The sequence below is a fragment of the Cellulosimicrobium sp. XJ-DQ-B-000 genome, assembly GCF_031119065.1.
Classification (GTDB): domain Bacteria; phylum Actinomycetota; class Actinomycetes; order Actinomycetales; family Cellulomonadaceae; genus Cellulosimicrobium; species Cellulosimicrobium funkei.
Genome location: NZ_JAVHYN010000002.1, coordinates 458,510 through 500,536, shown reverse-complemented (window position 1 = coordinate 500,536; position 42,027 = coordinate 458,510). Strand labels below are relative to the sequence as shown.

General features: G+C 74.8%; 37 protein-coding genes and 1 tRNA gene (1 of these 38 running past the window's edge). 22 read left to right on the top strand and 16 right to left on the bottom strand.

Features of this window, described 5'->3' with window-relative positions; translation table 11 throughout:
• Positions 1-19 precede the first annotated feature (19 nt).
• A complete protein-coding gene (locus RDI86_RS06135) occupies positions 20-688 on the bottom strand; it encodes a heme oxygenase (biliverdin-producing) (protein WP_061267223.1) in 669 nt (222 codons plus the stop codon).
• A gap of 141 nt (positions 689-829) precedes the next feature.
• Positions 830-1,444 carry a TetR/AcrR family transcriptional regulator gene (locus RDI86_RS06130; protein WP_076403748.1) on the bottom strand — a complete coding sequence of 205 codons (615 nt, stop codon included), beginning with the start codon at positions 1,442-1,444 and terminating at the stop codon, positions 830-832.
• Between the two features lie 87 nt (positions 1,445-1,531).
• Here RDI86_RS06130 and RDI86_RS06125 point away from each other — a divergent pair, with 87 nt between their 5' ends.
• The 5 genes from RDI86_RS06125 to RDI86_RS06105 all read left to right on the top strand — a co-directional run bounded on the left by RDI86_RS06125 (position 1,532) and on the right by RDI86_RS06105 (position 6,943).
• A complete protein-coding gene (locus RDI86_RS06125; RefSeq protein ID WP_144721327.1) occupies positions 1,532-2,104 on the top strand; it encodes a DinB family protein in 573 nt (190 codons plus the stop codon).
• A gap of 82 nt (positions 2,105-2,186) precedes the next feature.
• Entirely contained in the window at positions 2,187-3,254 is a 1,068-nt protein-coding gene (locus tag RDI86_RS06120) for a hypothetical protein (RefSeq protein WP_308820944.1), read from the top strand.
• A 645-nt stretch (positions 3,255-3,899) separates the two neighbouring features.
• The gene (locus RDI86_RS06115; protein ID WP_308820943.1) at positions 3,900-4,991 is read left to right on the top strand and encodes a pirin family protein; all 1,092 of its coding nucleotides are present in this window, start codon (positions 3,900-3,902) and stop codon (positions 4,989-4,991) included.
• A gap of 23 nt (positions 4,992-5,014) precedes the next feature.
• A complete protein-coding gene (locus RDI86_RS06110) occupies positions 5,015-5,839 on the top strand; it encodes a DUF5926 family protein (RefSeq protein ID WP_061267219.1) in 825 nt (274 codons plus the stop codon).
• A 222-nt stretch (positions 5,840-6,061) separates the two neighbouring features.
• Positions 6,062-6,943 (top strand): glycosyltransferase family 2 protein, encoded by an 882-nt coding sequence (locus RDI86_RS06105; protein ID WP_374990519.1) that lies wholly within the window; start codon positions 6,062-6,064, stop codon positions 6,941-6,943.
• A 12-nt stretch (positions 6,944-6,955) separates the two neighbouring features.
• Here the strand turns inward: RDI86_RS06105 and RDI86_RS06100 are convergent, their stop codons facing one another.
• From RDI86_RS06100 to RDI86_RS06070, 7 genes are read right to left on the bottom strand one after another with little or no spacing between them, the layout of a single operon-like run.
• Positions 6,956-7,522, bottom strand: a complete 567-nt coding sequence (locus RDI86_RS06100) for an N-acetyltransferase (RefSeq protein ID WP_168945685.1) — start codon at positions 7,520-7,522, stop codon at positions 6,956-6,958.
• Positions 7,519-7,860: a transcriptional regulator gene (locus RDI86_RS06095; RefSeq protein ID WP_021482310.1), complete on the bottom strand. Its 342-nt coding sequence runs from the start codon at positions 7,858-7,860 to the stop codon at positions 7,519-7,521. Before RDI86_RS06095 ends, RDI86_RS06100 begins: the two co-directional genes overlap by 4 nt.
• Positions 7,857-8,282 (bottom strand): hypothetical protein, encoded by a 426-nt coding sequence (locus tag RDI86_RS06090; protein ID WP_021482309.1) that lies wholly within the window; start codon positions 8,280-8,282, stop codon positions 7,857-7,859. Before RDI86_RS06090 ends, RDI86_RS06095 begins: the two co-directional genes overlap by 4 nt.
• Positions 8,283-8,300: 18 nt before the next feature.
• On the bottom strand, positions 8,301-9,743 hold the full coding sequence (locus RDI86_RS06085; protein WP_308820942.1) for a sugar porter family MFS transporter: 1,443 nt from the start codon (positions 9,741-9,743) through the stop codon (positions 8,301-8,303).
• A 40-nt stretch (positions 9,744-9,783) separates the two neighbouring features.
• Positions 9,784-10,206, bottom strand: a complete 423-nt coding sequence (locus RDI86_RS06080) for a sensory rhodopsin transducer (RefSeq protein WP_168945682.1) — start codon at positions 10,204-10,206, stop codon at positions 9,784-9,786.
• A complete protein-coding gene (locus tag RDI86_RS06075; protein WP_308820941.1) occupies positions 10,203-10,976 on the bottom strand; it encodes an SDR family oxidoreductase in 774 nt (257 codons plus the stop codon). Before RDI86_RS06075 ends, RDI86_RS06080 begins: the two co-directional genes overlap by 4 nt.
• Positions 10,973-12,115: a mandelate racemase/muconate lactonizing enzyme family protein gene (locus tag RDI86_RS06070; protein WP_061267215.1), complete on the bottom strand. Its 1,143-nt coding sequence runs from the start codon at positions 12,113-12,115 to the stop codon at positions 10,973-10,975. The genes RDI86_RS06075 and RDI86_RS06070 overlap by 4 nt, the downstream gene beginning before the upstream one ends.
• A 111-nt stretch (positions 12,116-12,226) precedes the next feature.
• On the opposite strand from RDI86_RS06070, the gene RDI86_RS06065 reads away from it, so the two are divergent.
• Positions 12,227-12,868, top strand: a complete 642-nt coding sequence (locus RDI86_RS06065; protein ID WP_021482493.1) for a GntR family transcriptional regulator — start codon at positions 12,227-12,229, stop codon at positions 12,866-12,868.
• A gap of 126 nt (positions 12,869-12,994) precedes the next feature.
• Positions 12,995-13,942, top strand: coding sequence for a choloylglycine hydrolase (bsh, locus tag RDI86_RS06060; protein ID WP_308820940.1), 948 nt, complete (start codon positions 12,995-12,997; stop codon positions 13,940-13,942).
• A gap of 4 nt (positions 13,943-13,946) precedes the next feature.
• Here bsh and RDI86_RS06055 read toward each other — a convergent pair whose 3' ends face one another.
• A complete protein-coding gene (locus tag RDI86_RS06055; RefSeq protein ID WP_308820939.1) occupies positions 13,947-18,617 on the bottom strand; it encodes a hypothetical protein in 4,671 nt (1,556 codons plus the stop codon).
• 171 nt (positions 18,618-18,788) lie between these two features.
• On the opposite strand from RDI86_RS06055, the gene RDI86_RS06050 reads away from it, so the two are divergent.
• Both RDI86_RS06050 and RDI86_RS06045 read left to right on the top strand, forming a co-directional pair.
• Entirely contained in the window at positions 18,789-19,313 is a 525-nt protein-coding gene (locus RDI86_RS06050; RefSeq protein WP_061267213.1) for an FBP domain-containing protein, read from the top strand.
• Positions 19,313-19,879, top strand: coding sequence for a TetR family transcriptional regulator (locus tag RDI86_RS06045; protein ID WP_308820938.1), 567 nt, complete (start codon positions 19,313-19,315; stop codon positions 19,877-19,879). The genes RDI86_RS06050 and RDI86_RS06045 overlap by 1 nt, the downstream gene beginning before the upstream one ends.
• 76 nt (positions 19,880-19,955) lie before the next feature.
• On the opposite strand, the gene RDI86_RS06040 is transcribed toward RDI86_RS06045, so the two are convergent.
• Entirely contained in the window at positions 19,956-21,089 is a 1,134-nt protein-coding gene (locus RDI86_RS06040) for a diacylglycerol kinase family protein (protein ID WP_061267211.1), read from the bottom strand.
• A gap of 73 nt (positions 21,090-21,162) precedes the next feature.
• On the opposite strand from RDI86_RS06040, the gene serS reads away from it, so the two are divergent.
• Both serS and RDI86_RS06030 read left to right on the top strand, forming a co-directional pair.
• Positions 21,163-22,446, top strand: coding sequence for a serine--tRNA ligase (gene serS / locus RDI86_RS06035; RefSeq protein ID WP_061267210.1), 1,284 nt, complete (start codon positions 21,163-21,165; stop codon positions 22,444-22,446).
• Entirely contained in the window at positions 22,443-23,273 is an 831-nt protein-coding gene (locus tag RDI86_RS06030; RefSeq protein ID WP_308820937.1) for an HAD family hydrolase, read from the top strand. Before serS ends, RDI86_RS06030 begins: the two co-directional genes overlap by 4 nt.
• Positions 23,274-23,366: 93 nt before the next feature.
• Here RDI86_RS06030 and RDI86_RS06025 read toward each other — a convergent pair whose 3' ends face one another.
• Positions 23,367-24,383, bottom strand: coding sequence for a hypothetical protein (locus RDI86_RS06025; RefSeq protein WP_308820936.1), 1,017 nt, complete (start codon positions 24,381-24,383; stop codon positions 23,367-23,369).
• Between the two features lie 212 nt (positions 24,384-24,595).
• A complete protein-coding gene (map, locus tag RDI86_RS06020) occupies positions 24,596-25,387 on the bottom strand; it encodes a type I methionyl aminopeptidase (protein ID WP_021482979.1) in 792 nt (263 codons plus the stop codon).
• Positions 25,388-25,577: 190 nt separating this feature from the next.
• Here map and RDI86_RS06015 point away from each other — a divergent pair, with 190 nt between their 5' ends.
• From RDI86_RS06015 to RDI86_RS05995, 5 genes are all read left to right on the top strand, one after another.
• The gene (locus tag RDI86_RS06015) at positions 25,578-26,588 is read left to right on the top strand and encodes a LacI family DNA-binding transcriptional regulator (RefSeq protein WP_009862745.1); all 1,011 of its coding nucleotides are present in this window, start codon (positions 25,578-25,580) and stop codon (positions 26,586-26,588) included.
• A 271-nt stretch (positions 26,589-26,859) separates the two neighbouring features.
• Positions 26,860-28,266 (top strand): ABC transporter substrate-binding protein, encoded by a 1,407-nt coding sequence (locus tag RDI86_RS06010; protein ID WP_061267207.1) that lies wholly within the window; start codon positions 26,860-26,862, stop codon positions 28,264-28,266.
• A 177-nt stretch (positions 28,267-28,443) separates the two neighbouring features.
• Complete coding sequence (locus RDI86_RS06005; protein ID WP_034652574.1) at positions 28,444-29,427, top strand: carbohydrate ABC transporter permease; 984 nt, start codon at positions 28,444-28,446, stop codon at positions 29,425-29,427.
• Entirely contained in the window at positions 29,424-30,374 is a 951-nt protein-coding gene (locus RDI86_RS06000) for a carbohydrate ABC transporter permease (protein WP_021483010.1), read from the top strand. The genes RDI86_RS06005 and RDI86_RS06000 overlap by 4 nt, the downstream gene beginning before the upstream one ends.
• 110 nt (positions 30,375-30,484) lie before the next feature.
• Entirely contained in the window at positions 30,485-31,405 is a 921-nt protein-coding gene (locus RDI86_RS05995; RefSeq protein ID WP_076403726.1) for a DMT family transporter, read from the top strand.
• A 13-nt stretch (positions 31,406-31,418) separates the two neighbouring features.
• Here RDI86_RS05995 and RDI86_RS05990 read toward each other — a convergent pair whose 3' ends face one another.
• Both RDI86_RS05990 and RDI86_RS05985 read right to left on the bottom strand, forming a co-directional pair.
• Positions 31,419-32,051, bottom strand: a complete 633-nt coding sequence (locus RDI86_RS05990; RefSeq protein ID WP_308820935.1) for a bacterial proteasome activator family protein — start codon at positions 32,049-32,051, stop codon at positions 31,419-31,421.
• Positions 32,052-32,105: 54 nt separating this feature from the next.
• Complete coding sequence (locus RDI86_RS05985) at positions 32,106-33,083, bottom strand: NAD(P)H-quinone oxidoreductase (protein ID WP_128957634.1); 978 nt, start codon at positions 33,081-33,083, stop codon at positions 32,106-32,108.
• A 230-nt stretch (positions 33,084-33,313) separates the two neighbouring features.
• On the opposite strand from RDI86_RS05985, the gene RDI86_RS05980 reads away from it, so the two are divergent.
• The 5 genes from RDI86_RS05980 (at position 33,314) to RDI86_RS05960 (ending at position 39,463) form a co-directional block, all read left to right on the top strand.
• On the top strand, positions 33,314-37,267 hold the full coding sequence (locus RDI86_RS05980) for an ATP-binding protein (RefSeq protein ID WP_308820934.1): 3,954 nt from the start codon (positions 33,314-33,316) through the stop codon (positions 37,265-37,267).
• Between the two features lie 36 nt (positions 37,268-37,303).
• A complete protein-coding gene (locus RDI86_RS05975) occupies positions 37,304-37,753 on the top strand; it encodes a roadblock/LC7 domain-containing protein (protein WP_021483502.1) in 450 nt (149 codons plus the stop codon).
• Positions 37,754-37,787: 34 nt separating this feature from the next.
• Positions 37,788-38,174 carry a DUF742 domain-containing protein gene (locus tag RDI86_RS05970; protein WP_031317001.1) on the top strand — a complete coding sequence of 129 codons (387 nt, stop codon included), beginning with the start codon at positions 37,788-37,790 and terminating at the stop codon, positions 38,172-38,174.
• 448 nt (positions 38,175-38,622) lie between these two features.
• A complete protein-coding gene (locus RDI86_RS05965; RefSeq protein ID WP_061267205.1) occupies positions 38,623-39,276 on the top strand; it encodes an ATP/GTP-binding protein in 654 nt (217 codons plus the stop codon).
• Between the two features lie 99 nt (positions 39,277-39,375).
• Positions 39,376-39,463 (top strand) — tRNA-Ser (locus RDI86_RS05960).
• Between the two features lie 9 nt (positions 39,464-39,472).
• On the opposite strand, the gene RDI86_RS05955 is transcribed toward RDI86_RS05960, so the two are convergent.
• On the bottom strand, positions 39,473-41,287 hold the full coding sequence (locus tag RDI86_RS05955; RefSeq protein WP_163188902.1) for a GMC oxidoreductase: 1,815 nt from the start codon (positions 41,285-41,287) through the stop codon (positions 39,473-39,475).
• Between the two features lie 96 nt (positions 41,288-41,383).
• Between RDI86_RS05955 and RDI86_RS05950 the strand changes: the two genes are divergently transcribed.
• Positions 41,384-42,027, top strand: partial view of a threonine/serine exporter ThrE family protein gene (locus tag RDI86_RS05950; RefSeq protein WP_163188901.1) — the 5' portion only. 634 nt of this gene lie beyond the right edge of the window; the window shows 644 of its 1,278 coding nt (coding positions 1-644); the start codon lies at positions 41,384-41,386; its stop codon lies beyond the right edge, outside the window.

The window sequence follows — 42,027 nt, the reverse complement described above, 5'->3', positions numbered from 1 at the left end:
GGGTTGGGGGTGGGGCAGGTCAGGGGTGGGCGGCGCCGAGGTCGGCGAAGAGGTCGCTGTTGAGGCGGAAGGCGTGCTTGGCCTCGGCGACGGTCTCGTCGAGCTGCTCGGGGGTGAGGACCAGGGCGTCGAGGCGCTCGCGGTAGACGTCCTTGAACGGCTTGGACTTGGGGATCTCGACGAACGTGTAGAAGGCGAGGCCGTCGCCCGAGAGCCCGTAGTGGCGCTCGAGCATGCGCTTGATGATCTGCCCGCCCGAGAGGTCGCCGAGGTAGCGCGTGTAGGCGTGCGCGGCGTACGCGGGCAGCGACCCGCCGACCGTGCGCAGGCGGGCGACGTAGCGCTCGGTCGCGGGGTGGATCGTCACGCGCTCGGCCCAGTCGGCGCCCACGAGGAACGTGAGGTCCTTCTCGATCTCGGGGGTGCGCGTCAGCTCGTCGAACACGAGGCTCGCGCCCTGGGCGTCGTCGCGCATCGCGGCGCTCGCGTCCTCGAGCGCGCCGTAGACGGCCCACTGCTGGGCGGCGAGGTCGGCGTACGCGGCGACGTCGAGGCGCCCGGACATGAGCCGCTCGACGAACCCGGAGCCCTCGGCCTGCTCGTGCTCGGGGCGCGTGCCCTCGCGCAGCCGCTGCGACAGCGGGACGGACTCGTCGGCGCGGTGGAGGTCGTGGGTGAGGGCAGTCACGGGGTGGCTCCTGCGGGTGCGTCGGGGCGGGACAGCACGTCCTGACGCCGTGTCATGACGATGCGTCAGGAACTGTAACCCACGGAGGTGAGGCTTGCCTATCCTCTGTCCGTCATCCGGCCCCGCCGAGCGGGCAGGGCGTCAGCCCGCGAGCGCGGGCGAGGTCGCGTCGGCCCCCACGGCGCGCAGCACGAACGCCTCCGTCGCCTCGATCGCCTGCTCGCGCGCGGCCGGGTCGTCGGGCACGAGCCGCCCGGACAGGCACGCGTTGACGAGCTGGACGGTCGTGTCGATGTCCTGCGCGGGGAACTCGCCCGCCTCGATCCCCGACCGGACGATGCGGCGCAGGATCGCCTCGACGAGCTCGGCGTGCTCGCGCAGCCGCTGGCGCGTCGTGCGCGAGAGCACGGTGCGCAGGTCCGGCCCCGGGGCGAGGTGGAAGATGCGCTTGAGCTGCGCCTGCTGGCGGATGTACGTGCGCAGCTGCTCCACCGGGTCGTCCACGTGCTCCAGCGCGCGCTCCAGCGTCCCGACGTACTGCTCCGTCTCGTGGGTGATGAACCCGAGGAGCAGGGCCTCCTTGTCGGGGAAGTGGTTGTACACCGCGGTGCGGCCGACCCCGGCGGCGGCGGCGATGTCTGCGAGCGAGATGGCGTCGAAGCCCCGGTCCATCATGAGGGTCGAGAGCGCCGCGAAGAGCTTCTGCCGGGTCTGGGCGCGGTGCTCGTGGAGGGACCCTCCGATGATCTTGGGCATGCTGACATCATAGGCAGTCCGTGTCAGAACGCTAATCCCGGGCGACGGGCCCGCGGAGGGCGCTGCGCCGTCTGGCACACTGCCGCCATGGACACGACCGCGTCGCCCGAGGGCGTCCCCGCCGCCCCGGACCCGGAGTTCCCGCCCGTCCCCGCGGACACCAAGGACTGGACGTGGGTCATGGAGCGGCCGTGCCCCGAGTGCGGTTTCGTCGCAGGCGAGGTCACGCCCGACCGCGTGGGCGCCGCCGTGCGCGACGCCGTCCCGCGCTACGTCGCGGCCCTGGGCCGCCCCGACGCGCGGACCCGCCCCGACCCGACGACGTGGTCGGTGCTCGAGTACGCCGCGCACGTCCGCGACGTCTTCTCCGTGTTCGACGTGCGCGTGCAGTCCATGGTCGAGGGCGACGACCCGCAGTTCGCCAACTGGGACCAGGACGCGACGGCGGTCGCGGAGGACTACGCGCACCAGGACCCGGCCGTCGTCGCGCGCGAGCTCCGGATCGCGGGCGACCGCGTCGCGGGCCGCTTCGACGCGCTCGTCCCCGACCAGTGGGAGCGCCCCGGCCGGCGCTCGAACGGCTCGGTCTTCACCGTCCGGACGCTGGGGCAGTACTTCGTGCACGACGTCGTCCACCACCTCCACGACGTCGGCGCCTGACGCCCCGGGGTCCCGGTGAGCGGACCCACGCTCGTGACACCGTCGTAACACCGTCGCCTCCGGGGCGCTCTACGTTCCGGTCATGGACGCCCCCGTCGCCGGCCTGGTGCCGGACGCGCACGCCGGTGCGCACCTGCTCGCGACGCCCCGCTCGCGCGGCGCGGCCCGCACGCCCGTGGACGCGCTCGCGCGCGCCTGGTTCGCCGGTGCGGCCTGGACGACCCCGCCGGGCGGCGGGGGAGCAGCGCGCCCCATGGCCGGCGCGCGGTTCCGTGGCGTGGTGCCCGACGGCGTCGTCGCACCGGGCGAGCTGCGCCTCGCCGAGGGGGCGCGCGTCGTCGGGCCCTTCGCGCTCACGCCGCCGCAGACCCAGGCGCTCGGCCTCGCGGGCGGGGGCGCCGAGGCGTTCGCGCTGCACGTCGACCACCCCGACGCGCGGCTCGCGCCCGTCGCGCGGACCGGCGCCTGGACCGACACGTCGACCGGCACGTCGACCGGCTCGTTGACCGGCTCGGTGACCGACGACCGCGACGGGCTGGTGCGCGCGTTCCCGGCAGGCCTGCCGCAGGGGCTCGAGCTCCGCGTGCTGGGCTGGGCCGTCGCCGCGGCCCGGCGCGTCGGCGGCGCGGTCGTCGCGGACGGGCGGACCGTGCTCACGCCCGACCCGGCGTCGGGCGTCGACCTCACGCTCTACAGCGCCCACGTGCTCGGGCCCGACGACGCGCTCGGCGTCCTGCGCACGACGGTCCCCGGCGCGGGGGTCGTCGCGGTGCGGCCCGGCGCGGACGGCCTCGCGGAGTACGTGCTGTCGGGCGAGACCCCGTACGACGGCGCGGTGCGGCTCGAGGCCCGACGCGTCGCGCGGGTCCCGCTCGCGCTCGACGGCCTCGACTGGCGCGAGCACGGGCCGCACGCCTACCGCCTCACGTGGGTGCCGACCGAGCCGGACGAGCTCGCGGTCGAGCGACCTTCGGGGCTGCACGTCATCGCGCGCTCGCGCGCCCGGGTGCTGCTCGCCCGGCTCGCGGCGATGCTCCAGGGCCGGCTCGCGGGGACGCTCGTCGACGACGGCGGGTTCGTCGTGCGCGACCTCGACCTCGACGAGCGGCTCTCCCCGGCGGCGGCACCCACGGCGCGGTTCTGGGTCTGAGCGCGTGCGCACGGGCCGCGCCGCGGGGTCGGACGGGCCCGGTCCGCGCCGAGGTCTGTCCACAGAATTCATCCACAGGCCTGTGGGCGGCGTGGGAACGGCGCGGGACGTCCTGTGGACGAACCTGTGGTCATCCGGGCGGCCCAAATGACAACGGTGGGAACTCTTGCAGACCCCCGGACCGAGGACTACAAACGTCCGTAACGGCCCGGACGGGCGCACACGGACGACGGGGTTTCCGGCACGCAGCACGCAGGGGTCTGACGGCCCCGCCAGGACCGCACGACGTCTCGCCGCGCACGCGAGGGCACGGCCGACCGGAGAACGGTGGACGACCCGCCACCCCCTGCTGCGGGGCTGCGCGCGACGGCGCAGGTTCCTACCGGACCCGGAAGGCCGACCGCGATCGGCGTCACCGCACCAGCCCGGGCACCCGGGCCGACGCGAGGGCGCCGGGCCGCCACGTCGCGAGCGGCGCCCCGACGGGCCACCCGGCCCGACCGCCCCGGGGTCGCGCGGACACGGCGAGGCCCCTCGGAATCCTGCTCCGAGGGGCCTCGTCCCCATTCTCCCGCGGGCGCGGCCCGACGCGAAGACCGCCCGCAGGCGCAGGACGGCGCCGCCCCGCGCGCCTACGCTCGTGCCATGAGCAACCTCGAGACCCGGCCTGAGGAGCGCGTCTGCTCGGCGGGCGCGCCCCGCGACGACGGCGGACGCGCCGCGGTCGAGATCCTCGAGCACCGGGACGTCCCGCTCGGGGGCACCCGGGCGATGCGGGTGCGGCGCACGATCCCGCAGCGCGCGCGGTCGCTCGTCGGCGCGTGGTGCTTCCTCGACCACTACGGGCCCGACCCGCTGCCCGCGATCGGCGACGGCACCGACGGCATGCAGGTGCCGCCGCACCCCCACACCGGGCTCCAGACGGTCACGTGGCTGTTCGCCGGCGAGATCCTGCACCGCGACGCCGTCGGGTCGCTCCAGACGGTGCGGCCCGGCGAGCTCAACCTCATGACCGCGGGCCGCGGCATCTCGCACTCGGAGGAGTCGCCGCGCGGTGAGCGGCCCCCGGTCCTGCACGGCGTCCAGCTCTGGGTCGCGCTCCCGGGCGACCGCCTCGCGGACCCGCCCGCGTTCGAGCACCACGCCGACCTCCCCGTCGCCACGGTCGACGGCGCGCGCGTGCAGGTCTTCCTCGGCGCGCTCCGCGTGGGCGGCGCCGCCCTGCGCTCGCCCGCCACGACGTACACGCCGATCGTCGGGGCGCAGCTCGACCTCGCGCCCGGCGCGCGCGTCACGCTCGACGTGGACCCGACGTTCGAGCACGGCCTCCTCGTCGACGAGGGCGTCGTGCGGCTGGAGGGCTCGCCGGTGCCGCCGTCGTCGCTGGGGTACGTCGAGCCCGGCCGCACGACGCTCGTCGTCGAGGCGGGGCCGGACGCCCCGGCGCGGGCCGTGCTCGTGGGGGGCGAGCCGTTCGGCGAGGACATCGTCATGTGGTGGAACTTCGTGGGCCGCTCGCACGACGACGTCGCGCGCGCCCGCGCGGACTGGCAGGCCCAGCTCGTCGTCACGGGGGACCAGGGCCCGAACCGCGGCGGCACCCGGTACGCCGACGGCGCGCGCGAGCGCCGCTACGGCGAGGTCGTCGGGTACGACGGCGGACCCCTGCCCGCGCCCGCGCTGCCCGACGTCCGCCTGCGCCCGCGCACCCGGCCCGCCACGCCGCCGCGCCGGTAGGCCGCGCCAGTAGACTGCCGCGCATGGCCAAGAACACCACGCCCGACTTCGTGCTGCGCCCGTTCGAGGGGCTCCCCGGCGAGACCGACTGGGTCGCGATGCGCGAGGTCGTCCCCTCGGCCACCGCGACCGCGCGCACGACCGCCGAGCACGGGGCGCGCGACGTCCTCGTCGTGACGGTCCTGCCCGCCGGCTGGGCCGCGCTGCACCGCCAGGACGGCGCGATCCTCCTCGCCGTCCAGACCCTCGCCGGCTCGGGCGACACGAGCCGCGACCTCGCCGCCGCGCTCCTCGAGGCGATCGACGCCGAGCCCGGCACGTCCATCGAGACGAGCGCCCTGCCCGACGCCGGCCCGCGCCTGCAGGACGTGCTCGACCTCTCCGTCCCGTTCGACGTCACGGTGCACGAGGACTTCGCGTTCTGGCTCGACCCGTCGGCGGAGATCACGCCCGACCTGCGCGCCTCGCTCGACCAGGCGGCCGAGTCGATGGTGCCCACCGTCAAGCTCGACGCCGTCGAGTCGGCGTACTGGTGCCGCATGTCGCGCGAGTTCCTGCGCTGGGCCCGCCCCGAGCCGGAGGACGCGCTCATCGACGCGATCTCGCGCCTGCACGCGAAGCGCGAGTCCGGTCTCGCGGGCGGCAAGTTCGTCGGTGCCTTCCGGTCGAGCGGCCTGCTCGTCCCCGTGTGGGAGCTGCCCCGCGGCACGGAGGCGGACGAGCTCGAGGGCCCGGTCGCGGAGCTCGACGCGCGGCTCACCGAGGCGCTCGCGGTCACGGAGCCGCTCGACGCGAACGAGCGCCGTGCGCGCGCAGGCATCGTGTCCCGGCAGGTCACGCTCCGCTGACCCGGAGCAGGCTGATCCGCAGCCCCCGCGCGTGAGCGCACGACGCGGGAGCGCGACCACGCCGAGAGCCCGCCGACGCCCCTGTCGGCGGGCTCTCGCGTCGAGTAGGATCCGGGAGACCTGGGAACGCAGCCCGGTCGACCTGCGGAGATCCCGAGCGGATCCGCTGGTGGAACGACGACACATCTGCGGCCAACTCTTTGCACTACTAGGCTGGACGGCGTGAACGCGGACCATCGGTCGACCGATACGGGGAAGAACACGGGGAGTACCCCCACGAGCACGGCGAGCACGCCGCCGACGTACCTGTCGGCGTCCGGCACGCGGGCGCGCACGCCGCGCCCCGTGACCGGCGACGGACGCACGGGTCGCGCCGTCCGCCAGCGCGTCGCGGTGATCATCCCCGCGAAGGACGAGTCCCGCCGCATCGCCGCCACCGTGCGCGCCGCGAAGGCCATCCCGCACGTCGACCTCGTGCTCGTCGTCGACGACGGCAGCGAGGACGACACCCAGCACGTCGCGCGCGAGGCGGGCGCCGTCGTCGTGCGGCACTCCCACAACCGCGGGAAGGCCGCGGCCATGGAGACGGGCGCCGCCGTCGTCGCGATGCGCGACGCGGCCGACCGCCCGCCGCGCCTCCTGCTCTTCATCGACGGCGACCTCGGAGAGACCGCGGTGAACACCGCGCCGCTCGTCGCGCCCGTGCTCGACGGGTACGCCGACGTCGCCATCGCGCTGCTCCCGCCGCAGCCGGGCGCGGGCGGCCGGGGGATCGTCGTGGGGGCCGCGCGCCGCGCGATCCAGTCCCTCACGGGGTGGACCCCGACGCAGCCCCTCTCCGGGATGCGGTGCCTCACGCGCGAGGCGTTCGAGGCCGCGACGCCGCTCGCGCGCGGCTGGGGCGTCGAGACGGGCATGACGATCGACCTGCTCCGCAAGGGGTACGTGGCGGTCGAGGTGCCGTGCGACCTGCGCCACCGCGCGTCGTCGAACGACCTCAAGGGTCAGCTCCACCGCGCCGCCCAGTACCGCGACGTGCTGCTCGCGGTGAACGCGCGCAAGATGCGCTCCGCCGTCGACCGCGTGCGCGCGGGCGACCACTGACCGAGGCGGCGCTCAGGGCGTCGGCGTGCGGACCATGCCGTGCACGACGGGGCCGTCGTGCACCTGCGTGGTCGCGGTGCGCACGAAGCCCAGCCGCTCGTAGAAGGTGACGTTGCGCGCGTCGGAGGTCTCGAGCGCGACGGGCGCGTCCCCGAGGGCGGGGTCGCGCAGGGCGGCCCGGCACACCGCGCTGCCGCGCCCGGTGCCCTGGAGCGACGGCAGGACCCCCACCGTCGCGAGCGTCCAGGCGCCCGGCGGGGGCGGCGGCAGCTCGGCGGCGGCCACGGCCTGCAGGCGCGGGCCGTGCAGCGCGGCGACGCGCTCCTGGACGTCCCCGGGGGGAGCGGGGGCGTCGGGCGGCATGAGCGCGACGACGGCGTCCGCCGGGTCGTGGACGACCACGATCCCGTGCGCGAGGGCGTGCTCGAGGTAGATCTCCTGGAGCGCGGCGAGGCGCTCGGGGTAGTCGTCCTCCGGGACGGCCCAGCGGGTCCAGGGGTAGTCGTGGAACGCGGCGGCGAGGGTGCGGGCCGCGGCGGGGACGTCGGCGGCGGTGGCTCGACGGAACGTCGGCGTCATGGTGCGGTGCCTCTCGGGGTCGGGTCGGGCTGGGGCTCGATCGCGCCGGTGCGGGCGATCTGCTCGAGCGTGCGCACGTGCTGCCGGAACGCGTCGAGCCCTCGGTCGCTGATGCGGACCCAGGTGCGCGTCCGACGTCCGGCGGCCTCCTTGCGGATCTCGACGAGGCCCGCGTCGGAGAGCGCGGTGAGGGCCTGGGAGAGGGACGAGTCGCTCAGCTCGACCAGGTCGGCCAGGAAGCGGAAGTCCGCGCTCTCGACGTTCGCCAGGGCGGCGAGGATCGAGAAGCGCACGGGCGAGTGGATGAGCGCGTCCAGGCCCTTGCGCGGGTGGCTCACCGGCGTGCGCTCGCGAACGCGCACGCCGCGAACGGGGACGCGGCGACGACGCCGGCGACGACCCACCAGGCGGGCGACGTCGCGCCGACGAGCTGGAGCGCCGGGTCGAGCATCACGAAGTACAGCACCGCCCAGGTGATGAGGGCGATGCCCATGTCGCGCACCCAGTGCCGGGGCGCCGTCCGGTGGTGCCGCGCGACGGCGGACCACAGCAGCGCGAGGACGACCACGAGCACCGTGGTGGCGGGCCACCACGGTGCGTCGAGGGCGTCGATCGCGATCGTGTACGCGAGGGCGGCGACGGCGTGCCCGACGCTGAGCCAGGGGTACCAGCGGGTCGCGCGGTGGGCCTGGGCGGCGACCTCCTCCGCCTGGCCGAGCTGACGACGGGCCTGCTCCGGGGTGATGGAGTTCTGGATCATGCAATCACTTTAACACTCCTAAAGTGATTGCTGTCCACCCGACGCGGTGTCCTCCCGCATCTCCTCGAGCGGGCGGTTCGCCGTCTCGGGCAGCGCGCGGAGCACGAGCACGAACGACGCTGCCGCGAACACCGCGTAGAGGGCGTAGCTGCCGGGGAGCGACAGGTCCCGGAGCGAGGGGAACGTGAGGTTGACGGCGATGCCCGCCGCCCAGTTCGCGGCGGCGGCGAGCGACGCGGCGCGGGCGCGCAGCAGGTTGGGGAACATCTCCCCGACGAGGATCCACACCACCGGGCCCCACGAGACGGCGAAGGCCACGACGAAGACGTTCGCCGCGACCAGGGTCACGACGCCCCACGCGTCGACGAACGCGACGCCGTCCGCGGTCTGCCGCGCCTGGGCGAACCCGGTCGCCATGACGGCCAGGGCGACCGTCATGCCCACCGACCCCACGAGCAGCAGGCGACGCCGACCCACGCGGTCGACGAGGAAGATCGCGACGACGGTCGCCGCGACGTTGACGAGCGACGTGAGGGCCGAGAGCCAGAAGGCCTGCTGCTCGCCGAAGCCCACCTGCGCCCAGAGCGACGTCGAGTAGTAGAAGATGACGTCGATCCCGACCAGAGCCTGGAGCGCGGCGAGCGCGATCCCCAGCCAGACGATGGGCTTGAGGCGGCCCGGGCCGGAGAACAGGTGGGACCACGCCGGCCGCGCCTCGTGGAGCGTCCCCTCGATGGTCGCGACGCCCAGCATCGCGTCGCCCTCCGGGACGCGGTGGAGGCGCCGCAGCGTGCGGGCGGCGCCGTCCCGGTCGCCGCGCATCACGAGGTACCGCGGCGACTCGGGCAGCAGGACCGCCGCGACCACGTACGCGAGCGACGGCACGACCGCGACGAGGAACATCCACCGCCAGGCGGGCAGGCCGAGGGCCAGCTCCGCCTCGGCCCCGCCCGCCGCGCGGACGAGGAACGCGTTCGAGACGAGCGCGGCGAAGATGCCCAGGACGATCGACATCTGCTGCGCCGTCGCGAGCCGCCCGCGCAGCCGGGCGGGGGCGATCTCGGCGATGTAGAGCGGGGCGACGACGGACGCCATCCCCACCCCGACGCCCCCCAGGAAGCGCCACAGCGCGAGGGTCGGGCCGTCGTGCGCGACGGCGCACAGCACCGACGTGGTGACGAACAGGGTCCCGGCGACCATCATGAGGCGCCGTCGCCCGAAGCGGTCCGCGATCGTGCCCGCGGCGAAGGCGCCTACGGCCGCGCCGAGCAGCGCGCTCGCGACGATCACGCCGACGAGCGCGCTCCCGACGCCGAGCTCGGCCTTGAGGGCGTCGACGGCGCCGTTGACCACGGCCGTGTCGAAGCCGAACATGAACCCGCCCAGCGCCGCCCCGACGGTCGACGCGACGACGAGCGGGGTGAGGGCGCCGTGGCCGAGCCGGCCCGTCGGGGCGTTCACGGCGTGCCCCGGCGGGCGGTCGTCGGGGTGGAGGTCTGCGTCATCGGAGGTCCTCTCGAAGGGTGTCGACGGGGTGGGCGATCGTGCTGAACAGGGCGTTGGCGGCCTGCCGCGAGTCGAGCCGTGTGTGCTGGACGACGACGGGCGCCGACGCGACGACGACGGCCGAGTAGTCGGTGCCGCGGGGCACGGGCTCGGGGTCGTCGAGGTCGTTGAGCGTCACGTGGCGCACCCGCTCGGCGGGCACCACCACGACGTAGGGACCGGCCGGCGGGCGGTCCGCGAAGTAGAGCCGGATCTCGACGCGCGCGTCGTCGGGACCGGCGTTGAGCAGGCACAGGCTCTCGTGGCTCGCGAGGGTCGGGTCGTCGCCCGTGCCGTACGGCGGGATCCAGCCGTCGCCGATCGCCCAGCACGTCGCCCCGACCCGGGGGCGACGTGCCGGGGCGCCCGGCGCGCTCATACGCTGATCGACGACTTGGCGAGGACGCCGCCGTCGCACCCGACGAGCGACCCGGTCGTGTACGACGAGCGGTCCGACAGCAGCCAGAGCACGGGCTCGGCGATCTCCTCGGGCCGCGCGAGCCGACCCAGCGGGACCTCGTGCTCGATCTGCGCGCGCGTCGCGGCGATCTCGTCGGCGGGCACGTTGGCCCACATGAGGGGGGTCTCCGTCGGGCCGGGGACGATCGCGTTCACCCGGACGCCGTGGCGCGCGTAGTCGACCGCGAGCGTGCGGACCATGGACGAGATCGCCCCCTTCGAGGCGCCGTACGCCGTCGCGCCCCCGGCCGCGAAGCCGACCGTCGCGGCGGGCGAGCCGCACAGCACGACGCTCCCGCCGTCGCCGTCGATCATCGCGCGCAGCACCTCGCGCACGACGAGGAACGTGCCCGTCACGTTGACGTCGAGCACGCGGCGCCACGTGGCCGGGTCGAGCTCGTGCGCCGCCCCGCCCACGTCGATCCCGGCGCCCGCGAAGAGGCCGCGCAGCGGCGGTCCGGATTCCGCGGCCGTGCCGACCGCCGCCGCGACGGCGGCGGCGTCGGTCACGTCGAGCACGTGCGCGCGCCCGTCCCCGCCCGCCTGCCGGGCGAGGTCCACGGTGGCCGCGGCGCCGTCGGGGTCGAGGTCGAGCACGTGCACGAACCAGCCGTCGCGCGCCGCGCCCACGGCGACCGCGCGGCCGATCCCCGACGCCGCGCCCGTCACGACGAGCGACCGCGGGCTCACGACGCGCTCCCGAGCAGCGCGTCGACGTCGCAGTAGCGCGCGAGGCGGTCGCGGTCGAGCGTGATGCCGAGGCCCGGGCCGTCCGGGATCGGGAGCATCCCGTCCGCGTCGAGCGTCCAGCGGTCGGTCGTCAGGTCGTCGATGTAGGGCGAGCCGGTGACGTACTCGACGAGGTCCGTGTCCGGCAGGGCGGAGGCGAGCTGGAGGTCGGTGGCGAGCCCGACGGCGGTGTTCCACCCGTGCGGCACGAGCTTGACGCCGTGGTCGTGCGCGGACCACGCGATGCGCCGCAGCTCGCTCGTCCCCCCGACCTTCGTGACGTCGGGCTGCACGATGTCGAGGGCGCCGCCCTCGATCCACGGCTGGAACGCCTGCCGACGCGTGAGCACCTCGCCGCCCGAGATCGGCACGGGCGAGCGCCGGCGCAGGTGCGTGTAGTCCTCGATCGCGTCCGGCGGGAGCGGCTCCTCGAACCACGCGACGCCGTACGCGTCGAGCATGCGCGCGGTGCGCAGGGCCCACTTGTAGCCCTGGCTCCACGCGCTGTCGCTGCCACCGGCGTCGACCATGAGCATCGCGTCGGGGCCGACGGCGTCGCGCGCCGCGGCGACGATGCGCTCGTCGAGCCGCTCGTCGACCCGGCCGAAGGGACCCCAGCCGATCTTGAACGCGGTCCACCCCTCGGCGCGCAGCGCGGTGAGGTGGTCGCGCAGCGCGTCGGGCTGGTCCATGAGCAGGGACGCGTACGGGCGCACCCGGTCGCGGTACCGCCCGCCGAGCAGGCGCCCGACGGGCTGGCCCGTCGCCTGGCCGAGGAGGTCCCACAGCGCGGTGTCGACGCCGCTGATCGCGTGCGTGATCGACCCGCCGCGGCCCATCCAGAACGTCGTGCGGTGCAGGCGCTCGCTCGTGCGCTCCGGCTCCAGCGCGTTCGCCCCCAGGAGCAGGGGCCGCAGGACGTCGAGCGCGCCGCGCACGAGGTCCTCGGTGGTGAACACGCTGCCGACGCCGACGAGACCCTCGTCGGTGTGGACGGCGACGAGGGTGTGCACGACGTCGTCCTGCCGCAGCTCCTCCTGCCAGCCGCCCTCGGGGGTGGCGCCGCGCAGCCCGGCGGCGGTGATGGCGGTGATCCTCATGGGTGTCCTCTCGTCGGTGCCGTGGACCGCGACTCTAGGTCGCTCGATGGTAGATGGTCAACCATCGGCCACCCACTAGGGTGGAGCCCTCCCGAGTGAGAGGTCGCCGTCGTGCCCGTCCTGCCCGCATCGCCGCCCGAGTCCCGGCGCGACTGGGTCCTGCGTCACCTGCGCGAACGCATCGCCTCCGGCGACCTGGCCGCCGGGGACCGCCTCGTCGAGCGCGACCTCTCCGCCGCCTACGGCATCAGCCGCGGCCCGGTGCGCGAGGCGATCATGGTGCTCGAGCAGGAAGGGCTCGTCGTCTCCCACCCGTACCGCGGCGCCGTCGTGGTGGACATCTCCCAGGAGGAGATCGCCGAGATCCTCGTCCCGGTGCGGACCGTCATCGAGAAGGTCGCGTTCCGCTCGGCGGCGCGTGCGCAGGACCCCGCGCTCCTGGACGCGCTCGACCGCACGGTGGCGGCGATGGAGCGCGCGGCGGACCCGCTCGACGCCCGTCGCCTCGCCGACCTCGACCTCGAGTTCCACGAGGCGGTGATCGCCGCCGCGAGCCACACGCAGTCGCTGCAGATCTGGCGGCTCATCCAGCCGCGCGTCCGCGCGTACTTCGTCCGCGACGCGCCGCACCACGAGGACCCGCACGCCGTCGTCGAGCAGCACCGGGACCTGCTCGCGGCGCTGCGGTCGGCCGACCCGGACCGCGCGGAGCGCGCGGTCGAGGAGCACATCGCCGTCTACCTGCAGCCCTGAGGCGCGCGCGCCCCTGCCGGTGGCCCCATCCGGAGCCCGGACGCACCATGGGAGGACGGGGCACGACGTCGTGACCCGGCGGCGCGCGGTCCCGCGTGCCGTGCCGACGACGACGGGGGCAGCGCGATGTGCACAGGGATCAGGTTCTCGGACGACCAGGGCAGCGTGTACCTGGCACGCAACCTCGACTGGACGAGCGGCTACGGGCAGCAGGTCGTGGTGACGCCCACGGGCTACGCGCCGCGCTCGCCGTTCGGCGCCGTGCGCTCGATCGAGCACGCGGTCATCGGCATGGGCATCGTGGAGGAGGACACCCCGCTCTACTTCGACTGCGGCAACGACGCGGGCCTGGCCGTCGCGGGGCTCAACTTCCCGGGCTACGCGGCCTACGCGCCCGGGCCGGTCGACGGCGCGGTCAACGTCGCCGCGTTCGAGCTCCCGCTGTGGGTGTGCGCGCAGTTCGCGAGCGTGGACGAGGTCGAGGCGGCCCTCGCGGACGTGGTGGTCGTCGACCGTCCCATCAACGAGAAGTACCCCAGCTCGTTGCTGCACTGGATCGTCGCCGACGCGCAGCGGGCGATCGTGCTCGAGCACACCGCGGACGGCCTGCACGTGTTCCAGGACGACGTCGACGTGCTCACGAACCAGCCCGGGTTCGACTGGCACCACGAGAACCTGCGCAACTACCTCAACGTCTCGCCGGACTTCCCCGAGGACACGGTCGTGGGCCGGGCCCACCTCGCCCCGTTCGGCTCGGGCTCGCACATGCGCGGCGTCCCCGGCGACTACTACTCGCCGTCCCGGTTCGTCCGGGCCGCGTACGTCAACTCCCACTACCCGACGAAGGGCACCGAGGAGGAGAACGTCAGCCGCGCCTTCCACACGCTGCAGCAGGTCGCGATGGTCGACGGCTGCGCCGCGATGGGGTCGGGCGAGTTCGAGATCACGGTGTACACCGGGCTCTTCTCGTCCCGCACCTCGACGTACTACTGGAACACCTACGAGGACCCGGCGATCCGGAGCGTCGCCCTCGGTGACCACGCCACGAGCGGCACGGAGCTCGTGCTCGTCTAGCGCGTCACGGCGCCACGCTCTCGACGCGCGTCGCGGAGCCCGCCCCGGTGCGCTCGTCCGGGTCCTCGCCTTCGCCCTCGGCCGTGCCGTCGGCGTCGTCCGCCGCATGGAGCGCGGCGACGGTGAGCAGCGGCACCGCCGGGATGAGCGCGACGAGCGCGATCCGCACGCCGAAGTCGTTGACGAGGGAGCCCGCGACGGCCACGATCCACAGGGCGAGCAGGGTCGGGCGCACGAGCGGCCACGCGGCCTCCGTGCGTGCGAACCAGCGCGGCGTGAAGCGCCGGGGCCAGAAGAGCAGCAGCGCGGTCGCGACGAGCACGGCGATGGTCAGCCACACGGGCACCCCGCCCAGCACGGACCGCGCGGCGTAGCCCGCCTTGCGGAGCAGCGTCTCCCACGCCGACCCGTCGACCACCTGCTCGACGAACCGCCCGAGGTGCGAGCGCTCGTCGGCCGGGCGCAGCCAGTCGAGCACGCCGACGGCGGCGACGAGCGCGACGCCCGCCGTGGCGACGAGCAGGAAGCGGCGCCACGTGACGCGCGCGCCCGAGGCGGCGAGGCCCAGCACCGCGAACGCGGGCACGACGACGAGACCGCCGCCGAGGTCGGCGCCGAGCGTCGGCCACACGTCCACGACCATCGTCACGAGGCCGATGACCCCCACCGTCGCGGCGGCGACGTAGCGGTGGCCGCGCGCGACGAGCCACTGCGCGAGCGCCGCGGCGACGACGAGCGCCGCGACCGCGTACACGGAGAACGTCGGGTTCCCGAACCCGTAGAACCGGGCGCCGAACGTCGGTGCCGAGCCGAGCGGGCTCGCCCGGTTGAGCGGGGTGCCGACGAGCGCGTCGAGCGTGAGCACGGCGAACGTGATGCCCGCGACGATCCCGGGCCCGAGCCACACCGGCCGACGCGGGGCGAGCGCGCCCAGGCCGGCGACGGCCGCCGTCGCGAGGACCGTGGAGACGACGATCGCGAGGGTCTGGTTCCCGAACCGCCACCAGCCCGTGAGCGACACCAGGAAGGCGGCGGTGGGCACGGCGGCGACGACGAGCGCGGAACCCCGGGCCCAGTGCGCCGCCCGGGCCCAGCGGGCGCGCGCACGGTCGCCCGTCGCTCGCCTGGCGCGCGGCGCGAGCAGGAGGCAGAGCCCGGCGATCGCGAGCCCCGCGTAGAGCGGCACGTCGACGAACGCGGTGTAGACGGCGCGGCGCACGTGGTCGCGGGTCGTGAGGTCGGCGAGGGCGTCGGCGGTCGACGTCGCGTCGGCCGGGCGCGGCGAGCCCCAGGCCAGCGGCGTGTCCTGGATCCGCGCCGGGGTGGCTGCGCCCGCGGCGTCGAGCACCGTCGCGGGGACGTCGAGCACGCGCGCGACGCCGTCGGTCCGGGTGGCGGCGCTCGTCAGGTAGCGCGACTGGTCGGGGCCGTCGGACGACGGGCGCACGAGCGCCGTGCCGAGCGCCGGGCGCGTGCCGGGCGTCCCGGCGACGTCCACGACGAGCACGGTCGTGCCGCTCGGAGCGGCGTCGAGCACGGCACCGACGGTCGCGTCGACCGCGGTGAGGCGGTCGGCGCGCAGGGTGCTGCGCAGCGTGGCGCGCTCGTCCGCCGGGAGGTCGGGGTCGACGACCGGCGGGGTCGCGTCGCCCGCGTCGACGACGGTCACGGGGCACGCGAACGCGTCGGAGCCGGGTGCGGTCGTGTCCGCGAGGTCGCGGTAGCGCGCGACCTGGCCCGCGGAGTCCGCGAGGGCGACCGCGGCTCCGGGGCCCACCGCCGTCGCGCACACCGCGCCGTCGGCGCCGGCCGCGGCGAGCGCGTCGCCGAGGACGCCGAGTCGCGCCTGGTAGCCCGAGCCGCGCTGGAGCGCGACCAGGTCGTCCCACCCCTCGACCCGCGCACCGTCCGCGCCGTCGGGGGCGGGCTGTACCGTCGGGCACGCCCACGCGCCGTCGGGCGCGCGCTCGGTCGTGACCTCGGCGAGCTGCCCGGCGGAGAGCGCGAGCCAGCCGCCGACGGTGCAGCGGCTCGCCGCGCCCGTGGGCTGGGAGACGCCGCCGGCGCCCGCGCCGTCGGTGAGCAGGGCGTGGAGGTTCGGGGTGGCGGACGACGTGACGTCGCTCCACGTGACGCCCGTGGTCCCGACGACGACGACCGGCCGGTCCGTCGCGATCGCGTCGGAACGGGTCACCGACGCCTCGCCGCCCGCCGGGGCGGCGCTGGCCGCCGGTCGGAGCCCCGTCGAGGCGAGCACCGTGGCGGCGAGCAGGACGACGAGCAGGAGCCCGCCTCCCACCGTCGCGAGCATCGTCGGCATGCGCCGGATCCCCGGCTCGGGGACGGCTCCCGCGGGCTGCCGGGGCGCGGGGCGCGCGAGGAACCCCGGGACGATCATCGCGGTCGCGACCACCACGACCATGACGGCGATGATGACGCCCGAGTCGTTGAGGACGGAGCCGACACCCGCGACGACGACGAGCGCGACGACGAGCGGGCGCAGCACCGGCCAGGTCTCGTAGGCCCGCGCGACCTCCGGGAGGCGGAAGCGCTCGGGGCGCAGCACGGCGACGGCCACGAGGACCACGAGCACCGCGGCGACCGCGCCGAGCGGGTTCGCGAGGGTCGCCCACGCGCCGAGCGCCTTGCGGCCGATCACGTCGAGCGCGGCGCCGTCCACGACGGTCTGGACGAACCCGCCGAGGTGGGACCGCCCACCCGGCAGCAGCCAGTCGACGACCGCGACGACCACGACCACGAGCACCGTCGCGAGCGCGACGACGAGCGCGCGCAGCCAGGTGATGCGGATGCGGCCCACGAGGAGCGCGAGGACGGCGAACGCGGGGACGAGGGCGAGGATGCCGCCGAAGTCGGCGCCGAAGGCTGGCCAGCCGTCGATGACGACCGTGACCACCCCGACGGCGACGACGGACCAGGCCGCGAGCCGACGCCGTCCGCGGGCGGTCGCCGCCGACGCGAGGCCGCCCGCGAGCACGAGGCCGGCGACGGCGTACACGGCGAAGGTCACGTTGTTGAAGCCGTAGAAGCGCGTGAAGCCCACGACGGCGGACGTCCCGAGCAGGGACGCCTGTTGGAGCGTCGTGCCGGTCGCGCCGTCGACGGTGAGCACGAGCCACGTCACCCCCGCGAGGGCCGACGGCAGCGCCCAGGGGCGCCGCGGGAGGAGACGTGAGACGACCCACGCGACGAGGGCGACGACGACCGCGCTCACCGCGAGCGCCAGCGTGAGCGCCGGGGCGGGCGCGCTCCACACCCACCAGCGGGACAGGCTCGCGAGCGACGCCGCGACGGGAGCCGCCGCGACCACCATGAGCACGGCGGAGAGCACGCGCAGGCCGCGCGGCCCCGGGCCGGGCTCGCGGCCGCGGCGGACGGCGGCGCGGCGCGCCCACAGGACGCCGCCGAGCGCGAGGACCAGGGTGGCGACGAGGAGGCCCACGAGCACGGGGTAGAGCGTGGGGATGGTGCTCGTGAGGACGTTGAGGTACTGCCGGTTCTCGACCGTCCGGGCCACGTCCATGCGACGGACCTCGCCCTGCTCCAGGGCGGCGCCCTCAAGGCCTTCGGTGCTGCCGCCCGCCGACTCCACGACGGTCGCCGTCAGGTCGGTGAGCTGGACGATGCCGTCCTTCTGCGTGCTCGGCGAGTGGAGCCACCGGCTCGTCGGCTGCCCCTTGCGCCAGTCGACGACGACCTGGAGCCCCGTCTCGCCGACCGGTCCGGCGGACACGCCGGCCACGACGACGCGCGTGCCCCGATCGACCTCGTCCATGATCCGGGCGAGGGCCTCGTCGAGCTCGTCGAGGCTCTCCCCGCGCCCGGTGGCCGAGTCGACGATCTCGCCCTGGTCGACGACCGTCACGTCGCACGCGTCGAGGCCGCCGGCGGGGAGGGCGGCGAGCGAGGGCGTGTACCGCTCGACGTGACCGACGGCGTCCGCGAGCATCACCGCGGCACCCGGCCCGACGGCGGTCGTGCAGACGCCCGCCCCGGCGATCCGGGCTGCGGCGGTCCCGGGGTCGTGCCGTGCCGCCTGCGCGGGCGTCTCCTCCGTGGCAGGCGCCGTGAGGACGGCCCAGCCGGGGACGTCCGCGGGGCGTGCGTCGGGCGTGGTCGTGCCGGTCGTCGCGACGGCGGGCACGGGCACGGGGAGGCAGCCGCTCGCCGGCTCCTCGGCGTCGGCGGGGAGCGGCTCCGCGGGCTGCTCCGCCGTCTGGGCCGAGACCATGCGCCCCGCCGACAGCGTGAGCCACGCGTCGGTCGTGCACACCGTGCGCCCGAGGTTGAGCGACGCGACGGACCCCGTCCGGATCATCGACCACAGCGTGGGCGTCGCGGTGGGGGAGACGTCGCTCCAGTACAGGCCGGCCACCGCGACCAGGACGACGGGCCGCGGGTCGTGCGTCGGCGCGGCGGCGAGCGGGCTCGCGGTCTCGGCGACGCCGGCCGCTGTGCCCGGGCCTCCCGACGCGACCGCCGGGGGCGCCCCGGTCGTCGCCGGCGCGGTGGTCGCCGTTGCCGGGCCCGCCGTCGCGAGGAGCGTCAGCAGCAGCGCGACGGCGGTGGTGAGCGCCGCCGTCCGCCGCCCGAGGCCCCGGTCCCGGCGGACGGGCTGGGTGCGGGCAGGGGGGAGCGCGGCGGCCGGGAACGTCACCGGACCAGCCTACGGGGGCGCGACGCGCCGCCCCCGACCGCCCCGGCCGCGTCCGCGCAGGTCCGCGCGCGACGCTCACGCGGCCTCCACGGGGGCTGCGCGCAATCTTCTGGACGGGCAGACTTGGGAACGTGTACAAATTGTATCCATGTACAAGTTGAAGGAGCGACGGTGCGTGCGCTGACCCGCGCCGAGGCGCGGTCCGCGATCGTCAACGTCGACCCGGCGGAGGGGAAGGTCCGCCTGCCCGGCCACTTCGACGCGCTGCGCTGGGAGGAGCTCGACTACCTCGGGTGGCGCGACCCGCGCGCGCCCTCCCGCGCGTTCCTCGTCGCGGACGTCGACGGGCGCGCGGTCGGGGCGCTCCTGCGCCAGAGCCCGAGCCACGCCGAGGCCGGGTCGCGCGCCGTGATGTGCGCCCTGTGCCGCTTCTCGCGGCGCTTCAACGAGGTCGCGCTGTTCGCGGCGCACCGGCCGTCGCGCGACCCGCGGAAGCGGCTCAGCAGCGTGGGCCTCCTGCTGTGCACCGACCTCGACTGCCATCGCAACGTCGGGACCGTCCGGTCCGGCGGTCCGCTCGACCCCCCTCCCGACGAGGTCGTGCGGACTCGTCGGGAGGGCCTGCGGGCGCGTACCGTCGCGTTCCTGCACACCCTGACCGACGGCGCCCCGACGGCGCGGACGAGGAGTCGTTGATGGCCTACCTGCCGCGCGCGGAGCGTCGGGACTCCATCGTCGCGGCAGCGGCGGCCGTCGTGCGCCGCGACGGGCTCGGCGCCGTCACCGCGCGCGTCGTCGCCGACGAGCTCGGCGGGTCGCCGGGGCAGATCCACCACCACTTCGCGTCGACGGACGAGCTCGTCGCCGAGGCGTGGCGGCGGTACGCCGACGTCGAGATCGGCGCCTTCGAGGAGGCGGCCCGCGGCCGCTCCGCCCGTGCCGCGCTCGAGCTCTTCTTCGAGGACCTGCTCGGGCCCGGCGGTGACGGCCAGGCGCTCGCCCGGTGGGCGGAGGCCGGGGCGCACGCGCAGCTGCGGGCCGCCGTCGCGCGGGCGTACGTGGAGACGCTCGGGCTCCTGACCGACGTCCTGGCGGACGTCCTCGGCGACCGCGGCGACGCGCGACGTCGGGAGGCGGCGGGACGCCTGCTCATGGTCGGCGTCGGTCTCGCGGGCCTCACTCGCGTCGGTGGGGAGCGGGTCGTCCCGCCGGCGGCGGTCATGCGGTCGGCGATCGACGCGGAGACGGCCCGCGCGGACTGACCGCGTGGACCGACCGCGTGGACCGACCGCGTGGACCGACCGCGGGCCGGCCGTGCCCGTGGCCCGCCGCCGCGCGTCAGGCCGTGCGGACCACCAGCGCACCCGGGTCGACGCGCGTCTCGATCTCGACGGCGAGGCCCAGCACGTCGCCGTCGACCTGCGCCTGCTCGCCCTCCTCGACGCGCACCCGGACCCGCCGGGCGCGCGCGTGGTCGATGCGCCCGATCTTGGCGGGCAGGTCGTTCCGCACGCCGAGGCCCTGCATGACGACCTCGCCGAAGAGCTGCGCCCACCCCACGACGCCGCCGCGCGTGTCGACCGCGGCGACGTCGAGCACGCCGTCGTCGATCACGGCGTCGGGCAGGAGCGTGATGCCGCCGGGGAGCCGCCCGCAGTTGCCGATCATGAGAGAGCGCAGCCGCGCGTCGACGGGCGGCGAGTCGTCGAGCTGGATGCGGGCCCGCATGCGCCGGCCGTGCAGGTGGCGGATCCCGGCGACGAAGTACGCGACCCACCCGACCTTGGCCTTGAGCTCGTCGTCGGCGTCGGCGACCATCGCGGCGTCGAACCCGAGGCCCGCGATGACGAGGAAGATGTGCTCCTTGCCGGGCTCCCGGACGGGGTCGAGGGTCGTGCCCTCCACGTCCCCGGGACCCGCGGGGTCCGCGTACCGCAGGACCGTGACCCAGCCGACGTCGATCGGGCGGTCCGACCCCGCGATGACGACGGCGAGCGCCGCGCGGGCGTCGCCCACGGGCAGGTCGAGGTTGCGTGCGAGGAGGTTGCCGGTGCCGACGGGCACGAGGCCCATCGTGCGGCCGCTGCCGACCATGCCCTCCGCGACCGCGCGCACCGTGCCGTCCCCGCCCACGGCGACGACGACGTCCGCCCCCTGGGCGAGCGCGGCGCGGGTCTGCCCGACGCCCGGGTCGGCGACCGTCGTCTCGAACCACAGCGGGTCCGGGAGCGCGGCGTCGGCGAAGGCGCGGCGCACCACGGCCTCCAGCCCGACGACGTCGGGCTTCGACGGGTTGGCGACGAACGCGACGAGCTCGCGCGGGTCGTCGTCGAGGGGCGTCTCCTCGACGGGGAGGTCCGCGCCGTGCGCGCGCCGCAGGCGCGACTGCTGGGCGCGCAGCCCCAGCGCGACGACGAGGGCCACGACGGCGACGGCGAGCGCCGCGATCGCGACCCAGAGGGTCCAGGCCATGGCGACACCGTAGCGGGGTCGTGGCTGTGGAGGACCACGACCGCTGCGCCGCCGGGTTCGTTAGGCTGCTGGCGTGATCGACCTCCGCCTCCTGCGCGACAACCCCGACATCGTCCGTGCCAGCCAGGTCACCCGTGGTGACGACCCCGCGCTGGTGGACGCCGCCCTCGACGCCGACGCGCGCCACCGCGCCGCGCTGAGCGAGTTCGAGAGCCTGCGCGCCGAGCAGAAGTCCCTCGGCAAGCAGGTCGCGCAGGCGCAGGGGGAGGAGAAGCAGGAGCTGCTCGCGCGCACCAAGCAGCTCGCCGCCGACGTCAAGGCGCGGCAGGCCGACGCGGACGCCGCGGCGGAGGAGCTGCGCGGGCTGCTGTTCCGCATCTCGAACGTCGTCGAGGGGGCGCCTCCCGGGGGCGAGGACGACTACGTCGTGCTGCGCGAGGAGGGCACGATCCGCGACTTCGCGGCCGAGGGGTTCACGCCGCGCGACCACCTGGAGCTGGGCGAGGGCCTGCGCGCGATCGACACCGAGCGCGGTGCGAAGGTCTCGGGCGCCCGGTTCTACTACCTCACGGGCGTGGGTGCGCGCCTCGAGCTCGCGCTGCTCAACGCGGCGATGGACACGGCGGTCGCGGCGGGCTTCACGCCCGTCATCACGCCGACCCTCGTGCGGCCCGAGGTCATGCAGGGCACCGGGTTCCTCGGCGCGCACGCGGACGAGATCTACCGCCTGGAGAAGGACGACCTCTACCTCGTCGGCACGAGCGAGGTCGCGCTCGCGGGCTACCACGCGAACGAGATCGTCGACCTGTCGGGCGGCCCGCTCCGGTACGCCGGGTGGAGCGCGTGCTACCGCCGCGAGGCCGGCTCGCACGGCAAGGACGTGCGCGGCATCATCCGCGTGCACCAGTTCCACAAGGTCGAGATGTTCTCCTACTGCGACCCGGCCGACGCCGCCGCGGAGCACCAGCGCCTGCTCGGCTGGGAGGAGCAGATGCTGCGCCTCGTCGACCTGCCGTACCGCGTCATCGACACCGCGGCGGGCGACCTCGGGTCGAGCGCCGCGCGCAAGTTCGACTGCGAGGCGTGGCTACCCACCCAGCAGCGCTACCTGGAGCTCACGTCGACGTCGAACTGCACGACGTTCCAGGCGCGCCGCCTCAACGTGCGCGAGCGGGTCGAGACGGACGGCAAGACGGAGACGCGGACCGTCGCCACGCTGAACGGCACCCTCGGCACGACGCGCTGGATCGTCGCGATCCTCGAGAACCACCAGCAGCCCGACGGGTCGGTCCGCGTGCCCGAGGGGCTGCGGCCGTACCTCGGCGGCCTCGAGGTCCTCGAGCCGGTGGTGGCGTGACGGACCCCCGGGAGACCACCGGTGCGGCCGAGCCGCTGCTCGTCGCGCTCGACATCGACGGCACGCTCATGTCCTACGACCAGGAGCTGTCGGACGACGTGCGCGACGCCGTCGCGGACCTGCGCGCCGCGGGGCACCACGTGGTGCTCGCGTCGGGACGGTCGCTCATCGCGATGACGCCCGTCGCGGAGATCCTCGGGATCGACCGCGGCTGGGTCGTCGCGTCCAACGGCGCCGTGACCGCGCGGCTGGACCCCGACGAGCCCGACGGGTACGTCCTCGAGGACGTCGTGACGTTCGACCCGGGCCCGGCCCTGCGGCTCCTGCGCGAGCACCTGCCCGACGCGCGGTACGCCGTCGAGGACGTCGGCGTCGGGTTCCGCATGAACGAGCTCTTCCCCGACGGCGAGCTCGACGGCGTGCACCGCGTGGTCGAGTTCGACGAGCTGTGGTCCGGCGAGGTGACGCGCGTCGTCGTGCGGGCGCCGGGGTCGACGAGCGAGCAGTTCCACGAGCTCGTGGAGCGGCTCGGCCTCGACGACGTCACGTACGCCGTGGGCTGGACGGCGTGGATGGACCTCGCGCCCCTCGGCGTCACGAAGGCGACCGGCCTGGAGCTCGTGCGCCGCACCCTGCACGTCCAGCCGCACCGGACCGTCGCGGTCGGCGACGGCCGCAACGACGTCGAGATGCTCCGCTGGGCGTCGCGCGGCGTCGCGATGGGCCACGCGGACGACGTCGTGCAGGCGGCGGCCGACGAGGTGACCGGCACCATCGAGGACGACGGCGCGGCCCGCGTCCTGCAGAGCCTCCTGCCCGCGCGGTAGAGCTGCGGTACCCCGAGGTAGAGACGCGGTCATCTCCGGGCTCCCACCGGGGGCAGGACGGCGGGCCGGTCCGCACCCGACCGGGCGTACGCCTCAGGGCCGTGTGAAGGTGACCTTTCCCGCCGCGTCGCGCGAGACGGTCCCGGTGTACGAGGCGCGCACCTCGGCTGGCAGGTCGCCGTCGTCCCAGAGCAGGACGGTGTACTCTGCCGTGGCCTCGTACGCCCCCTCGACGTACCGGATCTCTGGCCCGGGTTCGGCGAACCACTCCGTGCGGGAGGTCTCGCGTGCGTTCTCGACGAGCTCCGACGGGCACGACGGACCGGTGAGACCCTCGTCCTCGCAGGCGGCCCGCAGACCCTCGATCGCCTCCTCCACCCCCGGCTCGACGTCGGGCCGCAAGGTCGGGGTGAACGCGAAGCCCTCGGCCACGACCCCGTCCTCCCGAACGACGTCGGGCACGTAGGCCGTGAACGACGAGCCCCGGCGCAACCCTTCGAGGAGACCGGTCGGGTCGGTGTACTCGACGGCATAAGCACCGGGGAGCAACGTGACGGGGGTGAGCTCTGCCGCCGGGTACTCGACCTGGCCGTTGACCGTCAGCGTGCCGGACACCGGCTGACCCGCACCGATCGTGTCGGCGGTGCCCAGGTCGCTGATCGTCGTGCGGTCGCCGTCGCGGGTCGTCCGGACCTCCAGGCTCACGGGGCCGTCGACGCCGTCGAGGGTGAACTCGACCGTCACGCTCGCGCCGGCCGACGAGCCGGAGGACGCCACCACGCGTGCGTCGGTGGGCCGAGCCACGGAGGCACGGTAGAAGTCGTCGTCGACGAGATCCTCGTCGAGGTCGACCGTGGTGAGCGCCGCCGCGTCGCTCGCCCTCCCGGCCTCCAGGCTCGCGAAGAAGTCCTCGACCACCGCGACGCTCTCGGTCGTGTCGGTGTCGACCGTGCCCGGCGCGCACCCGGCGAGCACGACGGCGACGGCGAGACCGCCGGTGAGGCGGGCAGCGGCTCGCCGCCGCCGAGCGTCGCGGGGGCAGTCGGCCACCCTGGTTCGCGCGTCCCCGGAGCCTCGGTCGAGGTCGCGTCCGTGAGGGTCGTGCGTCATCCCTACATCCTCTTCGATCGACGACGAGAGCGTGGCGCCACGCGTCACGCGCGCCCGGACGGTGCGGCCGAGGGGGAGGGCGGTGACGTCTCACGGTGCTCGGACGTCGCTCGGCGCCTGCAGCGACGATGCCCGCCGGCCCGGGTACCGCGGCTCTACCTCGGCGGACCGGGGCTCTACCTCGGCGGACCGGGGCTCTGCCTCGGGGACGGTCAGTCGCGGGGCTCGCGCGCGGTGAGCACGACGGGGCCGTCCTCGGTGATCGCGACGGTGTGCTCGCTGTGCGCGCCGCGCGACCCGTCGGCGGAGCGGAGGGTCCAGCCGTCGGGGTCGGTGTAGATCTCGTCGGTGGTCTCGAGGAACCAGGGCTCGATCGCGATGACGAGGCCCGGCTTGAGCGGGAACCCGCGCTTGCGGCGGCCGTCGTTCGGGATGTGGGGCTCGCCGTGCATGGTGCGGCCGACGCCGTGCCCGCCGAAGTCGGTGTTCACCGAGTAGCCCGCGGCGTGCGCGACGTCGGCGATGGCGGCGGAGATGTCGCCGACCTTCTTGCCCGGCTGCGCGGCGGCGATGCCCGCCTCGAGCGCGCGCTCGGTCGTCTGGATGAGCCGGGCGTCCGCCTCGCCGAGCGCGCCCGCGCGCGGCGTGCCGACGACGAACGACAGCGCCGAGTCCGCGACCCACCCGTCGACCGAGGCGGCGAAGTCGATGCTCAGCAGGTCGCCGTCGCGCAGCGCGTAGTCGTGGGGGAGGCCGTGCAGCACGGCGTCGTTCACGGACGTGCAGATCACCTTGCCGAACGGGCTCGCGCCGAACGACGGGTGGTAGTCGATGTAGCAGGACTCGGCCCCGCGGTCGCGGATCATCCGGTGCGCGACCTCGTCGAGCTCGAGCAGGTTCGTCCCGACCTTCGTGGCGGCGCGCACCGTGGTGAGGACGTCGGCGACGAACCGTCCGGCGGGCCGCATCTGCTCGATCTCCCGCGGGGTCCTCAGCTCGATCATCGTGGTCCTTCCGGTTCGCAGGTGGTGGTGCCCGACGACGGCACGGCGGGCTCGTACGTACTGAGCGGTGCCGAGGGGCGGGCTCGACCACGATATCGGTCCCGGCGAGGGCAAGCGCTTGCATCGATCTGCTCACGATGCGGCACGGCGCCTCGCCAGGGTCCGTCCCGGCGTGGCAGCATCACCCGTCGTGGCAGGTATCGACGACGTCGCCCAGGCCGCCGGGGTGTCCACGGCGACCGTCTCGCGCGCCCTGCGCGGCCTGCCGAACGTCTCGGAGGCGACGCGCCTGCGGGTGCTCGCGGAGGCGGCGCGGCTCGGGTACGTGCCCACGCCGTCGGCGTCGTCCCTGGCCACGGGGCGGACCCGGACGATCGGCGTGCTGACCCCGTGGGTGAACCGGTGGTTCTTCGCCAACGTCATCGAGGGCGCCGAGCGCGCCCTGCGCGACCTCGGCTACGACGTGCTGCTCTACACGTTCGACGTCCGGCGCACGTCGTCGCGCCGCCGGGTCGACCCGAGCGTGCTGCGCCACCGCGTGGACGGGACGCTCGTCGTCGGGCTGCCGCTGGACGACGACGAGGTGCGCTCGCTCGTCGGGCTGGCGCGCCCGCTGGCGTTCGTGGGGTCCGGGCCGGCCGAGCAGGTGACGGTCCGGCTCGACGACGTCGCGACCGGGCGGGCGGCGACGCGTCACCTGCTCGACCTCGGGCACCGGGTGATCGGGCACGTGACCGGGGTGCCGGACCTGGTGTCGTCGTGGTCCCCGCCCGTGGAGCGTGCGCGGGGGTACGTGCGCGCGCTCGAGGAGGCGGGCGTCGTCGTGCAGCCGGACCTCGAGGTGAACGGCGACTTCGACGTCGCGGGCGGCCGCGAGTCGACCGCGGAGCTGCTGCGCCGCCGCCCGGACGTGACCGCGGTGTTCGCGGCGTCGGACGAGATGGCGATGGGCGCGATCCTCGCGGCGCGCGACCTCGGCCGGCGCGTGCCGGAGGACCTGTCCGTCGTGGGCGTGGACGGCCACGACCTCGGCGAGCTCGTCGGCCTGACCACGATCGCGCAGGACGCCTACCAGCAGGGCTTCGACGCGGCGCTCCTGCTGCTCGACATGATCAACGGTGCCCCGGTGCCCGAGAGCCTGACGTACCCGACGGAGCTCGTCCGGCGCGGTTCGACGGCGCCGCTCCCCCCGGGCGCGTAGGGCCGGCCGCGACCCCTGCCCACACCGGGACGCCCCGCGGGCGCACGGTGTGGGAGCGCGGCCAGCCTTCCGGGCCCCGAGAGTGCGCGCACCCGCCGCGCGTGACGGAATCGTTACGCAAACTCACCTCCGCAGTGCTTGCACCCCGGGGATGCAACCGCTTGCATGGTGGGAGGGCGAGAGCGCACCCGCGCTCGCGACGTCGCGATGCGCCCGGTCCTCACCGGACCGGGGTGACGGCGTCCGGACCCACGACGAGGTGGAGGCTGAGATGACCAGGACCACGAGGACCAGCGCGGCGCGTCGCCGCACGCTGGCGGTCGCCGCCGGCGGCGCGAGCCTCGCGCTCGTGCTCGGGGCGTGCAGCAGCGGGGGCGGCGGCGGGGGCGACGACGAGTCGCCCAGCGCCGAGGTGGACTGCGCCGACTTCGAGCAGTACGGCGACCTGTCCGGCAAGACCGTCACGGTCTACTCGACGATCGTCGACACCGAGGCCGAGCAGCAGCAGGCGTCGTACGAGCCGTTCGAGGAGTGCACCGGCGCGACGATCGAGTACGAGGGCTCCAAGGAGTTCGAGGCCCAGCTCCCCGTCCGCATCCAGTCGGGCAGCGCGCCCGACATCGCGTACCTGCCGCAGCCCGGCCTCCTGCGCCGCATCGTCGCGGACTTCCCCGACGCGATCCAGCCGGTCGGCGACCAGGCCGCGGCCAACGTCGACCAGTACTACACGGAGTCCTGGAAGGAGTACGGCACCGTCGACGGCACGCTGTACGCGACGCCGCTCGGCGCGAACGTGAAGTCGTTCGTCTGGTACTCGCCGTCCATGTTCGAGGAGGCGGGCTACGAGGTCCCGACGACGTGGGACGAGCTCATGGAGCTCTCCGACCAGATCGTCGCCGACAACCCGGAGGGCGACGTCAAGCCCTGGTGCGCCGGCATCGCGTCCGGCGAGGCGACCGGCTGGCCGGCCACCGACTGGATGGAGGACGTCGTCCTGCGCACGGCGGGCCCCGAGGTCTACGACCAGTGGGTCAACCACGAGATCCCGTTCAACGACCCGCAGATCGCCACGGCCCTCGCGACGGTCGGCGACGTGCTGAAGAACGAGGACTACGTCAACGGCGGCCTGGGCGACGTGAGCAGCATCGCGACGACCGAGTTCACCGAGGGCGGGTACCCGATCATCGACGGCCTGTGCTACATGCACCGCCAGGCCACGTTCTACCAGGCGAACTGGACGACCCTCGACCCCGACCTCGAGGTCGCCGAGGACGGCGACGTGTGGGCGTTCTACCTGCCGGGCGAGTCGGCCGACGACAAGCCGCTGCTCGGTGGCGGCGAGTTCGTCGCGGCGTTCAACGACCGTCCCGAGGTCCAGGCCTTCCACGCGTACCTGTCGAGCCCCGAGTGGTCCAACGCCAAGGCGAGCGTGACCCCGCAGGGCTGGATCAGCGCCAACAACGGCCTCGACCCCGAGCTGCTGCAGTCGCCGATGGACCAGCAGGCGTACGAGCTGCTCACGGACGAGAGCTACACGTTCCGCTTCGACGGCTCGGACATGATGCCCGCCGCCGTCGGCGCCGGCTCGTTCTGGTCCGAGATGACCGAGTGGATCGCGAGCGACAAGTCCGACCAGGCCGTGCTCGACGCCATCGAGGCGTCCTGGCCGACGTCCTGACCCGCGAGCGGCCCGGGGGCTGACGGCGCGGCGCGAGCCACGTCGTCGGGCCCCGGGCCCGCGCGTCGACCCGGGGGCGGGTCGCCCTGGCAGGACCCGGGCGGCCCGCCCTCGCCGACCGTCCCTCGTCGTCCACCTCGTCCTCCCGGCCGCCGCCGGCCACCTCAGGAGCCTCACATGGACTGGTTGCTCGAACCCTCCGGGACGGGGGGCAAGCTCGCGGTGATGGTCGTCGCGATCCTGCTCTTCGTCGTCGTCATGGGTCTGATCCTCTTCCTCGTCGACCGGCCGAAGCGCGTGCCCGGCTGGGTCGTCGCGATCGCGTTCGCCGGGCCCGCGGTCGTCATGCTCGCGTTCGGCCTGCTGTACCCAGGGCTGCGCACCATCCGCGACTCGTTCTACAACCGCACGGGCTCCGCGTTCGTCGGGCTCGACAACTACGTCACCGCGTTCACGCGGGACGAGTTCCAGATCGTCCTGCGCAACACGGCGATCTGGGTCATCGTCGTCCCGCTCGTCTCGACGTTCCTCGGGCTGGTGTACGCGGTCGTCGTCGACCGGTCCCGCTTCGAGAAGCTCGCGAAGACCCTGATCTTCCTGCCCATGGCGATCTCCATGGTCGGCGCGGGCATCATCTGGAAGTTCATGTACGAGTACAAGCCGGCCAGCCAGCCGCAGATCGGCCTGTTCAACCAGGTCCTCGTGTGGCTCGGGCTGGAGCCGCAGCAGTTCCTGCTCAGCGCGCCGGCGAACACGTTCTTCCTCATCCTCGTGATGATCTGGATCCAGGCCGGGTTCGCCATGACGATCCTCGCCGCCGCGATCCGCGCCATCCCGGACGACATCGTCGAGGCGGCCCGGCTCGACGGCGTCGGCGGCATGCGGATGTTCCGCTACATCACCGTGCCGAGCATCCGCCCGGCCCTCGTGGTCGTCCTCACGACGATCGCCATCGGCACGCTCAAGGTCTTCGACATCGTCCGCACGATGACGGGCGGCCGGTTCGAGACGTCGGTCGTGGCGAACGAGTTCTACACGCAGGCGCTGCGCCAGGGCGAGCAGGGCCTGGGCGCCGCGCTCGCCGTCATCCTCTTCGTGCTCGTCATCCCGATCATCGTGTACAACGTGCGGCAGCTGAAGCAGGCGGAGGAGATCCGATGAGCACCCCACTGTCCGCCTCCGTGCCCGACGCCCCGCTCGTCGACGAGACCGTCGAGGAGGGCAGCGGCAAGGGCGTCGTCGCCGGCCTGGACGCGCGCGCCGACAAGGTGCGCCGCAAGGTCTCGTCGCGGCCGGCGTCGATCATCGCGATCGTGCTCGCCGTCCTGTGGACGATCCCGACGTTCGGGCTCCTCGTCACGTCGTTCCGGCCGCCGCGCGAGATCCGCCGGTCGGGGTGGTGGGAGGCGTTCGCGAACCCCGAGTTCACGGTCGACAACTACACGGACGCGCTGTTCGGCGGCTCGACGAGCTTCGCGACCTACTTCGTCAACTCCCTCGTCATCACGCTGCCCGCGGTGATCATCCCGATCACGCTCGCGTCGCTCGCCGCGTACGCGTTCGCGTGGGTGAACTTCAAGGGCCGCAACCTGCTGTTCGTCGCGGTCTTCGCGCTCCAGATCGTGCCCATCCAGGTCACGCTCGTCCCGCTGCTCACGCAGTACGTGGACTGGGGGATCGACGGCTCGTTCTGGCCCGTGTGGCTGTCGCACTCGATCTTCGCGCTGCCGCTCGCGATCTTCCTGCTGCACAACTTCATGAAGGACATCCCGCGCGAGCTCGTCGAGGCCGCCCGCGTCGACGGCGCGGGGCACGTGAAGATCTTCTTCCAGGTCCTCATGCCGCTCCTCGTCCCCGCCATCGCGGCGTTCGGCATCTTCCAGTTCCTCTGGGTGTGGAACGACCTGCTCGTCGCGCTGACGTTCGCGTCCGGCCAGGACACCGCACCGATCACGGTGCGGCTCGCCGAGCTGTCCGGCTCGCGCGGCGCGAGCTGGCACCTGCTCCCGGCGGGCGCGTTCATCTCCATGGTCGTGCCCGTGGTCGTGTTCCTGGCGCTCCAGCGGTACTTCGTGCGCGGCCTGCTCGCCGGCTCGGTCAAGGGCTGACGCCGGCCGCGGCGAGATGGTGGCGGCGGCCCGTCCCGCACGGCGGGCGGGCCGCCGTCGCACGACCGGCGTGCGACGTCTCCGGGCGGGCGCGGTCGTAGAGTCGGTCGGTGCCCACCCGAACCGCCGCCCTCGACCGCGTCCCGGCACCGGCGCTGTTCGTCGTCTCGGGCCTCACGCAGTACCTGGGCGCGGCGATCGCCGTCGGGCTGTTCGCCGTCGCCGGGGCGGTCGAGGTGGGCTGGCTGCGCATCGCGGCCTCCGCGCTGCTCCTGCTGGCCTGGCGCCGCCCGTGGCGGCGGCGCTGGACGCGGCACGACCTCGCGTGGGCCGCGGTCTTCGGGGTCGCGCTCGCGGCGATGAACCTCGCGTTCTACGTCGCGATCGACCACCTCCCGCTCGGCACCGCCGTCGCGATCGAGTTCCTCGGCCCGGTCGCGGTCGCGGCGGTCACGGGCAGCGGCTGGCGCGAGCGCGGCGCCATCGCGGTGGCGGCGGCCGGGGTCGTGCTGCTCGCCGGCGTGACGGTCGGGTCCGACCTCCCGCACGACGACGCCGTGCTCGGCCTCGCGGCGATCGCCGTCGCCGCCGCGTGCTGGGCCGCGTACATCGTGCTCGGCCGCCGGGTCGCCGTCGGGGGCTCGGGCGTCACGTCGCTCGCGGTCGGGATGGCCGTGGGCGCGCTCGCGTTCGCGCCGTTCCTCGCGCCGGACGCCGTCCCGGTGCTCGGCGACTGGCGGCACGCCCTGGCCGTCGCGGGGATCGCGCTGTTCTCGTCCGTCGTGCCCTACGCGCTCGAGCAGGTGATCCTGCGCCGCGTCAGCGCGGCGACGTTCTCGGTGCTCCTCGCGCTGCTCCCGGCGACGGCGGCCGTCGTGGGCGCCGTCGTGCTCAGGCAGGTCCCGAGCCCCCTGGAGCTGGTCGGCCTCGTGCTCGTCTCCGGGGCGATCGCCATGACCGCCGCGCGCCCCGGCGCGAGCGGGCGCGGGGAGCCGGACGGCGTGCTGCCGACCGACCCCCCGCCCGCCTGAGCGGACCGGGGCCTCAGAGGTACTGGCCGGGCGAGGGGCGTCCGTCGTGCTCCTCCGGGCGCGGCTGCTGCCCCGGCATCCCGCCGGGCGCACCGTGGCCCATGGGCGGCAGCGAGCCGGGCGGCAGAGCCCGGCGCATCTGCGAGAGCTGCGCCTGCGCGGCCATCTGCTGCGCGACGAGCGCCGTCTGGATGCCGTGGAACAGCCCCTCGAGCCAGCCCACGAGCTGCGCCTGCGCGACCCGGAGCTCCGCGTCCGTCGGGACGCTGTCGTCCGAGAACGGCAGCGTGATGCGGTGCAGCTCGTCGACGAGGTCTGGCGAGAGGCCCTCCTCGAGCTCCGTGAGGGACCGCTCGTGGATCTCCGCGAGCCGCGAGCGCGCCGCCTCGTCGAGCGGGGCGTCGCGCACCTCGTCGAGGAGCTTCTTGATCATGCCGCCGATGCGCATGACCTTGGCCGGCTCCTCGATGACGGTCGCCGGGTTGCGGTCGGGGTCGGTCGAGTCGTCGCTCTCGACGACGCTCACCCCCGTGCCGTCAGGCATGACCACGGTGGAACGGCCGGGCTCGTCGTCGCCCTGCGCGGTCGCCGCAGGGTCGGGAGCGGTGGGCTCGTCGGGACGGGGGTCGCGCGGTTCGTCAGCCATGGGTCCAGTCTTGCGCGTGCCACCCCCGCGCGCACCGACGGGCGCGACCCGCCGTCACGGGACGAGCAGCACCTTGCCGAACACCTCGCCCGAGTCGAGCAGCTCGTGCGCGCGCGCCGCCTCGTCGAGCGGCAGGCGCGCGTGCACGACCGGCCGCACCCGGCCGTCCTCCACCAGCGGCCAGACGTGCGTCAGCACCTCGTGCACGATGCGCGCCTTCTCCTGCGGCGGGCGGGCCCGCAGCGTCGTGCCGGCCACCGTGGCACGCCGGGCGAGGAGGAGGCCGAGGTCGAGCTCCGCGCGTCGTCCCTTCTGCATGCCGATGACGACGAGGCGACCGCCCGTGGCGAGGACCTCGAGGTTGCGCGGCAGGTAGGCGGCCCCGACGACGTCCAGCACCACGTCCGCGCCGTGGCCGCCCGACGCGTCCCGCACCGCGGCGACGAAGTCCTCCTCGCGGTGGTCGACGGCGAGGCTCGCCCCGAGCGCCAGGCACCGGTCGGCGCGGCCGCGACCGCCCGCGGTCACCGCGACGTGCGCCCCCAGCGCCGCGCCCAGCTGGACGCCCACCGTCCCGACGCCGCCCGAGCCGCCGTGCACGAGCAGCCACTCGCCGGGCGCCAGGCGGCCCACGTCGACCACGTTGCTCCAGACGGTGCACACCGCCTCGGGGAGGGCGGCCGCGTCCACGAGGTCGACCCCCTCGGGGACGGGGAGCACCTGCGTCGCGCGCACCCGCACCTGCTCCGCGTAGCCGCCGCCGTCGAGCAGCGCGACCACCCGGTCGCCGACCGACCAGCCCGACACAGCGTCCCCGACGCGGGCCACCGTGCCCGAGACCTCGAGGCCCGGCCAGTCGGGTGCGCCGGGCGGGGGAGGGTAGGATCCAGCGCGTTGTAGCAGGTCAGCACGGTTCACGCCAGCGGAAGCGACGTCGACCACGAGCTCGTCCGGCCCAGGGGTCTGGTCAGGGAGCGTGGAAACCGTTAGTTTCTCAGGGCCACCGGGGCCCGATATCGTGACGCCTCGCATCTCGCCGAGACTACGCGGACGGCCCCGGAGGCGCCGGATCACCGACGGGGGCACCGCGTGACGAGGGCGATTGTTCGTGCTCCTCGCGGATTAGGTGTCCGGGGGAAGTGCACCGATAGTTAGTACGCACGACCGGGGAGCGAGCCCGGGAGGCGCCGCTGCCACGCGCGTCGACCATGCCGCCGAACGGGTGGACCAGGTGATGGAGGCAGGTTCGTATGCTCCGCAGGTTGAGCGTCCGCGGGAAGATCCTTGCGGCACTCGCGGTGCCCGTCCTCGTCCTCTTCGCCGCCGCGGCGATCATCTCGGCCCAGGCCATCGGGACCGCGCGCGACGCGAGCCAGACGAGCGCGCTCGTCGCGGCGCTCGCGGCGCAGGACGCGGCCGGGACGGAGATCGCGGCCGAGCGCACGTACTCGTTCCTCGACGCCAACAGCACGCGCGACACGGCCGAGGAGGCCGAGGCGCAGATGATGGCGCAGCGCGAGAAGACCGACCGCGCGCTCGACGCGCGCGACCGCGCGTACGAGCGGCTCAACACCTCCGCACTCGACCCCCGCGTGCGCAAGGCCGTGGCCGACACGATCGGTGACCGGTCTGAGCTCGTGGGTGTCCGCCAGGCGATCGACCGGTCCGGTCTCGGCCAGCTGCAGCGCAACTCGATGTACAGCGACCTCATCGACGCGGCGCTGGACGTGCCGCGCACGCTCGCGGACACCACTCCCGACCGCAGCCTCGCGCAGTACCTCGACACCTACGTGCTCCTCGACGAGCTGCTCGCCCAGCAGGCGCTCGAGCAGCCGCTGGCTGGAGCGGTGCTGCAGGCCGCGCAGGCGGGCCAGCAGAACACCGTCACCAACCAGCAGGCCGCCGTCCTCGTCACCACCGGAGACACGCTCGCCGCCCGCGCGCGCGCCGCGGTCCGCCAGCTGCCCGGGGAGTTCCGCCTCGAGACGCCGACGGCGACCTACAACCAGATCCGGCAGAACCTCATCGGGTCGCGCCCGGCAGCCACCCCGCCCAGCCAGGCGGCGCAGTGGCCGACGCTCTCGCAGGAGGACCGCGACCAGACCGCCCCCGTGCGCGACGCGGTGCGCACCGAGACCGCGGAGAAGGCCTCGGACCTCGCGGGGGCCGCCACGACGCGCGCCGTGATCACCATCCTCGTGACGCTCGCCGCGGTCGTCGCCTCGATCCTCGTGGCCGGCTTCATCGCGCGTGCGATCGTCAACCCGCTGCGGCGCCTCACCGACGCCGCCGAGGACGTCCGTGACCAGCTCCCCAAGCTCGTCGAGCAGGTCGCCGTGCCTGGCCAGGGTCCGGGCATCGACCTCGCGCCGATCACCGTCGAGTCCAGCGACGAGGTCGGCCAGCTCGCCACCGCGTTCAACGACGTGAACCAGACGACGATCAAGGTCGCCCGCGAGCAGGCCGCGCTGCGTGGCTCGATCGCCGAGATGTTCGTCAACGTGGCCCGCCGCGACCAGGTGCTCCTCAACCGCCAGCTCGCGTTCCTCGACGACCTCGAGCGCTCCGAGGAGGACGCGGGCACGCTGTCCAACCTCTTCCGCCTCGACCACCTCGCGACCCGGATGCGCCGCAACGCAGAGTCGCTGCTCGTGCTCGCCGGCATCGACTCGGGCCGTCGGGTGCGCCAGCCGATGCCGGCCTCCGACGTGATCCGTACCGCGTCCTCCGAGATCGAGCTGTACGACCGCGTGCGCCTCAACCTCGTCGTCGACCCGCTCATGCTGGGGCACAACGCGCTCAACGCGGCGCACCTGCTCGCCGAGCTCCTCGAGAACGCCACGATGTTCTCCGAGCCGCACACGCCCGTCGAGGTCACCACCGGCCGCGACGCGGACTTCGTGCACATCACCGTCCGGGACCACGGTCTGGGCATGACGGCCGAGGAGATCGCGGAGGCGAACCGGAAGGTCGCGACGCACGCGGCCTCGGACGTCGTCGGCGCCCAGCGCCTGGGCCTGTTCGTGGTCGGCCGCCTCTCGGAGCGGCTCGGAGCCAAGGTCCGCTTCAGCGCCGGGGGCGACGAGCAGGGCACCGAGGTCGTCGTGTCCTTCCCGGCCGTCCTCTTCGTGCCCGACTCGAACGTCCCGCTCCCGCAGCCGACGGACCCGTTGGAGACGAGCACCCAGGCCGCCGCGCAGCAGCTCACGAGCACGGGCGTGATGCCGGCCCTCCCCGCCGAGCCCGCCGCTCCCGCACCCGTCCCGACGGCGTCCGTCGCGGCCGTGGAGCCCGAGGCGCCCGCCGCCGTGCCGGTCGACCTCGACGCGCTCACCGACGGCACCACGCAGACGGGCATGCCGCGCCGTCGCTCCCGCACGGTCGACCCGGCGGCGGCCGCGCCCAGCGCGTCGTTCGCGTCGGGCCCGCAGACGGGCGCGATCGTGCTCCCGCCGCTCGCGACCCCGGCCCTGCCGGACGAGCTGCCCGCCGCGGACGAGGCCTGGACCCCGCCCGCGGAGGTGGCTCCCGCCGCGTCCGCGCTCCCGAGCCGGTCGCGTGCCGCCGCGACCCCGGTCGAGCCCGTCTCGGCCGAGATCCCGGTGCTCGACGTCAGCACCCGCAGCGCGCTCTTCTCGAGCTTCCGTCCCGTGGGCGAGCGGCCGGTCACCGAGAACCCGGTCGAGCTGCCGGTCGCGCCGGACGTCACGGCGACCGACATCCCGCTGGTGAGCGACGTGCCGACGGCCGAGGCCGCCGTCCACCACGAGGTCGTCTGGACCCCGCCGGAGGTCGCGGAGCAGCCAGCCGCCCCGAACGCCGTCACGGGCGTGGGGCAGGCCTGGGCACCCGAGCAGGGCTGGGCCCCGGAGCAGCCCGCCGAGCAGACGTGGACCCCGGAGCAGCCCGCCGAGCAGACGTGGACCCCGGAGCAGCCCGCCGAGCAGACGTGGACCCCGGAGCAGCCCGCCGAGCAGGCCTGGGAGCCCGAGCCTGCGCAGGAGACCGCGTCCGCGGGCTGGGCGCCGTCGTCGTTCGCCGAGGAGCCGCTCGACGCGACCCGCGTCGTCCCGCCCGTGGCGGCGCAGCCGGAGCAGCCCGCGGCCGAGCGCGCGCCGCTCGCCGACCGGAGCCGGGCCGCGGCCGACGCGACCGAGGTCCGGCCCGTGGCGCCCTCCGCCCCGGAGCAGACGGACGTCCCGGTCGTGGCCGAGGGACGTGCCGCGGACGGCGCCGAGGAGATCCCCGCCGAGCTCTCGTTCGAGGCGCTTCCCCGCTTCGAGGAGCTCATGGCCGACCTCCCGACGCGCCGGTCGCTGCGCGAGAGCCAGGCGCGCAAGCGCGGTCTCTTCGGGCGTCGTCCGCGGACGACCGCCACGCCGCAGGCGACGCGACCCGCCGGCCCCTCGGCCGAGGCGCTCGCCTCGCGCCCGGCCGCGTCGACGCCGGCACCGGCGGCGGCCGCACCCGCGGCGTCGAACCCGGTGGCACCTGCGCCCGCGGCGCCCGCCCCGGTCCAGGCGGCCCCGGCCGCGCGGCAGGAGCCGGGCGCGCCGGCGCGCACGTCCGCGTTCGCGCCGCGCGCCGACCTTCTTGCTGCGCCCACGCCGTCCTTCGCCCCCGAGGCGCCGGCGGCCCCGGTGCAGGAGACGCGGAGCCTCCCCCCGGTCCAGGACGACCCGTACCCCGCGGCCCGGCCGTCCGTGCCCGAGCCGGCGGCCTCCGCCGCCGCGTGGGACGCCGCTCCCGCCAGGGACGCGGCGTCGGGCTACGGTCCGCCGAGCCCGCTCGCCCGGCGCCCGGTCGCGGAGTCCCTCGAGCCGCTGGACGCGGGCTACGTCTCCGACTCGGTCGAGGCGCGGTCGGACTGGATGGCGTCGGCGGTGCTGTACGAGGAGATGTCCACCCTGCTGCAGGGCAGCACCGATTTCCAGGAAGCGACCTTGGCGGACCCGAACGACGGCATCTACCAGCCGCTCAAGGTCGACGCCGCGGCGTCGGGCCTCGCGCGACGCTCGCGCGGCGAGGAGCGCGACGGGTACGTCGACCGCTTCACGGCGCGGATCGACCGCGACCCGGAGCAGCTGCGGGCGCGCCTGTCGGCGTTCCAGTCGGCGACCGCCCGCGGGCGCGTCGAGGGGCAGGACGAGACGAGTTCGACGTGGAACCCCGAGGCCATGGATTATGTCCCTGATTCAGCGCCGCAGGCGCGGTGACGACATGCCGTCTGCGGCAACTGACGAGGAGGAACAGTGAACGCGCTCAGCACCGAGGCCACGAACTTCGGGTGGCTGCTCGACAACTTCGTGCGGACCGTACCGGGCAGCCGGCACACGCTCGTGGTGTCGGCGGACGGCCTGCTCATGGCGATGTCCGACCAGCTCGACCGGACGAGCGGTGACCAGCTCGCCGCGATCGTCTCGGGCATGTCGAGCCTGACCCGCGGTGCGGCCCGCCAGCTCAACGGCGGGAACGTCCGGCAGGCCATCATCGAGATGGACAACGGGTTCCTGTTCCTCATGAACGTGTCGAACGGCTCCGTCCTGGGCGTGGTGGCCGAGGCGAACTGCGACATCGGCCTCATCGGCTACGAGATGGCGCTCCTCGTCTCGCGCACGGAGGCGACCCTGACGCCGCAGCTCATCTCGGAGATGCGGGGTAGCCTTCCGGTCGACGGTGCGACCCGAACCCCGGTGGGATGAGGACTGATCGATGACGAACGTACCTTTCGGCAGCATGGGAGCCCACGACGGGTACGAGGCGGCGACCGTCCGCCCGTACGCGGTGACGGGTGGTCGCGTGCGGTCCGCCACGTCCGACCTCCCGCTCGAGGCGCTCGTCGAGGTCATGCCGGGTGCCGTGAACAGCTTCGGGCTCCCGCCCGAGAAGCGCTCGATCCTCCAGCACGCCGCGCACACGTACGTCTCGATCGCCGAGCTCTCCGCGCTCCTGCGCCTGCCGCTCGGCGTGACGAAGGTGCTCGTCGCGGACCTGCAGGAGGACAACTACATCACCGTCCACACGTCGACCCCGCTCAACGTCCACACGGGTCACGGCAGCAACCACTCGGGTCTGTCCCTGAGCGTCTTGGAGAGTGTTCTCAATGGCATTTCCACCCTCTGACGGCTCGGGGAGCGGGCCGCAGGCAGGGCAGCCGTCCGGGGCGAGCGGGGGTGCGCCCGGCGGTCAGCCGGCGCTGCGCCAGACGGCGTGGGCTCCGGTGAGCGCACCCGTCGGCGTGCCGACCCAGGCGGCTCCGGCGACGCCCGGCCAGCCCGCGGCACCGCAGCAGCCGGCCGCCGCCCAGCCCGTCGCTCCGGCGGCACCGCAGCCGGCGGCACCGCAGCCCGCCGCGCCGGTGGCCACGCAGCCCGCGACGGCTCCGGCCGCACCGCAGCCGGTCGCTCCGGCTCCGGCCGCCGCGCAGCCCGCCCCGGCTCCGGCCGCCGCGCAGCCTGCGTCGGCTCCCGTCGCGCAGGCCGCGGCCCAGCCGCGCACCGCGCCGCAGCCCCTGGCCGCCGCGCAGCCCGTGGCTCCCGCCCAGCAGGCGCCCGCTCAGCCGGTCGCCCCGGTGCAGCAGGCGGCCCCCGCGCGCCCGGTCGCGGCAGCGCCCGCGGCTCCGCCCGCTGCGGCGGCGCAGCCCGGTGGTGCCGCAGCGGCGTCCCGGACCGCGCCGACGGTCGTGAAGATCGTCGTCGCGGGCGGCTTCGCCGTCGGCAAGACGACGTTCATCGGCTCGATCTCGGACGTGGAGCCGCTCAACACCGAGGCCGCGATGACGGAGCACTCGGTAGGCGTCGACGACGCGGGCGGCGTGTCCGACCGCAAGACGACGACGACCGTCGCGATGGACTTCGGCCGCGTCTCGCTGCCGGGCAACCTGTGGCTCTACCTGTTCGGCACGCCGGGCCAGGACCGCTTCCTCTTCATGTGGGACGACCTGGTCCGCGGCGCGATCGGCGCCGTCGTGCTCGTCGACACCGACCGCCTGGAGCAGTGCTTCCCGGCGATCGACTACTTCGAGTCGCGCAACATCCCGTTCGTCGTGGGCGTCAACTGCTTCGACGGCGTCGCCAAGCACAAGCTCGAGGACGTCCGCGAGGCGCTGCAGATCCCGCCGCACGTGCCGATGCTCTACACGGACGCGCGCTCGCGCGCGGCGACGAAGCAGACGCTCATCGCGCTCGTCCAGCTCGCGATGCGCCAGCTCCGCGGCGCGGCCTGACCGCTCCCGCACCCCGCGCCACGCACGACGGCGGGCCGCCCTCCACGGGTCGGCCCGCCGTCGTCGTGCAGGGGCGGGGCGTGCCACAATGGCTCGCCGGGAGGGCTGACAGAGCGGCCTAATGTGACGGTCTTGAAAACCGTTGTGCGGCAACGCACCGGGGGTTCGAATCCCTCGCCCTCCGCCAGTCGTGCCGTCAGGCCGGGTCGGGAGCCGTGCTCCGTCCCGGCCTGACGCGCGCCGGGCGCAGGGCCGCCGGGGCGTGCGCCGGGACCAGCGGGTGCCGCGGTGCGACCGGGCCCAGCACCGCGTACGCAGCGCCGAGCGGCGGGCGCACGTCCTTCTCGCCCGCGTTGGGCCAGAGCGCACAGGCCCGTTCCGCGAGCGCCGTGATCGTGAGCGACGGGTTCACCCCGAGGTTCGCGCTCACCGCGGACCCGTCCATGACGTGCAGGCCGGGCTGACCGTGGACACGGTGGTACGGGTCGATCACGCCCGTCCGCGGCGAGGTGCCGATCGCGCACCCGCCGAGGATGTGGGCCGTCATCGGGACGTCGAAGGGCTCGCCGACGGTCCCTCCGGGCATGCCGCCCATGCGCCGGGCCATGCGCCGTGCGGTGTCGTTCCCGGCCGGGATCCAGGTCGGGTTGGGCGCGCCGTGCCCCTGGCGGGACGTGAGGACCTTGCGGCCGAGGAACCCGCGCCGCAGCGAGGTGGTGAGCGAGTTGTCGTGGCTCTGCATGACGAGCGCGATGATCGTCCGCGACGACCAGCCGCGCAGGTCGGCCATCGCCGGCAGGTCCCGACGTCGGCGCCACAGCTCGCGCAGCCAGGTGCGCCACCGGCTCGGACCACCGTCCGTGAGGACCGTCTGGAGCAGCCCCATGGCGCCCGACCCCTTCCCGTACCGCACGGGCTCGACGTGGGTCCGGGCGTCCGGGTAGAACGACGACGTGATCGCGACGCCGCGCGAGTAGTCGGGCGCGTCGGGCCGTCGCTGGTGGTCGCGACGCCGGACCGTGGCGCCGAGCAGGGCCTCGGAGTTGGTGCGCGTGAGGTGTCCCAGCCGCTCGGAGACCCCCGGCAGGTGTCCCGAGTCCCGCATGGCGTGGAGGAGTCTCTGCGTGCCCAGCGCCCCCGCGGAGAGCACGACGTGGCGTGCCGTGTAGCGCTGCCGTCCTGCCCAGGGGCGCCCCGAGCGGTGGGCGAGGACCTCGTGCAGGACGCCGCCCGCGCCGTCGGGCACGGGCCGCACCTCGGTGACGGTCGTGAGCGGCAGGACCTGGGCGCCGCCGCGCTCGGCGAGGTAGAGGTAGTTCTTCACGAGCGTGTTCTTCGCCCCGACCCGGCACCCCGTCATGCACGCGCCGCACTCGGTGCAGCCGCGCCGCGCGGGCCCGGCCCCGCCGAAGTAGGGGTCGGGGGCGGTGACCCCCGGCTCCCGTGTCCCGCCTCGGCCGAAGAACACACCGACCGGCGCCTTCACGAAGGTGTCGCCCACCCCGGTCTCGCGGGCCACGTCCTCCAGGACGTCGTCCGCGGGGGTGCGCCCGGCGTAGGTGGTGACGCCGAGCATCCGGCGCGCCTGGTCGTACCAGGGCGCCAGCTCGGTCCGCCAGTCGGCGACGTCGGCCCAGGCGGGGTCCGTGAAGAAGTCGTCGAGCGGCTCGTACAGCGTGTTCGCGTACACGAGGCTGCCGCCGCCGACACCGGCGCCGGCGAGGACGAGCACGTCGCGGAGGCGGTGGATGCGCTGGATCCCGAAGCATCCGAGGGCGGGTGCCCACAGGAACGACCGGAGACGCCACGACGTGCGGGGGAGTTCCTCGTCGGTGAAGCGGCGGCCCGCCTCGAGGACGCCGACGCGATAGCCCTTCTCGGTGAGGCGCAGGGCGGTGACGCTCCCGCCGAACCCCGAGCCGACCACCAGCACGTCGAAGTCGGTCGGGACGCGCGGGCCACCGCGCCCGGGTACGTCGGCGGGGGCGGTGCGGGGGACGTCGGCGGCCATGGGCAGACGGTACGTCACGACGGCGCGGGGCTCTGGCCGGGAGGTCCGGGACCTTCGGCGAGTGCCGGGCGCGGGGCGGTGCGGGATCATGGCGTCGTGACGCCTGAGCCCTCCCCGGCCGACGAAGCCGGTCTCGAGCCCGTCGACCTCATCCGCCGGTCGGGCACCGTGCTGCGGATCGGTCGGCTCGCGCTGTCGGCGGGCACCGGCAGCTACCGCGTGAAGTCGCACATGACGCGCGCGGCCCGGGCGCTGGGCCTGGACCGCATCGCGGCGCACGTGACGCTGACGGAGATCACCGCGACGTCGTACCGCGGGCCGATCTTCCGCACGGAGCTCACCGAGGTGCGCTCCATCGGGATCAACGCGGACCGGCTCGCGCAGCTCGAGCGCTTCTCGGCCACGCTGCCGGCGGGGGCCGACCTCGACGAGGTCGACGCGGAGCTCGACCGGATCGCGCGCCGACCGCCGCTCTACGGGGCGTTCCTCAACGCCCTGTGGGCAGGGATCGCGTGCGCCGCGTTCGCGTTCCTCAACCACGGCGGCCTCGTCGAGTGCGGCGCCGTGCTCGTCGCGGCGGCGCTGGGGCAGGGTGTCCGGCGCGCGATGCTGCACCGGGGCATCAACCAGTTCGGCGTGACGATGCTCGCGGCCGCGGTCGCGAGCGTCGCGTACCTGGGGCTCGTGCTGGGGCTCTCCGCGCTGGCCGGGGTCGAGGGCGGCCACGAGGCGGGGTACGT

What these genes read in the sequence shown, in the direction of transcription:
- RDI86_RS06045 (WP_308820938.1), top strand. Translation starts at nt 19,313, where the DNA reads ATGGCCTACCTGCCGCGCGCGGAGCGTCGGGACTCCATCGTCGCGGCA.
- RDI86_RS06010 (WP_061267207.1), top strand. Translation starts at nt 26,860, where the DNA reads ATGACCAGGACCACGAGGACCAGCGCGGCGCGTCGCCGCACGCTGGCG.
- RDI86_RS06110 (WP_061267219.1), top strand. Translation starts at nt 5,015, where the DNA reads ATGGCCAAGAACACCACGCCCGACTTCGTGCTGCGCCCGTTCGAGGGG.
- RDI86_RS06040 (WP_061267211.1), bottom strand. Translation starts at nt 21,089, where the DNA reads ATGGCCTGGACCCTCTGGGTCGCGATCGCGGCGCTCGCCGTCGCCGTC.
- RDI86_RS05955 (WP_163188902.1), bottom strand. Translation starts at nt 41,287, where the DNA reads ATGGCCGCCGACGTCCCCCGCACCGCCCCCGCCGACGTACCCGGGCGC.
- RDI86_RS06005 (WP_034652574.1), top strand. Translation starts at nt 28,444, where the DNA reads ATGGACTGGTTGCTCGAACCCTCCGGGACGGGGGGCAAGCTCGCGGTG.
- RDI86_RS05985 (WP_128957634.1), bottom strand. Translation starts at nt 33,083, where the DNA reads ATGCGAGGCGTCACGATATCGGGCCCCGGTGGCCCTGAGAAACTAACG.
- RDI86_RS06100 (WP_168945685.1), bottom strand. Translation starts at nt 7,522, where the DNA reads ATGACGCCGACGTTCCGTCGAGCCACCGCCGCCGACGTCCCCGCCGCG.
- RDI86_RS05990 (WP_308820935.1), bottom strand. Translation starts at nt 32,051, where the DNA reads ATGGCTGACGAACCGCGCGACCCCCGTCCCGACGAGCCCACCGCTCCC.
- RDI86_RS06000 (WP_021483010.1), top strand. Translation starts at nt 29,424, where the DNA reads ATGAGCACCCCACTGTCCGCCTCCGTGCCCGACGCCCCGCTCGTCGAC.
- RDI86_RS06120 (WP_308820944.1), top strand. Translation starts at nt 2,187, where the DNA reads ATGGACGCCCCCGTCGCCGGCCTGGTGCCGGACGCGCACGCCGGTGCG.
- RDI86_RS06090 (WP_021482309.1), bottom strand. Translation starts at nt 8,282, where the DNA reads ATGATCCAGAACTCCATCACCCCGGAGCAGGCCCGTCGTCAGCTCGGC.
- RDI86_RS06125 (WP_144721327.1), top strand. Translation starts at nt 1,532, where the DNA reads ATGGACACGACCGCGTCGCCCGAGGGCGTCCCCGCCGCCCCGGACCCG.
- RDI86_RS06070 (WP_061267215.1), bottom strand. Translation starts at nt 12,115, where the DNA reads ATGAGGATCACCGCCATCACCGCCGCCGGGCTGCGCGGCGCCACCCCC.
- bsh (WP_308820940.1), top strand. Translation starts at nt 12,995, where the DNA reads ATGTGCACAGGGATCAGGTTCTCGGACGACCAGGGCAGCGTGTACCTG.
- RDI86_RS06025 (WP_308820936.1), bottom strand. Translation starts at nt 24,383, where the DNA reads ATGACGCACGACCCTCACGGACGCGACCTCGACCGAGGCTCCGGGGAC.
- RDI86_RS06115 (WP_308820943.1), top strand. Translation starts at nt 3,900, where the DNA reads ATGAGCAACCTCGAGACCCGGCCTGAGGAGCGCGTCTGCTCGGCGGGC.
- RDI86_RS06130 (WP_076403748.1), bottom strand. Translation starts at nt 1,444, where the DNA reads ATGCCCAAGATCATCGGAGGGTCCCTCCACGAGCACCGCGCCCAGACC.
- map (WP_021482979.1), bottom strand. Translation starts at nt 25,387, where the DNA reads ATGATCGAGCTGAGGACCCCGCGGGAGATCGAGCAGATGCGGCCCGCC.
- RDI86_RS05970 (WP_031317001.1), top strand. Translation starts at nt 37,788, where the DNA reads ATGGGAGCCCACGACGGGTACGAGGCGGCGACCGTCCGCCCGTACGCG.
- RDI86_RS06080 (WP_168945682.1), bottom strand. Translation starts at nt 10,206, where the DNA reads ATGAGCGCGCCGGGCGCCCCGGCACGTCGCCCCCGGGTCGGGGCGACG.